Here is a 57,671-nt window from a genome sequence, read left to right on the forward strand (position 1 = left end):
CAGCCGCGACCACGAGTGGCGGTGGTGGGCGCGGGCATCGCGGGTCTGGCCGCGGCCACAGGGCTGGCCGAACGGGGATTTCGAGTCGACGTGATCGAACGCGAGCGATATCTCGGCGGCCGCGTCGGCGGATGGACCGAGACGCTGCCCGACGGCACCGCGCTCGCCATGAACCGGGGTTTCCACGCCTTCTTTCCGCAGTACTACAATTTGCGAAAGCTGTTGTCGCGCAGCGATCCCGGGCTGACCAGGTGGCAACGTGTCGACGACTATCCGCTGATCGACGCGCAGGGCCGCCGGGACGGTTTCCGTCATCTGCCCCGCACCCCTCCCTGGAACGCGGTGGCGTTCGCGTTGCGCAGTCCCACCTTCCGGCTGCGCGACCTGATCCGGATGGACCCCTCCGCGGCGGCGCCGCTGGCCGCCGTGTCGGTACCGCGGATCTATCGGCAGCTCGACGACGTGGACGCCGATACCTTCCTGCAGCGCATCAATTTCCCGGTTGCCGCGCGGCATCTGGCCTTCGACGTCTTTTCTCGCAGCTTCTTCGCCGCTCCCCAGCAGATGTCGGCAGCCGAACTGGCGACGATGTTCCACATCTACTTCCTGGGCTCCAGCGAGGGTTTGGTCTTCGACACGATTCGGGACAATTTCGATGTGGGCCTGTGGAATCCGCTGCGGGACCATCTCACCGCGCCGGACGTCGCCGGACGTCCCGGCCGTGTCGACTTCCACACCGGCGTCGAAATCACCCGAATCGACACCGACGGCCCCGGTTTCCGGCTGCACGCCGACAACGGGTCCGGTCTGTCCGCCGATGCCGTCGTACTCGCCGCCGACGTAGCCGGTCTGCGCGACATCGTCGCCGCGTCACCGGAATTGGGGACTGCCGAATGGCGCGAGCGAGTCGCCGCATTGGCGCTCGCCCCGGCCTTCGTCGTCCACCGGCTCTGGCTGGACCGGCCGTTGCGCCGCGACCGGCCCAGCTTCCTCGCCACCGGCAACCTCAGCCCGATCGACAACATCAGTGTCGTCGATCGCTACGAGAGCGCCGCTGCCCGATGGGCCCGGCAACGGGGCGGCAGCGTCGTGGAACTGCACGCCTACGCGGCTGCGCCCGAACTACCCGGCACATCGGTACGGGAGGCGGTGCGAGAACGGCTGTACGCACGACTGCACGAGATCTACCCCGAATCCGGGCAGGCGCGGGTCGTGGCGGAACGCACGCTGTGGCGCCGGGACTGCCCCCGTTTCGCGCCGGGCGATTTCGCCAACCGGCCGGAGGTCACCACCCCGCACCCGCGGTTGATGCTGGCAGGTGACGGCATACGGGTGGATCTTCCGGTGGCCCTGATGGAACGCGCCGCGACGACCGGTTGGCTCGCGGCGTCGACGTTGGCACAACACTGGCGGGCAGCCGGTCATTCACTGCAGACGGTGCCCAACCGTGGCCGCTCGGCCGTCCTGCGCACCCTCGCGCTCCGGGAAAGGAATTCGTCGTGAACCATCGGCTTCAGCTCACCGGCCGGGTGAGGAACCTTCCACTGCGACGTTTCGCCGCCGAAGAGTGGTCGCGACAGCGGCCCACCTACCGCGACGCCGATCCTGCCCTGATCGACGCGACACTGGACTGGTCCCAGCGATTGCCCAGCGGAAACTGGTACGTGTTCGCGGCGAGTCGCGCGATCCGGGCGGGGCGGCCGTTCGGCACGACCGTCGGCGGTGTCGAGATCGTCGCCTGGCGAGACCGCGACGGCAGCCTGCTGGTCGGCCCCGGCGCGTGCCCGCACCTCGGTGCGTCGCTCGCGACCGGCCGGGTCGAGAACGGCACCTTGATCTGCCGCTGGCACGGCCTGCGAATCGGCGCCGACGGCGGGCCGCGGTGGTCACCGTTCCCCTGCCACGACGACGGCGTGCTCGCCTGGGTACGCCTGGACACCGTGGGCGGGCACACACCGACCGAGGCGCCGGTCGTCGGCGCCCGGCCCGACGACACCACGGTGCACGCGGTCAATCGGTCGACGGGCATCTGCGAGCCGAGCGACATCGTCGCCAACCGGCTCGATCCGTGGCACGGCGGATGGCTCCACCCGTACTCCTTCACGCGCCTGGATGTCACTCGGACACCCCGGCGTGAGCACCTCGGCGAGGACGATCATCGCTTCCTGCTCACCGTCACCTTCCGCGTCACCCGCGGTCTCGGCGTTCCGGTCGAAGCGGAATTCACCTGTCCCGACCCGCGCACGATCGTCATGCGCATCGTCGGCGGCGAAGGCGCGGGCAGCGTGGTGGAAACTCACGCCACCCCGCTCGGCCCGGGCCCCGACGGCCGGCCTCGCACCGCGGTGATCGAAGCGGTCATCGCACACTCGCCTCGCCCCGGTTTCCGGCACGCGCACCGCGCTCTCCCGGTGCTGCGCCCGCTGATCAACCACGCGGCGGCCCGCCTCTGGCGCGACGACCTGGCCTATGCCGAGCGCCGCTACGAGTTGCGCACCCGCCGATAGCCTCGCGATTGCGGCGCCGCCGGACGCCGGCCCGGTCGTCGTGCCCCGGTCGTCGTGCCCCGGTCGTCGTGCTATGCCGCGATGCGCTCCACCGCTGCCACGACCTCCGACAGCAGCGGCAGCGATTCGTCGCGCTGGGGCGCGCGCGCCCACCACCGGCCCTCATGGGTGTGCCGCCCGAATCCGGTGGGCAGAATGACATTGCTGCGATGGGATCCGATATCGACGCCGTGGCGTTCCAATCGCAGTGTCCGGTCAACATCGGGATATCCGTCGAATACCGCGATAAACGTTCGACGCGGCGGGTGTTCACGCACGAGCACCGGCCCCGGAATCCCGCGCACGGTCAATTCACCGAGTACCAGCGCACCGAGCGGTTCCGGCGTATTCACCGCGGCGACCGAGTCGCCGAGAGGTAACACGACATATCCCGGCGAGGTGACGCGCACATAGGGTAATCCGAACAGCTCGCGGTAGGTGTCCGCCCAATCCTGTGGCGTAGCAATCTCTTTCAATCGCACGATGCACCTCACTCACTGTCCATCTCCCGGCGCCGTGCCCCGGCTCCGTTCGTCGGTTGTTCCAGTGAATACCGGAAATCACAGCAGTTACACGTGATTCGGTGAATCACGCGCGAATTGTCAGCCACGAGTGAGGTTCAGGACACAGTCCGGCCGGTCCGGAGACGGAACGGAACGGTTTCGAATCGAATCGGCGAATACCGATCGACATCCCGCATTTACGCTGATCGCCCGAGTACTCTCGGGGCCGCGGGTAGTCTCGGAACAACCCGCATGCGCACGGCACGGATGTCCGGGAGGTCGGCATGACTTGCGACTTGATGCTCATCGCGTACGACGGATCCGAGAATGCGAAGCGGGCCGTGGAATATGCGGGGCGATTCTTGTCCGCGCCCAAGGCGGTCGTGCTCACCGCATGGGAGCCGATGGTGCGCCAGGCCGCGCGGCTGTCCGGACTTTCCGGTGTGATGCAGCCGGAATGGCTGCCGGACGAGGAGATCGAGGATATCGCCTACGTCGACGCGAAACAGATCAATGCCGAGGGCGTACGGCTGGCCAAATTGGCGGGATTGAATGCGGAGCCCCGAACCGCCGAATGCACCTCGACCATCTGGAACGCCATCGTCGACGTGGCAGACGAGCTGAATGTGGACATCATCGTCGCCGGTACGCGCGGTTCCACCGGCATCCGCGCCCTGCTGCATTCGAGCGTGGCGGAGGCCGTGCTGAAGCACTGCCATCGGCCGATTCTGCTGGTGCCGCCGGGAAAGGAACCGATACCGGTCAGCGATCTCGCCGGTCAGCTGTGAGGGTGCCGCCCCCTTCACATGAGTCTGCCCACATGAGATCTGCGTCGCTACCCGGGCGCCGCCGCTTCCGCACACGACTATCGTCGGGAAACTATGGACGGCTTTCTGCTCGCACAACCGGGGGGCGTGGTCCGTACGACCGGCATCCGGCGCGCATTCGACGATGCGCGGCGGGCAGCGACGGCCCTGCGTGACGGTGCGGCGGAACTGATCGTCGGCGCGATCCCGTTCGACCCGGGCGATGCGGCCGCGCTGTGTGAGCCGCAGCAGGCCCAGCACAGTGCGGGCCCGTGGCGTCCGGCCGCCGTTCCGCCCCTGCCCGAGGTCCGGGTCGTCGCGGAGATTCCCAGTCCGGCAGAGCATGTGGCCCGGGTGACGAAACTGGTGGAGCAGCTGTCGGATCCGGCGCAGCCGCTGCGCAAGGTGGTCGCCGCGCGCTCGCTGATCGCCGAGGCGGACCAGCCGCTCGAGCCCGAGGTGGTCGCCGCGCACCTGCTGGTACGCCATCCTCAGGCCAACGTCTTCGCCGTCGATCTGACGCCCGCCGGCCGGACCGGCGCGCACCTGGTCGGCGCCACACCGGAGGTGCTGGTCGCCCGGCACGGTGACACCGTCACGCTGCGTCCGCTGGCCGGAACGCTGCCCCGGCACGCCGATCCCACCGTCGATGCCGAACGGTCTCGGGAGCTGTTGTCCAGTACCAAGAATCGCGACGAACACGCCTTCGTCATCGAGTGGATCCGGGAACGACTCACCCCCGTGTGCGCCGAACTCGCGATCCCGGACGGCCCCGAGCTGATCAACACCGCCGAGGTCTGGCATCTGGCCACACCCATCACCGGACGCCTGCGCGACCCCGCCACCACCGCGCTCGATCTGGCCCTGCTGCTGCATCCCACGCCCGCGGTCTGTGGCACCCCCACCGACCTCGCCCTGCGGACCATCACCGAGTACGAGGAGCCGCGCGGCTTCTACGGCGGTGCGGTCGGCTGGTGCGATGCGCGCGGCGACGGCGAATGGGTGGTCGCGATCCGGTGCGCCGACGTGTCCGCGGACGGACGCACCGTGCAGGCCTACGGTGGCGGCGGCATCGTGGCGGCCTCCGACCCGCGCACCGAACTCGACGAGACGACCGCGAAACTGCGCACCCTGTTGAACGGGCTGGCCTGCCCGGTACCGGACCAGCCGAGCTGATCGCAGCTGCTCGGAAGGCCGCTCGAGAACCGTTCGCCCGGCGGGTTGCCGTGCTGCGTGTCTCTCGGGGCGCGTCCATGTTGTAGGTTGGCTCGCAAGACGCCTGTGTCGATGTTGGGAGTACGCGATGAAGTTTGCCGTCCCGGGGGTTGCGAGCGCCGTCGCCGGAGCGCTGCTCGGTGTGATCGCGGTGTTCATTGTCGTGACGGCGACGGCGCAGAACTCGCGGCCCGAGATAAGTCATGGAGACGCCTCGTCGTCGCTGCTGAACAACGTTGAGTACGGCGCTCGCTGACGCTGCGCCGACCGCTGCCTCTTCCGCCGACTCTCTCTCCTCGGCCGGCGCACCACTGGGCCGGCGTTGGTTCGCCGGTACCGTTCTCGTCGCCTTCCTGCTGACCTTTCTGCAGGCGCCCGGTAACACCGTCGCCGACACCAAATACGACCTCGCCCAGAATCCGGTCGGATTCCTGCAGCGTGCCGCCCATCTGTGGAGCAGTCAGGCGCCGATGGGCCAGGTGCAGAACCAGGCCTACGGATATTTCTTCCCGCACGGCGCCTTCTTCTCGCTGGGCCATGTGCTGGGCCTTCCGGCGTGGGTGACGCAGCGGATCTGGTGGGCGCTGCTGATCCTCGCCGGCTTCTGGGGCATCGTCCGGCTGTGCGAGGTGCTGGGCATCGGCACCCGCGGTTCCCGGGTGATCGCGGCGGTCGCGTTCGCGCTGTCGCCGCGGGTGTTGACCACGCTCGGATCCATCTCCTCGGAAACCCTGCCGATGATGCTGGCTCCCTGGGTGCTGCTCGCACCGGTGGCCCTGGGTGTGGTGGGGATGCCGCGCATCCATGCCGCCCGGTCCGGATGGCGGCGACTGCTACCGCACCGGCCGACCGCCGAATCGGTCTCGATGCGGGGTGCGACCTCGCCGGCGGCGAGCGCCCTCGCGTTGGCGCTGATGGGGTCGGTCAACGCGGTCGCGACCGTGGCCGCCTTCCTGCCCGCGGCACTGTGGTGGGCGTCGTATCGCCCGAATCGGACCTGGTGGCGGTTCACCCGGGCCTGGATTCCGCTGCTGATCCTGGGCACCTTGTGGTGGGTGGTGCCGCTGCTGGTGCTGGGCAAGGTGAGTCCGCCGTTCCTGGACTACATCGAATCCTCCGGCGTGACCACCCAGTGGGCGTCGCTGGGTGAGGTGTTGCGCGGCACCGACAGCTGGACGCCGTACGTCTCACCGGAGCGGATCGCGGGTGCGGTGCTGGTCACCCAGCCCGCGGCGGTGCTGGCGACGGGCGTGCTGGCGGCGGCCGGAATGGCCGGGCTGGCGCTGCGTTCCATGCCGGCGCGCGGGCGGTTCACGCTCGTCCTGATCGCCGGCCTGGTCGGCATCTGTGCCGGATATGCCGGACAGCTGGGCGGCCCGTTCGCCGAATCGGTGCGGATCTTCCTGGATTCCGGCGGCGCCCCGCTGCGCAATGTGCACAAGCTGGAACCACTGATCCGGATCCCGCTGGTGATCGGGCTCGCCCATCTGCTGCGGCGGGTGCCGCTGCCCGCCTCGGTGCCGATGCCCGTGTGGCGCAGCGCCTTCGCCCATCCCGAGCGCAACCGCATGGTCGCGGTGGCGGCGCTGCTGCTGGCGGCGCTGGCGCTGTCGACCTCGTTGGCATGGACCGGCAAACTCGCCCCGCGCGGCGCCTACGACAAGGTGCCGGCGTACTGGCAGCAGACCGCGGACTGGTTGGCGCGCAACGCTTCGGACACCCGGGCGCTGGTGGTGCCCGGAGCACCGTTCGGCAGTCAGATCTGGGGCCTGACCCGCGACGAACCACTACAGGCCCTGGCCCGCACGCCGTGGGCGGTGCGTGATGCCGTGCCGCTCACGCCGCCGGGCGCGATCCGGGCGATGGATTCGGTGCAGCGGCTGATCGCCGACGGCCGGCCCTCGACCGGGCTCGCACCGACACTGATCGATCAGGGCATCGGAATTCTGGTGCTGCGCAACGATCTCGACCCCGATACCTCCCGCTCCACCCGGCCGATGCTGGCGCACGCGGCGATCGAAGGTTCGCCCGGCATCACCAAGGTCGCCGAATTCGGCAACCCGATCGAGGTGGGCCACGGTGACGGTCTGGTCGCCGACGGTGATCTGCGCCCGACGTATCCGGCGATCGAGATCTACCGGGTGAGCGCCGGCGACCGCGGTGACCCTGCCGAGATTCGCAGTGGTCCCGGCGCTCCGGCGAGTTTCCCGGGGGCACGGACGGTGCCGCTGCCTTCGGTTCCGGTGGTACAGGGCGGGCCGGAAGTGCTGGAACGGCTGCGTCGCAACGACTCCGACGCGAGCGGTCCCGCACTGCTGGCCGCCGATGCCGCACGCGCCGGACTGACTCCGGTCGCGACCACGATCACCGATACCCCGATGGATCGGGAGGCCGATTTCGGACGGGTGGACAACCACAATTCGGCGCTGCGCGCGCCCACCGACGCCCGCCGCACCCACAATCTGGTACCCGACTACCCGGTGCCCGGCGCGCAGCCGGTGCAGGGACAGTGGTCCGGCGCGGCCGTCACGGCATCCAGTTCCGCGGCCGATGCCACGCAGCTCGGCGGAGCGGCGCCCGGCAGTTCGACCGCCGCCGCCTTCGACGGGGATCCGAGCACCGCGTGGTTGAGCACCAGCGCCGAACACGCTGTCGGGCAATGGCTGCGACTCGACCTCGACCATCCCATCGAAGCCGGTGCACTGCAGGTGACCACGAGCCCCGCCGCGATCGGCGACCCGGTGAAGTGGATCGAGGTGCGCACCGCCAACGGCACGGTGGCCGCACGGATATCGGAACCCGGTGCGCCGGTGTCGGTTTCGTTGCCGCCGGGCCGTACCGACTGGCTCACCATTACCGCGACCCGCACCGAGAACGGCACCGGCGGTGGGCAATTCGGCATCAGCGAAGTTCAGCTGTTCGACTATTCGAACCGGGACGCGCCCACGCCCGTGACGATTCGCCACCACACGGTGCTACCGCTCGTTCCGGCCGGAACGCCGGTGCGCGGCTGGAATCTGGGACAGGAATTCCCCGGCCGCAGCGGATGTTTCGATGCGCCCGATCGGGTGCGCTGCAGTAAGGGCCTCGCGCTACCCGCCGAGGAGCCCGGCGCCTTCGAACGCACTCTCGGTGTGCCGGACCCGATGACGGTCGCACCGCGACTGACTCTGCGCACGCGACAGGGCCCCGCACTGGAAGGCTTGCTGACCGATCCGGAGCGGCCCATCGCCCGCGGCAAGGCCGACGTGGGCGATCTGCGCGGTTCGGCCTTCGCGGCGACCGACGGCGATCCGCGCACCAGCTGGATCGCGCCCGAGGACACCGTGCGCAATCGCACCGGCGCCAAACCGACACTGACGATTCAGCTGCCGCGACCGGAACTGGTGACCGGCCTCGAGGTCACCCCGCCGATGGGCGCACTGCCCGCGCGACCGACCTCGATCGCGGTCAATCTCGGGGACGGGCCGCAGGTTCGCGAGGTTCCGCCCGCGCCGAAGGGACGCGATCCGGAGGCGACGGCCGACTCACCGGGCCGAACCTCGCCGACCGCCACACCGCCGCGCAACGCGCCCGCCCCGGAGCCCAAGTCGACCGACACCCCCGCCCCGATGTCGGCGCCGCCGACTCCGGTGCGGCTGGAGTTGCATCCGTACGTCACCGACCACATCGAGCTCAGCGTCGATACCTGGAAGCCGGTGCTGGACCGGACCGCCCTCGGGCTCACCCAGGAGCAACCGCCGGGCCTGGCGGAGGTGTCGGTACTCGGACCGGACTACCCCGCGCCCGCCCCCGGCGATCGGCCGGTGACCGTCGACTGTGACCACGGCCCGACCATCGCGGTCGCCGGGCGGGTATTGCACACCAGCGTGACGGCGACGGCCGATGCGTTGCTCACGGGAAAGCCGGTGTCCGCCACCGTGTGCGTGCCCGGCGACGGCGGCGCCCCGGGGACGGTCGACCTCCCCGCCGGTTCCGTCGACGTCACGGTCGCCCCGACGGAACTGTTCTCCGTCGACGAACTGCGCTTGGACAACACGGCTTTCGCGGCCGACGGCTCCGCCTCGCCCGAATCCCTCGCTCCGGGGTCGCCCGAAGACACGGGTCGCCCGGCCGGCATCGATGCGCCGGCCGGCGATCGCCTGCTGGTCCTGCCGCTCAGTACCAATGTCGGCTGGACCGCGCACACCGGGGACGGCCACGCGTTGCGGCCCGTCGTGGTCGACGGGTGGAAGCAGGGGTGGGTGATTCCCGCCGATGCGCACGGCCCGGTGACGGTGGGGTTCCCGATCGACCGCTGGTATCGCCTGGCCATCTTCGGCGGATTGCTGTTGCTGATCCCGCTGGCGCTGCTGGCCCTGCCGGCTCCGAGACGACTGCGTAAACGGTTGTGGCACAACGGCGATGGTCGCCACGCGGCCGAACTGCCGGCCGACGGGACTACGCCGCTCCCCGCAGCAGGCAGAACACCCGGCGCCCCAGTCCTGTCGGCGGCCGAGTCGCCCGCCCCGGCGGACGGCGAACCCGCGACGACCTACGACCCACCACCTCGGACCTGGAACAGTTGGTGGCTGGGTGCGGCCGGTGTGTCGATCGCCGCGTTCCTCATCTCCGGTCCGATCGGAACACTCTGCGCTGCCGCAGGTTTGGTTGCGGTGCGGCTGCTGCCGAAGGCGCCGCTCGTTCTCGCGGTCCTCGCCGGGGCCGGAACGATTCTGGGTGAAGCCGCGCTCTCGACCGGGCCGTGGCGTTCGGCCGAGGCCTATATGGGTGGCTCGCTGTGGACGCAGTTCCCGGCGCTGGTGGCGGTGGTCGCCGTGGGCGTCGCCGCACTGCCCGCGCGCACACCGCTCCGGTGGGCGCGTTCCACTAACCGAACCGGCGTTTGACCCACTGCCGCACCGGTTCTTCGACCAGCGCGTAACTCGCGGCGGCCAGCGGCATCGTGAAGGCGACCGTCAATGCCAGCACATGCAGGAACCCGCCGTTGAACGGGATGAATCCGAAGATCGGGAACATCATCGCCAGCACCACCAGATGCCAGATGAAGATGCCGTAGGACCAGCGTCCGATCGTCAGCGCCAGGCGGCTCTCCAGGAAGCGGTGCCGCGCGACACCGACCACGAGCGGGGCGAGCAGGCCGAAACAGATCAAGGCCCCTAGACCCATTTTCATCGCGTACTGCCACGCCGCGGCGCGGGCCAGTCCGGCGGGACCGGCCAGATCGGTCGCCGACAGCGCGAACGCGACCGCGGCGACCACCCACATCAGCCGGCGGTCGCCGAGCGGGCGTTGCCAGCGCGGGGTCACATCCCCGCTGCGGGACCGCGCGGCCAGGACCTCGGCCAGTTCGGCCAGCACCATGCCGGCCGCGAACCACGGCAGATATCCGGGCAGCCAATTGTCGGCGTGGATGGCGTCCGGGGTCGGCACCGGCAGGAAATTCCAGCCCAGGCACAGCAGTCCCATCGCGGTCACCGCGAACACCCGCTGCCGTGCCGCCGCGCCGCGCAACCGGACCAGCGCCCAGGCCAGCAGCGGCAGCATCAGATAGAACGCCACCTCCACCGACAGACTCCACATCTGGGTGAGACCGTCGGTCAGGGTCAGCGGAACGAACACCTGCACCAAGATCAGATTCGCCCCCCATACCCGCAGCCCGGCCGAATGTGCCGCCGACGGCAGCAAAGTGAGCGCCACGCAGACCACGACCCAGTAGGCCGGCAGGATGCGAGCGGCCCGGTGCAGCAGATAGCGCCCGGCCCGAGGGGCGGTGCCCAGGCCGCGGGCCGCTGCGGCGTGCGGGCGCCACAGCAGGAAACCGGAGAGACCGAAGAATACGGCGACGGCCATGTCGAACCGTTCCCACACCCGCCCGATCACCGGCGTCGCGGTGGCGCCGGTCTGGAAGGCCACGTGCGTCAGCACCACGCCGAGGGCGGCCAGTCCGCGCAACCCCTCCAGCGCGGGAACGAATCTCCGGGTTCCGGGAACCGGCGGAGCGGGACGCGACGCCGCGGCAACCGGCACGTCGGTGCTGGATGTGGCGATTTCTGGCGTTGCGGTCATCGCGATCCAGTGTGCCCTGCCGGGTTCGCCGGCGCCTCGTGCGGCTCCCCGCGCCCGCGGACTCGAACCGCGACTCGCCGGACACTCGTACTTTTTCGGAGTGTTTTCCGCACTCAGCTCGCCAGGTTAAGGTGCCGGACTGTTAGTGTCGGGGCTCACGAGTGCTTGTGTTATGACCGCACCCGGTTATGAGCGCACCCGGACGAGGCTTGTTCGACGACGAGGAGAGTTTGCATGGCACTCAGTGCCGGTACCAAGAGGACGGTGGCCTGCCTGCTCGTGGGACTCGGTGCGCTGTTGATCGTCGCAGCGATACTGGTCCCGACGTATGGGGTGAGCCAATTGGCCAAAACTCCCCTCGACCTCGAGATCACCACCATCGCATCCAACAAGCCCGACGCCCCGAGCGAGGTGCTGGATTCGAAAACGCTCCTCACGGGCGAGGGTCCGGCGGTGGTCGACAAGAACGTCGGGCTCATCTCGCAGCGCTTCCTCACCGTCGAGGAACCGTCCGGCAAGACCAACATGACCATCCAGGCCGGTCAGACGCTGCGCCGCAAGGACAAGACGGGCGACACCGGCCTGCTGTCGGCGATCATCGACCGCGTCACCATCAACCGCAAGACCGGCCAGCCGATCGACGACGACCCCAACGGCTCGATCGCCACCACCGTCGACAGCAAGGGCAACAGCGTCGCGGATCCGGTGCAGCACACCGGCCTCCAGTACCGCTTCCCATTGGGAACCGAGAAGACGACCTACCCGTACTTCGACATCAACGCCCGCAAGTCGTTCGATATGAAGTTCGTGGAGGAGACCGAGATCAACGATCTGAAGGTCTACCACTTCCGCCAGCAGGTGCCGGCCACCGATCTGTCGAAGGTCACGTCCTCGCCGACCAACCGGCTCACCTTCCCGGCCGCCAAGTGGGGCGTCCCGGGCGAGGGTGACATCACGATGAACCGCTACTACACCAACACCCGCGACGTGTGGGTGGAGCCCAAGACCGGCACCGTCGTGAACGGCTCCGAGCAGCTGCACCAGTACTACGCGCGCAGCGCGGACAAGCCCGAGGTCACCGCGATCAACACCACGCTGACCTTCGATCCCGACACCATCCGCTCGCAGTCCGACGAGGCCCGCAAGTACATGGATCAGCTGTCGCTCTACGGCCGCACGCTGCCGATCATCTTCGGTGTGCTGGGCGCGATCTCGCTGATCGCCGGCCTGATCCTGGGCCTGCGCGGCGGCGACGGCACCTCGAAGCCGGGCCGTCTGGTCAAGAAGCCGCAGACCACCCCGCCGAGCGACAAGCCGGGGCAGGCGTTCTCGGAGGCTCCGACGCAGCAGATCGACATCAGTAAGAACCGCTAGGCTTCCGCTCGCACAGTGGCTCCCCGGTTGTCGGACCGGGGAGCCACTGTCGTATTCCGGGCGCTACCGTGCGGCCGGCCGAGCGGCGGGCTGCAGGCGGAAGGTCAGGGCCTCCATCAGGGTTTTGCGCTGGGTCTTCTGCACCGCCGCGATCCGCCACCGGCCGTCGGATTCGCGGACCACCGTGTAGGTGGCGAGTTTGCCCAGTTTCTTCGCCTGCCCCTTCGCCGATTCGCCGCGAGTGACGACCACGGCGGTATCGCTGCCGTAGTGGCGGATCTCGACGATGTCGACGGTGAGCCGGGTGCCCTTCAGGAAGCTGTCGAACAGCGCCTGATGCGCGCTGCCGATCTCGGACCCGCCGTGGTAGACGCTGCCCAGGTAGGTGACGTCGGTGGCGTCGGCGGTGAAACACGCCCCGTAGGCGGCGCCGTCACCGCGATTCCACGCGTCCCGGCTGCGCTCGATGAGGGCGCGGATGGCAGTGGTGTCGGTCGCGGTCATGAGCGTTCCCTCTCGTGATATTCTCTGCTTAGAAGATTTTTCTTCTTTGAAGAAGTCTCTTTGTTGAGGAAGAGATTATGAGAGAGGTGCGCCTGGTGTCAACAGCAAGCCGCGACAGCGAGGTCTTTCGGCGCTATCTGAGTTCGGTGGTGCTGCATGCCCAAGCGGGGGCGAAAGCGGTCGGGCTCGGGGCCACCGACCTCTACGCGCTGAACATCCTGGAATTAAGCGGGGCGATGACGCCCGGCGAACTCGGCGCCCGCACCGGGCTCACCACCGGACCCACCACCCGCCTGATCGATCGCCTGGAACAGGGTGGTTACGTGCGCCGGGCGCCGGATCCGGCCGACCGGCGCAAGGTCATCGTCGAACCGGTGGACCGGCCCGCCGGCCTGGACAGCGCCCTGGCCCCCGCGCGCCGCCGGATCGGCGAGATCGTGCGCGGCTACACCCCCGAACAGCGGGAATTGCTGTTCGACTATTTCGCGCGCGCGGCCGAGGCGTACCAGCGCGCGGCCGAGGACATCACCGCCGAGGACGTCATGGAGTCGGACGCATAAGCCGCGCCGACCCCGATGTCACTCGGCCGACAACGGCGAAAGCCGTTCTTCCACAGCAACATCGGTGGCAGCGCGCGGGTCGCGGCGTACGGTCCGGATCACGACGGCGACCACCAGCGCGGTGACCGTCGCGGCGACTCCGGTGGCCAGCGCGATCAACACGGGCAGGCTGCGCACGAACGGCACGGCGACGCCCACTTCGACCGCCAATCCGATCCAGATCACGACGGCCGGCGCCGTGCGGTCGGCGGCGATGGCCGACAGCAGGGCTCCCTGCAGCACTGCCAACAGCGCGCCGGCGAGCGCGAACAGCCACAGCAGATCCTGGATCGGCGCGTAGTCGCGCCCGGCGAACAACGGGGCCAGCGGCGCCAGCACGGCCGCACCCGCCACGGCGACCAGCCCGACCGCCCCCAGCACGCCGAGCGCGGAACGCAGCGCACGCACGGAATGCTGCGGTTGCGCCATCCGCGGATACAGCACGACGCCGACGGCCTGCGGCAGCCAGAAAGCGATCTTGGTGGCGATCGCACCGAGGGCGTAGCGGCTGGCGTCCGCCTCGTCGAGCACGATGCGAGCGACGATCAGATCCGCGGACGAGAGCGCCATCAACGCGGCTTGAACCTGTGCGGCGCGCAGGACCGCGCCCACGCCGGCGGCCCGCACCGCCCCGGCCCGCGCACCGGTTCCCCAGGCCTCGCCGGCGACCGGAGCCTCCGCGACTTCGGCCGCGTCCGGCGGCAACGGGGGCGAGCCGGCATCCCTCGCCGAGAGTGCGAGTCGCGCGATCCGGTTCGCCGCAACGGTGGCCACCAGCAGGCCGAGGGCAGCGCCCCAGAGCGCGGCAGCGGCACCCGCCCCGACGGCCAGCGCGATCAGCGCCGGAGCTACCCGGGCGATCGCCGAACCACCGAGAACGATTGCGAGCGAACGGAATCGGTTCGTTCCCTGCAGAATGCCCTGCTCCCCGGAGAGCAGTACCAGCACCGGCGCCGCGATCAGCGCCCCGCCCGCGGCGGGTGCCGGCACGTGCAGCAGCACCGCGACGAGGGGTATGAGCGCGAGTGCGACAACCGCCACGATCAGCGCGCAGCGCCGGGTCAAACCGCGCACCGTCGCCACCGCGGCGCCGCGCACCAGCTCCCGTGCGACCACATTCTGCAGGGCCAACGCCGGCACCGCGGCCAGCAACTGCACGGCCAGCAGGCTCGCGAAGGCGCTGTAGCCGGCCACGCCCAGCCAGCGCCCGGCCAGCAGTTGCAGCAGATAGCCGGCGATATTCGCGGTCATGGCCCCAGCGGTCACCAGGGTCATATCCGCGACCACGGGTAGACGGCGCAGGGCAGGCATCCCGCCATGCTCCCACCTCGTCCCCGCCCGGAACAGCCGAGGCCCGCGGTACGCCGTCGGGCGGCTGTTTTCAGTCCTCGTCCGCCAGCTGGCGGACCACGTCGAGCAGATGGTGGCGGACCTCGTGGACGGTGTGGACCGCCACCCAGCGCAGTTCGCGCTCGACGCGATCGGGGTAGTTGTACAGAACGCGGCGGTCCCAGTCGTCCTCGGCGAGGCGGTCGAGCACATTCGCGAGCAGTCGCGCCGACACGAGCAGTTCCTGCGCCACGTCGGCGGGATCCTGGTCGGCGTAGCCGTCGTGATCGGCACGTTCGTCGCGGCCCATGGTGAGCAGGGCCGGGCGGTCGGTGCGGCGCGCCAGCAGGATGCGTTCCCGCTGCACGAGCAGGACGTCGCGGACGTGACAGCCGTACTCGAGCGGCGACCACAGCTGCGGAAGGCGGCGACGCTCCGCGTCGGGGCAGTCGTTCAGCGTCGCCGCCAGCTCGGTGACGCCCGCGACGATCGCGCCCGCGGCCTGCGGCGACTCGGCCGGCCGGTACTCGAAACCGCATTCGGCGCATCGATCCATGAACAACCCCTCATCTCGCCGCGTTGACACCATCTCACTGAGACCATATCTTTAGTATCAACGATACGGTCTCAATGTGAGGGTTGGATATGTCGATCGAAGCGAACAAGGACGTCATTCGCCGATTCATGAAGGTCGGCGACGCCGCGACCAGGGATCTGGCGGCAATCTGGGACAGCTTCACGCCGGATTGCACCTTCCCGACCCTCGCCGCCCGCACCGGTCGCGCCGATTTCACCGTGCAGGACTACCGCGCGTTCCTGCTCGACTACTTCCGCGCGCTTCCCGATGCCACCTTCACCGTGGACGAGCTGATCGCCGAGGACGACCGGGTCTGGGCCCACATCACGATCCGCGGCACCCATTCCGCGGAATTGCGCGGCGTCCCGGCGACCCACCGGCCGGTGGAGTACACCCAGCTCGGCCTGTACACGATCCGCGAGGGGAAGATCGCTCGGGCTCGTGCGGTATTCGACGACGTGACGTTGCTGCGCCAGATCGGCGTGCGAGTTTAGGAGCACCGGACGGGCGACCGTCGCCGGCATTGCGGCCGACGTAGGGTGACTCAGCGTGACCGGGGCTCGAGAACACGGCGACGACACCAGAAGCTCGCAGCTGCCTGCGGCCGCCGCGCCGAGGTGGGCTCGGATCGTTCCCGTGGCCTACAGCCTGGCGCTCGCCCTGATCGTGGTCGGGCCGCTGCTGGGGCCGGGTTATCTGCTGCTGCGCGACGGCGTGAGCACGCCCCGGTCGTATCCGACCGATGCGGCACTGGGCCTGGGTGACGCGGCGCCGCGGGCCGTGCCACAGGACGGATTGCTCGCGGCACTGTCGGTGGTGGTGGACGGCGGGATCGTCGTCAAGGCCATCCTGGTGCTGGCACTCACGGCCGCCGGATGGGGTGCGGCCCGGCTCGCGCACACCCTGCTGGGAGTCTCCCTGGCTCCCCGGCTCGTCGCCGCGACGGTCGCGATCTGGAATCCCTATGTCGCCGAACGGCTGCTGCAGGGACATTGGAGCCTGCTGGCCGGATACGCGGCACTGCCCTGGACCGTCGTCCTCGGACAACGGATACGGACCGGCGGCGCCCGGGAGCCGGCCGGTGAGGGAGCGGAGCGGACCACCGACGATCACCGGCCCCGTCGGGGGCTACCGGCCGCCGCCGCGCCGTGGTCGATGCTGGGCGGCGTCCTCGCCGCGGCGGGTTTGACCCCGACCGGTTCGCTACTGGCGGGCGTGCTGGCGATTCTCACGGTGGGCCGGCGCAATGTCGTCGGCGCGGTGGCGCTGTGGCTGGTGAGCGCCAGTCCGTGGCTGGTGGCCACCGCACTGTCCGGTAGCGGGGCCGAACCGTCCGATCCGACGGGGGTGGCGGCCTTCGCCGCGCGGGCCGAACCGGGGCTCGGCACGCTGGGGAGCCTGGCCGGACTGGGTGGGATCTGGAACGGCGAGGCGGTACCCGGCTCCCGGACAACGCTTTTCGCGGTGTTGTCGACTCTCGTCCTGCTGGCGATCGTCGTCTCGGGCGTGCGCGCGGTGGCAGCCCGGGGTGAACGATCCACGCGTTATCCCCGGCGGATGTTGCTGGTACTGGCCGCCGTCTGCATCCTGCTGCCGGCCCTGGGGGCTACGGGGTGGGGGCTCGCCATCGGCGAATCCCTGATCGCGCGCATCCCCGGCGCCGGACTGCTGCGCGACACCCAGAAATACGTCGCCCTTGCCATGCCCGCGTACACCCTGTGCGCGGCGGCGGGCTGTCGCGCCCTCGCCGCACTCGGCCGCCGACACCGCACGGAGATCGCGAAACAGACTGCGCCACAAGCGGACCAGACGAATACGAGCAGCCCGTCGGCAACGCCGTCACCACGAGCGGCGGATGCGGACCGACCGTCGAACGCTGGTGGCGAGCCGGTGCAGGCCGAACCTGTTGCCGCGCAACCGCTTACCGCCCTGCTGTTCATCGCCGCGCTGATCCTCACCCTTCCCGACCTGGCGTGGGGAGTGGGCGGAGCACTGCGACCGGTGCACTACCCGCCGGCGTGGCAGCGGGTCGCCGCGGTGGTCGACGGTCCCGGTGACGTCGCCGTATCGCCCGCGGGGATGTTCCGCGTATTCCCCTACAGCGGACGGGTGCCGGTGCTGGATCCGGCGCCGCGCATGCTGCGGTCGGATGTTCTGCAGACAGGGGTGCTGCCGGTCCGGGGCCGAGTGGTGGCGGGCGAGGGGGCACGGGCCCAGCGAGTGGAAAACCTTCTGCTCCGGGGAGCGGCACCCGCCGACCTCGCCGCCCACGGCGTCGGGTGGATTCTCGTCGAACATCGCACGCCGGGAGCGGTCGGCGATGCGAAGACCACGCTGGGCGCGCTACAGCCGGTGTACTCCGACGCCGATCTGACGCTGTACCGCGTACCGGGCGCACGGGACGTGGCCAGGGCCACCGCCACCGACCGCACCGTAGCCATCGCCGCGCACGCGCTCTGGGCCGCTCTGCTCCTGACCGGCCTCGTCGCGACGCCGACCGACAGGCGACGGAGGAGATGATTCACACGGATCGACAGGCGTGCCGTCGGCCGGCAGATATCGTCCGCTGATCAGCGCAGAGTCGGCGCGACGCGATCGTCTCGCAGCGGCGCCGACGTCGCAGCGGCCACCGTCGCACGTCCCGTCACCAGCCCCGAGATGAACCGCCCCCGGGCGGCAGCGGCCAGGACCTCACCGACTCCGGTACCCGTCTGCTCCCAGGAGAACTCGCGAGCTCGCGTACGAGCCTTCTCCCCCATGACAATTCGCGCCTCGGAGTCGGCGAGCAGTTCCCCGACGGTCTCGGTGAGCTGGCTGGAGTCGTCCACCAGCACCCCGGTCACGCCGTCGACGATGGAGTCGGTGAGCCCCCGTGAACTGCGGTAGCCGATGGTCGGGACGCCGTGCTGCGCGGCCTCGATCACCGCGAGACCCCACCCTTCCTTGCGGGAGGGCAGCACCTGAACCCAAGCGCGGGAAAGCAATTCGTGCTTGCGCGCTTCGTCGACGAAGCCGTGGAATTCCACCGCGTCGGCGATACCCGAGCGATGCGCGCGGTCTTTCAGATTGTCGGCCCACCAGCCGTCGCCGATCACGTCGAGGCGCAGACCGGGCAGGCGGTCACGCAGACCCGCGACGACGTCGAGCGCGTCCTCGATCTGCTTGTGCGGCACCAGCCTCGACAGCACGACGATGCTCGGATACGGGGTGCGGGTCGATTCGCCACCGGTCGGCGCTTGCGCGGGTACGGGTTCGGCACCGTTGCGCACCACCGCGATTCGCGTCGCATCGACCCCGAGCGAAGCGAGCTCCTCCGCGGAGGGCAGCGATACGGTCAGATATTGGTCGCGCCGATGGACCCGCGGGGACAGTCGCGATTCGATCCACCAGCCGATCCGCCCGACCACACGACCCGCCACCGGCCACTGCTCCCGATGGCCGTGGTGCACCAGGACCACCGAGGGCGCCCCGGAGACCGTCCGGGCGAAGAACGGAATGCCGTTCTGGGTGTCGATCACCGCGTCCGGCCGCACTCCGCGCAGCGGGCCGAAGCCCAGCCGCCCGGCCGCGATGGCGGCCAGCGCGCGCGGATAGACGGTGAAGCGCCCGCCGGCCCGGCTGATCTCGATGCCGTCGATACGCTCCCGGCGCGGCGCGCCCGGATAGTGCGCGGTCCGCAGCGTCACCTTCACCCCGCGTGCCGCCAACTGCGCACCCACCTGCTCGAGATACCGCTCGCTCCCGCCGCCCTGCGGATGTCCCGTATCGCGCCAGCACAGCAGCAGGACTTCCCGCACGTCAGCACTCGGGTGGGCCTCGTTCTCGCCGCCGCCGGGCCCACAGAGCTGCGCCACGGCAGCGCGCTCGCGAGGGCCGATTTCGGGCACGGCAGTTCTCCAGATCGTTCACGTCGGACGACAGTGGGGTCCACCATAGCCGCCGACGGCCGTTCCGGGTCGCTGCGGTGGCCGCATAGACTGGCGCGGCCATGCTTCGATCCGACGCAACCGGACCGCGTCCCCGCTTCGCGCGCCGGGCCACCCTTCGCCGTTCACTGCGCCTGTTGGGCAGTTTCCGCTTCGAACAAACCGATCCGGCGCGGTTCTACGGCGGGATCGCCGCCGATACCGCCGACCTGATCGCCGATTTCTATCGCGATCTGACCGGCCGGGACCTCAGCGGCACCGTGATCGTCGATGTGGGCGGGGGCCCCGGCTACTTCGCGGACGAATTCGCGGCGGCGGGCGCGCGCTATCTGCCGATCGAACCCGATCCGACCGAAATGCACGCCGCCGGGCTCACCGTCGCCGGCGCAGTCCGCGGATCCGGAATGGCGCTGCCCATCCGCGACGACGCCGTCGACATCTGTCTTTCCTCGAATGTCGCCGAACATGTGCCACAGCCGTGGGTGATGGCCGACGAGATGCTGCGGATCACCAAACCGGGCGGTCTGATGGTGCTGTCCTACACGGTGTGGCTCGGACCGTTCGGCGGGCACGAGACCGGTCCGTGGCACTACCTCGGCGGTGAGTTCGCGGCCCGGCGCTACACCCGCCGCACCGGAAAGCAGCCCAAGAACCGCTTCGGCAGCTCCCTGTTCGCCGTCAGCGCCGCCGACGGGCTGCGATGGGCGCGCGAAACCGGCGGCCGGGCCCGGATCCTCGCCGCTTTCCCCCGCTACCACCCGCGCTGGGCGTGGTGGGTGACGCGCATACCGGGCGTGCGGGAACTACTGGTCAGCAATCTGGTCGTCGTCGCGACCAGACCCCTCCGCTGAGCCGCATCCGGATCTACTCGTGCCGACCTACTCCAGCCATCCCCGCCGACGGGTGCGCCGCGCCGGTTCGCTCCACGGCGGCTCCTGCATGGCCAGGCCGACGGTTTCCAGCGGGGTCAGGCCGACGCGGTCGGCGAGTGAGCGGACCGCCGCCACCGCCTCGGCCGCCTGCAGCGCCGCCGTCGCCTGTTCGAGCGTCAAGGTCCGGCCGGGCAGAAAGGACACCACCCAGCCCCCGGTACCGACGGACCTTGCCTGATGTGGGGTCTGATCACTGGTCATCAGCGATCGGCCGACCACGTGCACCGCCATGATTCGGACTCCCCTGCGATTGCATCTGTAAAATCGTCCGGCAATGTTGCTCTAAGCATGCTCTGCAATCGCAGGAAACGCAATAGTGCGTTTTGCGAAAAGCGAACCGCGAGGTAGGATTTCGCGCCTCCCGGCTGGGCGATCGGTCCGGGATGTCCGCTGCGCGCAGTACGTGACGCCAGGGACTGTGCGCCGAATCAATTCTCGGACAAGCGAACTCGCAGCACCGGCTGCGGATTTTCGTGCGGGCGCGGCGCGGCGAGGTCGATGTCGACCTGCCACCCAGGGGGGAGTACGGCCTGCAAGCGGGCCGCGGCACGCTGCAGCGGCGTACTCGCCGCCGTCGGCGTGAAGTCCACTTCCGGATCGGCCCACCGCGCGCCGGCTAATCCCGAGACAGCATCGAACCCGAGTTCTGTCATGCCTACACCCACCTCCCACATACCCCGACCGGTCGGCCAGACAACGGAATCCACGAGCACCTGCAAGCAGTCAGTTCAGCCGAGTAGTTAATTCCCCGCAACCACGGGGAGTATTCGTGAGATGCAGAACACAATCAGAATAGGACAAGCGCGCCATTCCGCACGCGGAACCGCGGAAATGACGAGCCGCCCGCCCCGTCGCAAAGACGGTGCGGGCGGCTCGCTTTCGTCGTTCGGTGAACGGCGTCGTCCGACTAGCCCAGGCGCTGCTTGAGCGCCTCGAATTCGTCACGCACGCCCGAGGGCAGCTTGTCGCCGACGAATTCGAACCACTCCTCGATCAGCGGGATCTCCTTGCGCCACTCGTCGAGGTCGACCTTCAGCGAGGCGTCGACGTCGGCGGGGTCCACGTCCAGACCCTCGAGGTCCAGGTCGCCGGCGGTGGGCACATTGCCGATCGCGGTGGCCTCGGCCTCGGCCTTGCCCTCGATCCGGTTGACGATCCACTCCAGCACGCGGGAGTTCTCGCCGAAGCCCGGCCACAGGAAGCGGCCGTCGTCGCCGCGGCGGAACCAGTTGACGTAGAAGATCTTCGGCAACTTGGTGGCGTCGGCGTTCTTGCCCAGGTTGATCCAGTGGTTCATGTAGTCACCGACGTGGTAGCCCATGAACGGCAGCATGGCCATCGGATCGCGGCGCACGTTGCCGACCTTGCCCTCGGCGGCGGCGGTCTGCTCGGAAGACATTGTGGCGCCCATGAATACGCCGTGCTGCCAGTCGAAGGACTCGGTCACCAGCGGGATCGTGGTCTTGCGGCGGCCGCCGAACAGGATCGCCGAAATCGGCACGCCCTGCGGGTCGTCCCACTCCGGGGCGAGGGTCGGGCACTGCGACATCGGCGTGCAGTAGCGCGAGTTCGGATGCGCGGCAAGCGTTTCGGTCTCGCGCAGGTACCAGTCGTTACCCTTCCAGTCGATCAGGTGGTCGGGCTCGCCCTCGAGTCCCTCCCACCAGACGTCGCGGTCGTCGGTCAGCGCGACGTTGGTGTAGACGGTGTTGCCGGCCTCGAGCGTGGCCATCGCATTCGGGTTCGACTTGTGGTTGGTGCCGGGGGCGACGCCGAAGAAGCCGAACTCCGGGTTCACCGCGTACAGGCGGCCGTCCTCGCCGAAGCGCATCCACGCGATGTCGTCACCCAGGGTCTCCGCGCGCCAGCCCGGAACGGTCGGCTGCAGCATCGCCAGGTTCGTCTTACCGCAGGCGCTCGGGAACGCGGCGGCGACGTAGTAGTTCTTGTTCTCCGGGGAGATGAGCTTGAGGATCAGCATGTGCTCGGCCAGCCAACCCTCGTCGTGCGCCATCGCCGAGGCGATGCGCAGCGAGTAGCACTTCTTGCCCAGCAGCGCGTTGCCGCCGTAGCCCGAACCGTAGGACCAGATCTCGCGGTCCTCGGGGAAGTGGGTGATGTACTTGGTGTCGTTGCACGGCCAGGGGACATCTGCCACGTCGCCCGTCAAAGGCGCACCGACCGAATGCAGCGCCTTTACGAACGGGCGATCGGTGCCCAGCTTCTCCAGCGCGGCCTTGCCCATGCGGGTCATCACGCGCATCGACACCACGACGTACTCGGAGTCGGTGAGCTCGACGCCGAGCTTCGGGTCCGCGGCGCCCAGCGGGCCCATGCAGAAGGGCACCACGTACATGGTGCGGCCCTTCATGCTGCCGCGGTACAGCTCGGTCATGGTGGCGCGCATCTCGTTCGGGTCGACCCAGTTGTTGGTCGGGCCGGCGTCGGCCTCGGTGCGCGAACAGATGAAGGTGCGCGACTCGACGCGGGCGACGTCGGAAGGGTCCGACAGCGCGAGGAAGGAATTCGGCTTCTTGTGCTCGTTGAGCTTCTGGAAGGTGCCGGCCGCGACCAGCCGGTCGGTCAGCCGGTCCCATTCCTCATCGGAACCGTCGGCCCAGACGACCCGCTCCGGCTGGGTGAGCTCTGCGACCTCCTGCACCCAGGCGAGCAGTCCGGCATGCTTGGTCGGCGCGGTGCCATCGGATCCGTGAAGACCAGGAATGGTCGCTGAGGTCATGAAAACTCTCCTGAGATGAGCGGCGGGCCAGAGAGCTGCCGAAACAGCTTTCAACACCAGGAAGGCCGCCGTTGGCTGTGGACATCCGCCCGGCTCGCCGAACAGCACGCCCCGGCTGGGCGGCGTACGAGAACGAGACGGACACCCGGATTCCTTAAGTAAAGAGGTTAACGCGATGTGACGGTCGGTACGGAATGGGGTTGCTCACTCGGGACCCGGTCGAAACCTTCCCACCTCACCAGGACCGCAGCTGTGCGGAACCGGCAAACCTCGACGGGGCCGGATCACCCGGCGACCGCGGCCCGCAGGATCGCCAGATCGCGTTCGCATGCGGCCACTCGAGCAGGCTGTTCGGCGGCCGCGCGGCGCAGTTGCCCCTCCAGCTCCGCGACCCGGCGATCGGCCTCGACCATGCGGGCGGTGCTCGCGCGCACCACCTGTTCGGTCAGCTCGGACTCGGCCTCCACCAGGGCCGTCGCCACCCGCTGCTCCAGCTGGGCCTTCACATTGACCAGCACATCGGTCACCCATTGCCGCAGATGTGCCCGATCGGCCAGATGTCCCCGGGCCCCCACCACCCACCACGCCACGCCCGCGCCGAGGGCCAGGGTGACCGGCACGGTGGCGTAATCCAACGCCGGCACCAGCGACAACGGCGCAACGATCAACCGGCCGAGGCCGAAACCCGCCGATGCGCCCAGGGCGATCATCAGCCGATCCTCGACGCCGCGGTGGCGGCGCTCCGGATCGGGCCCGACCCGGGGTGCGGGATCGGTCGGCGGAGCCGGCGGTGAGGCGAGCGTGGGCTGTGGTTCCGACCCCGCCACGGCCTCGAGCTGGCGGGCGAGTTCGGCCAGGCGGTGACGGACCACGCCGTCGAGTTCGGCGGTGGCCTGATTCACCGCCGCCTGCAGCAGATCGGGATAGCCGCGCACCGAGCGGCGGTCGAGGCGGTCCAGATCGGCACGGGCGGTGGCGTTCACGGTGCGGACGCGGGCGCCGACCTCGTGCGTCAGATCGACCCGGGCCAACTGCAGCCGATTACGCAGGGCGCCCAGGGCCTGGGCGCGGCCACCGTCGCGTCCGGCCAGCGCGGCGGTACGTTCGGCGCGCAGGGCGGCGACCGCGCTGCCCGAGCGCAGCGCCTCGATCTGGCTCAGCACCCGGGCGCGAGTGTCGGCGAGCACCCGAGCGGTGACCTCGGCCAATTGCTCCGGGCCGACCCCGGCCCCGACGGCGGCGCTGAGCTGGGCGTGCAGGGCGGCCAGGCCGGAGCGGTCCAGGAGCGCGGCGTCGCCGCTGCCGCGCGCGGCCACGGCCAGGCGCGCCGAGACCGGAAGAATCTCGGGCTCGGCGCCGAGCGCTCGGGCCAGCATGGCGGTATCGCGATCCAGTACCGAACGCCAGTCGGGGTGGGCGTGAATGCCGTTCATGGCGAACAGCATTCGCGTTCCCACCGCCCGCAGGCGGGCGACCGGATCGAGCAGTGCGGCGCCGACGGCGGCGCCGGGGTCCACCAGCACGAGCGCCACCGGCGGTCCGCTGCCGGGGCCGAAATCGGTGGCGGCGACCAGGGTTGCCGGGTCGGTGACCGGATCGGTGAGCGCTACGCGCGGTTCGAAGCGGGACAGTTCGGTACGCAGCAGGGTGGTGTTGGCGTCGTCGGGACCGATGACCGTCACCGACACCGGTTGTGTCGCAATGACTTCCGCATGTGTCGCCGCGACTCCGTTCGGCGCGACGGGATTCGGGCCCGGTTCGGCGGGAACCGTGCGCAGCAGCGCGCCGCCCTGCGGATTCCATCGCTCGACGACGGCCAGCACCTCGGGATCCACCCCGCCCGCCCGCCGACTGTTCAGCTCGGCCGGCGATCCGGGTACATCACAGTCCGGCACTACTCATCCGCTCCCACATCCGCATATATCCGTTGTGCAGCCGGATCGCGGCGCGGCGAGCGGCGGCCGGCATATCGCTGGCGGCCACCGCGCGCCAGCGTTGCGCGCGAACCAGCGCGTCGTCGGCGTCGGCCGGTGTCGCCGACGGATATCCGGCCGCGAGATGACGGACCTCCGGGCGAGCCAGTCCGGCCTGCAGCGCGGTCCACAGCGCCTCGTCACCGGCCAGGTAGTCCTCGATCAGGTCGCGGGCGCGCCCACCGTCACCCTGTGGGATCGCGCGCGCGGCGATGCGAGCCAGATCGTCGAGCAGATCACCGCCGCGCAAGGCCGCGAGCTGCTCGTAGCGCTGGTGCAAGCGCGCGTGCACGGGATCGATCCCACTCACGGCATGCAGCAGTTGCAGCAATTGCTGCGGTCCCAACTCCGGCTCATGACGCAGTGCGGCCAGGGCGCAGCTCACCCCGTGCAGGCCCCAGCGCTCCAGCAGCGCCCGGCGATCGGCCACATCGGGCCCGGCCGATTGGTCGACGAACAGTTCCGGGGAGAGCGTGAGCGCCGCGCCGCCACCGGCCGCGTGGCGACGCAGCGTGCGCAGATCGTCGTCGCTCGGTGTGCCGGCGCGGGTGCGCACGGCCAGTTCGGCGACCATCGGCGCCACCGGAACACCCAGCACGTGCGCCGCCTGATCGGCGGCCACCACCGCATCGCCCCACCGCGAGCCCACGGCATCGGCCTTGTTGAGTACGACCATCGTGGTTTCGGGCCGCAGGGATTCGAGGACGCGACGATCGGCGGCCTGCAGCGAACCCGCCAGCACGTAGACGACGAGATCGGCGTCGAGCACCGGATCCGGCACGCCCGGTTGATCCACCGGCGCGGTCTCCTCCGCCGACATCAGGGCCAACGCCCGCAACAGCGTCGATTTCCCGGCGCCGGCCCGGCCGGTCACCTGAATCCGCAGCGGCCGCCGGAAGGCCACGGCCGCGCTCGCCAGCTGATCGGCGACGCCCGGGGCGGACCCGGCGCCGACGCGCACCGTGGCGATGAGTTGCTCGAGTTCCGGTGCGGGCCCGCCGTGGTCGTTCAGCAAGCCCGGCGAAGCGCTGGTTGCAGTGGCTCTCGACACAGGTGATACCCCCTTCCGGCGGCAAATTCTGTCAGAAGACGCGGCGGTTGTCGGCACCGACCGGATTTTCACCGGCGCGCCCGATCGTCGTTGCGCCACACAGCGATGTGTAATCGATCACACGAAACCGCCTGCCCGAGCTCGCGACCGGCGACGATGGCCTGCGGCCCGACCATCACCGCAGGTGAGCGGTAATTGGCGCGGAATTGGGAATCTCTCCGGTGAGACGGTGGTTGTGCTTGTGTCACAGCATAATTCGACAGTGGTGAACTATCGGGTCACGGATTCGATCACCTACGCTGAAGCCGCCGGCGGCACCGCCGGTGCGCGGCCTCGGCGGTGTGGACCCCGGTCGGCCGTGCGCCCGTGCGTCGGCCCCGTGGATCCGAAGGAGGTTGCGATGAGCGTCAACGTCGACGTCATCGGTAACGACGGCGCCGCCGTCGCGACGAAGAACGAACGGCCGCTGCCGCCGTCGCAGGACCCCTTCTATCGCGCACCCGCCGACGCGGCCGCGCACGCACCCGGAACCGTTCTGCGCAGCCGGCCCGTGCAGATCGCGCTGCTGGGACTCATTCCGCAGCGCGTGACGGCGTGGCAGCTGCTGTATCGCAGCAACGACCTGCACGGTGACGCCGAGGTCGCGGTGACCACGGTGCTGCTGCCCGCCGATGCCGATCCGGCCGAACGCCGCCCGTTGCTGGCCTTCGAATCGGCGATCGACGCCGTCACCGAGCGATGCGCTCCCTCCTATGCACTCCGCCGCGGCGCCGTCGTCCCGGGCTCGATCACCCAGCTCGAACTGCTGCTCGTCGCCAACGCACTGCGCCGCGGCTGGGCGGTGAGCATCGCCGATCACGAGGGACCGGACGGCCGTTTCGGCGCGCCCCGGGAACCGGGCTACCGCTCGCTCGACGGCATCCGCGCCGCGATGCACTTCCGTCCGCTGGGGCTCGGTACCGACACCCCCGTGGTGGTCTGGGGCTACTCCGGGGGCGGGATGGCCGGCTCCTGGCTGGTCGAGATGGCTCCCACCTATGCGCCCGAGCTCACCATCGCCGGTGCGGTACTGGGCGCGCCGGTCGGCGATCCGGGTGAGGTGTTCATCCGGCTGAACGGTGGCCGGTACGCCGGTTTCCCCGCCATCGTGATCTCGGCGCTACGCCAGGTGTATCCGGCGCTCGAGGAGGTGCTCGACAAGCACATCACCAGCTCCGGGGAGCGCCTGCTGGAACGGGCGGCTCAGCTGCCACCGATCGTCGCGCTCGCTCGGCTCGCCGGCCACGACGTCAGCAAACACCTCGATCACCCACTGGAAGAGGTACTGAGCACCCCCGCGATGTGCGACATGTTCGACGATATGCGGCTCGGCAAGCACACCCCGCACTGCCCGATCCTGGTGATCCAGCCGCTGCACGATCGCATCATCGACGTCTCGTGTATCGATGCGCAGGTCGAGCGCTACCGCGCGGGCGGTGCCACCGTCGGCTACCTGCGCGATCGGCTGAGCGACCACTTCACGTTGTTACCGCTGGCCACGCCGCTGAGCCTGGACTGGCTGGCCGACCGCATCGCCGGCCGCCCGGTCACCGACGCCGACACCGAGACCCGGACCGTCTGGTCGGTGATGGCGTCCCCGTCGCGCTGGCGCGGGCTGTTCGAGCTGGCCGGCACCGCGGGCCGGATGATCCTGGGCCTGCCGCTGGGCAGGCAGAGCGAACCGGAACTGCCGCAGACGCAGCCGCTCGCCGCCTGACGCCGGGCTCCGCGCCACCGCGGCAACACTTCTGACCCGGGATTTCCCTTCTCGACGCGGTCGATTGCGGCCCTGATCATCGAATACTGGACAATGGACGCCGTGAACGACGCCGCGAACGACACCGCTGGTAGCGACGGGGCCGGAGGCGGCAGCTTGCGTAACCACGCAGGCCCCCGCGAACAGCGCGAAGATGCAGCTGGTAGCGACGGGGCCGGAGGCGGCAGCTTGCGTAACCATGACGGCCCCTCCCCCGAGCGTGAGCCCTCCCGCCTCTACCCGCGGGTAACCAGCTTCCGCTCGCGTCGTGGCGCGTTGACCGCGACCCAACAGCAATCCTGGGAGCGGATGTGGCCGCGCATCGGCCGCGAGGTGAGCGACGAGCCGCTCGACGCCGCCGCCTGGTTCGGCCGGACCGCCCCGCTGATCATCGAGATCGGCTGTGGCACGGGGACCGCGACCGCGGCGATGGCCAAGGCCGAGCCGCAGTTCGACCTGATCGGCATCGAGGTATACAAGCCGGGTCTCGCCCAGCTGGTACAGCGGATCGAGCGGGAAGGCATCGAGAACATCCGGCTGCTGCGCGGCGATGCCGTCGACGTCCTCGAGCACATGATTGCCGAGGATTCGCTAGCGGGCGTGCGCGTGTTCTTCCCGGATCCCTGGCCGAAGGCTCGCCACCACAAGCGCCGGCTGCTGCAGCCCGCGACGATGACCCTGATCGCCAGCCGGCTGCAGCGTGGCGGCATTGTGCACGTAGCCACCGACCACGCGGGCTACGCCGAACATATCGCCGAGGTGGGCGCGGGAGAACCGCAGCTCGTAGGCCTGAACGAGGCCACCGGCGGCGATGCGGAACATCCCGGAACCGATACGGTGATCGGCCTCGAACGCCCGGTGACGAAGTTCGAGAGCAAGGCGCATCGAGCCGGAAGCGCCATCACCGAGTTCATTTGGGGGAAGATCTAGATATGAGTCTCAGGGAGATGGCCCAGCCGGCCGACGAGGTTGCCGGAACAGTGCGCGGCGACGAATCGGACGTCGTCGCCGGCGCGGCGGCCCCCGCGACGCCGGTCGCCGAGCCCGCCGGGGTGCGACGGGTGCTGCTGGTGTGGGACGCACCGAACCTCGATATGGGCCTGGGCGCCATCCTCGGCGGCCGTCCCACCGCGGCCTACCGGCCGCGCTTCGACGCACTCGGCCGCTGGCTGCTGGCGCGTACCGCCGAGTTGTCCGCCGGCAGTACACAGCGCATCGAACCCGAGGCCACCGTCTTCACCAATATCGCCCCCGGGACCGCCGATGTGGTGCGTCCGTGGGTCGAGGCGCTGCGCAACGTCGGCTACGCGGTCTTCGCCAAACCGAAGATCGACGAGGATTCCGACGTCGACAGCGACATGCTGGCACATATCCAGTTACGCCGCGGCGGAGCCGGTCTCGCGGGGATCATGGTGGCCTCCGCGGACGGTCAGGCCTTCCGCGAACCGCTCGAGGAGGTCGCGGCCACCGGGGTTCCGGTCCAGGTGCTCGGATTCCGCGAGCACGCGAGTTGGGCTGTCACGTCCGATATCCTCGATTTCGTCGACCTCGAGGACATCCCGGGTGTGTTCCGTGAACCGCTGCCCCGGGTCAGCCTCGACTCGCTGCCCGACGAGGGAGCCTGGCTGCAGCCCTTCCGGCCGCTGTCCGCACTGCTCACCTCCCGCCCCGCTCAAGGAGTCGCTTAGTGTTCACCCGCTGGGGCGAGCTGGTCCACAGGTTCCGCTACACCGTGCTGGGTGTAGCGGTGGCCGCGCTTCTCGCCCTGGGGGCGTACGGGTTCGGTCTGGAAAACCATCTGAGCTCCAGCGGCTGGTTCGACCCCGGTGCGGAGTCCTCGCAGGCCGCGGTGCTCAAGGACCAGGTCTACGGCCGCGATCACATGTCCGATGTGATCGTGCTCTACACCGCGCCCGACGGTAAGACCATCGACGATCCGGAGTTCGGGCGGAAGATCACCGACAATCTCAACAGCCTGCCCAGGGACCATCCGGACCAGATCAACAAGGTCAACGTCGCCTACTGGAAGACCGAGACCGGCGACTGGAGCGCCTCGGCCACCGGTAGTAAGGACAAGAAGTACGCGTTCGCCTCGGTCGCCATCAAGGGTGACGACGACACGACCACGATGAACAACTACCGCGCGGTCAAGAACGCCTTCTACATCCCCGGCGTGGATGTCCAGCTGGCGGGCATGCAGCCGGTCGCGGGAGAGCTGAACGACACCATCGCCTCCGACCAGAAGCGCATGGAGATGCTGGCCATTCCGGCCGTCGCGATCCTGCTGTTCTTCATCTTCGGCGGTATCGTCGCCGCGGCCCTGCCGCTGATCATCGGCGGTCTCACCGTCCTGGGCGCCAACGGCATCGTCATGGCGATCACCCATGTCACCGAGGTGAACTCGTTCGTCGGGGCCGTGGTGTCGATGATCGGCCTGGGCTTGGCGATCGACTACGGCTTGTTCATAGTCAGCCGGTTCCGCGAGGAGCTGGCCGAGGGCTACACCACCCGCCAGGCCGTACGGCGATCAGTGATGACCGCCGGGCGTACGGTCACCTTCTCGGCGACCATGATCATCGCCGCCAGCGCCGGCATGCTGCTGTTCCCGCAGGGCTTCCTGAAATCGGTCGCCTACGGCACCATCGCGACCGTGCTGCTGGCCGCGCTGGCCTCGCTCACCATCCTGCCCGCGCTGCTGTCGATCCTCGGACCGCGCGTCGACGCGCTGGGATTCAAGCGGTTCCGCAAGACCAAGACCGCCGAAGAGGTCGAGAACGGCTTCTGGGGCCGCACCACGCAGTGGGTGATGAAGCATCCGCTGAAGGTGGCGGTGCCGCTGTGCATCATCCTGCTGCTGCTGATCATCCCGGTGAAGAACCTGAAGTTCGGCGGTATCAGCGAAACCTACCTGCCGCCGGACAATCCGACCCGCATGGCGCAGGAGAAATTCGACGAGATCTTCCCGCTGCGCCAGACCGACCCGATCCAGCTGGTCATCACCACGCAGAACACCGGCGAGATCAAGGCCATCCTCGACGAGGCCAGTGGCGCACCCGGACTCACCGATCCGTTCGGTACGCCCGGCATTCCGCCGAACGGCTCCGATGTCTGGGTGTCCGAGGCGACGATGGCGCCGGACGCGAACGTCGAGGACACGATCGCCTATCTGCGCTCGATCAGCGTGCCCGACGATGTGGATCTGATGGTCGGCGGCCAGCCGGTGCTGATGCAGGACAGTATCGATTCGCTGCTGGATCGCATGCCGCTGATGATCGTGCTGGTCGTCTTCGTGACCACGCTGCTGATGTTCCTGACCTTCGGCTCGCTGGTGCTGCCGATCAAGGCGGCGTTGATGAGCGCGCTGGGCCTCGGCTCCACGCTCGGCATTCTGACCTGGATCTTCGTCGACGGCCACGGCGCCGGACTGCTCAATTTCACGCCGCAGCCGATCATGTCGCCGGTACTGGTGTTGATCATGGCGGTGATCTACGGCCTGTCCACCGACTACGAGGTGTTCCTGCTCTCCCGCATGGTGGAGACGCGCGCCCAGGGCGCGAGTACCACCGAGTCGGTGCGCTCCGGAACCGCGCAGACCGGGCGCATCATCACCGCCGCGGCACTGATCCTGCTCGTGGTGGTCGGCGCGTTCGCCTTCTCCGATCTGGTGATGATGCAGTACATCGCCTACGGCATGATGGCCGCGCTGTTCATCGACGCCACCGTGCTGCGCATGCTGCTCGTTCCCGCGACCATGAAACTGCTGGGTGACGACTGCTGGTGGGCCCCGGCCTGGATGAAGCGCATTCAGCAGCGCATCGGCCTGGGCGAACCCATCCTCGACGACGAGCGTCCCGGCACCGGCGAGGTCGTCGACCTGGTCAAGACGACGCCGGTCACCGATCCGGTGACCATGCAGCTGCCGCAGCTGCCCGACGGGACGCCGAAGGGCCCGCGCAAGCCGCGGCGGTTGAAGTTCCTGCGGGTCGACCCGGAGGCGCCGACCGAGCAGTTGGATCGCATCGTGCCGGCCGCGGCCGGCACGTCCACGCGCGCGACTCGCGCCAAGAGCCCCGAGGCGTCTCGGTCCGAAGGCTCCGAGTCGTCGGCGTCGCGGACCGCGCGGTCCAAGGCGGGCACCGGAGAGTCGACGGAATCGCGAGCGAAAGCCGTTGCTCCCCCGGCGGCCGCGGCAGCCGATTCGTCGGCGTCGGAGAAGCCGGTTGAGGCTGAGAAGTCGGAAAAGTCCCCGAAGCGCAAGCGTTTCGGCCGCCGCCGGTCGGACTCCGGCGCAGATGCGCCGTCGGCCGATTCGGGCAATGCCTCGTCCGGCGACAGTGATGCCGATGCCTCGGACGGCACCGGGAATCAGGCACGGCCCGCCGCCTCGGCCTCTGCCGACGCCGCCCCGGTCCGCACGCCGTCCGGCCCGGAGGCCGGGCGCCCGACAACCCCGCCGCAAACGCCCGGCATCCGATCCTCCCGCGTGCTGCCTCCCTCCGGCCGCCCGCAGCCGCCTCGGACCCCAGGCGGTCCCGGTGTCATCGGCGAATCCGGTGTCATCGGCGGTTCCTCCGCCGCGGAGGAGCCGGTCCGGGGCGCGGGAACGCCGCAACCGGCCCGCTCGGCCGATGCCGGCAGCACTCCCGGCGTGCTCGGCGCGGCCCCGATGCCGGGGCGCACCTCGCCGAATCCGGGACAGGCCCCGTCGGGCACTCCCGAACCCCAAGCGCCGCAAGCGCCTTCGGCACCGCCCTCGGTCTCGCTGCCCGGTTCGGATACCGCCCCGAACCGTGGCGTGGTGCGGCCGCCGCAGGTCGTCCGCCCCGGTATGCCGCCCCGGACGGTGCCCGCGCCGGACACCGCTCCCGACGCCACCGATTCCGTGCCGCCGACCGCTCCGGTCGGCACCACGCCGCGGGTGCTGCCGCCGAAACCGGCGAAGGTGCCGCCGCATCCGTCGGTCCGCGCCCAGCTCTATCGTCCGGACGCCCCGCCGTACCACCCTGGACAGGCTCCCGCCCAGGGCACCGGGCCGGCGCCGGACGCCGGTCGGCCCGGCCACAGCGGACCTCCGGCCGCTCCCGAGGGGCCCGGTCGCTCGCAGCGAGTAGCCCCCGAAGGCCGCCCGCCGGCCGTGCAGCCGCCGCGGCGCATCCCGCCCGATGGCATGCGGCATTCGCCTACGCGGACAACGGAATCCGGGCCGGGCAGTGTGCCTCCCGCCACGCCCCGGGAGCCGAAGGACACCGATGCGACCCAGGAGCTGCACGAGCCGGCGAATCCGGGCCACCGGCCACCGGCCGGCGGCCACAACGCACCGGCTTCGGGGCCCCGAGGCGACCTCGGCTCGCCGCACGGTCCGGGCTCGATGGGCACCGGTGAAGCCGGTGGTCCGACGGCGCCCGAGCCCGGGAATTCCACGGCCGCGACCGAATCCGATGCGTCCGGAAACCCGGCCGACCACCCCGACGCACCGGGTGACGACAACCGCAACAACATCGAACAGTGGATGGCCGATCTGCGCTCGTCCCGTCGTCGCCCCGAGCCGGAACCGGCCGATCCCGACGACGAGGGTAAGCATCGCACCAGCGGCCGCACGGTGAGCGTCAACGAACTGCTACGCCGCCAGAACCGCGACTGATCGACTGCGCGGGCCGGTGGCTTCGTACCGGCCCGCGGCTCGCGGCTCTACGATGCGCCCATGCTGAACACCGCGCGGATCGAGGCACGCGTCCCCACGCAGGCTCTGGAACAGGCGAGGCGTTGGTACGCCGAGAAACTCGGTCTGGAACCCGTGGAGGAGCGCCCGGGCGGGCTGCGCTACGAGGGGGCGTCAGGGGTCTTCTGCCTGTTCGCGTCGGCCGGTGCGTCCGATGGTTCCTTCACCCAACTGGGGTTCTACGTCGACGATATCGAGAGCACCGTGGCCGCCCTGCGAGAGCGCGGCGTGGTCTTCGAGGAGTACTCGGGCACCGTCGGCGGGATCATGGAGATCGAGGGGAACTACCCCAGCAAGGGACGCGCGGAACGGGGTGCGTGGTTTCGCGACAGCGAGGGAAACATGATCGGACTCGGCGAGGTCGTCGAATAGCGATCAGAACCCCGACATCAGCTTCTTCCACTGCACGCCGAACGGATGCTTCGCGGTGATCGAGCTGAACCGGCTGCGCCCGTGCACGATGATGTGCAGCGGTCCGATCGGCGGCCCGGTGCGCACTTTGTTGTTGGCGCTGGAACCGATCAGCTCCACGCCGTTCAGGTCGACGGTCGCCTCGCCGGGCAGGATCATGGTCAGCGAGCTGCAGAAATCGTCGACCCGGATCTCGACCACCTGGGTCGACATGACGGCCTGGGTGAAATCCAGGGTGACGCCCGACAGATAGCTGTTGACGTACAGCGAGGGCGGCACCTGCCACGGCCCCTTGCGGGTGACGCCGGACAGGCGCGGACGAATCGCGGTTTCGGCCTCGGTGCGTCCGGCGGGGGCACCCCACCGCCACGTCTGAGCCGGTCCGGGCGAGGCGGTCGGCTGGGCGGGATTCGGTTGTCCCGCAAGGCGAATCCCGGGCAGGTCGATCAGGACGGCGTTGAGTTCGCCGCGCGTCTTGGCCGCCAGCGCGGTATCCATCCGCTCGCTGAACTCGCCCAGCGACAACATGCCCAGCCCGACCGCGCGCTGTAGCAGGGTCCCGACATGTTCGCGTTCGGCATCCGATACTCGCAGGTCACGGTCGCCTACGGCTCCCCCGGTTCCCGCGGACCCCGGGGCGGAAACGGTCTCACCACCCATGTTCACGAGGCTACCGACGCCGCGGCCGCAGCACATCAGGGCAATCCCTGATCCGGCCCCTACTCGAGGCCCTGTTCGATGGCATACCGGGTGAGTTCGACCCGGTTGCCGAGCTGCAGTTTGCGCAGCGTCGCCTGCACGTGGTTCTCCACCGTGCGATGGCTGACGCTCAGCCTGGTCGCGATCTGTTTCGCCGACAAACCCTTCGCCACCAGCCGCAACACCTCGGTTTCGCGGTCGGTGAGGACGGGCTGCTCGGCGCTCCTATCGGCCCCCGCCCCGGCGATGCGACGGAATTCGCCGAGCACCACACCGGCCAGGCCTGGCGTGAACACCGCCTGGCCCGCGGCCGTCGCCCGCACCGCGTCGATCAACTCGGCCGCCGACGCGCTCTTGACCAGATAGCCGCTCGCCCCGGCCTTGACGGCTTCCAGCACATCACCGCGTTCGTCCGAGGCCGAGAGCACCAGTACTCGGCTGCGCGGCGAGACGCGGAGCACTTCCGCGGTGGCCTGGGCTCCGCTGCCGTCGGGCAGTTGCATATCCATCAGGACGACGTCAGGTCGGACCGCGGCGGCCCGGCGCGCGGCCGTGCCCGCGCCGTCCGCCGTCGCCACCACCCGGAAACCGGCTTCGGTGAGATCGCGGGACACGCCGTCGCGCCACATCGGATGGTCGTCGACCACCATCACCGAAACATCTTCTGCCGCGACGTCTTCCGATGTCCTCATCGTTGCTCCCCGTCACGTGGAATCCGGAATTCCCATTCGGTGCCGTCGGCGGTGTCGAGCAGTTCGGCGGTGCCGCCCAGCGCCTCGATCCGCCCGACGATCGAATGCGAGACACCCATCCGCCCCTCGGCGGCCGCGGCCGGCAGCCGGCCCTGCGCGATCCCCGGCCCGTCGTCGCGCACACTGACCACCACCGCATCGCCCATATCCTCCAGCAGCACAAAGGCTTTCGCCTCGGCGCCGGCGTGCAGCGCGGTATTGGACAGCGCGGCACCGACGGCGGCGGCGATCTCCCGGGCGGTCCGTGCCCCGATCGTCACCGGCTCACCGGGCGCGGAGACCGCGGTCGACGGCGCGGCGAAGGCTCTCAGCAGCGCACGCAGCTCCGCGCGGGCGTCGAGACCCGAACCGTCCCTGCCTTGTTCGGAGATCAGCACCCGGAGCGCGACTTCCTGTTCGCGGGCACGATCCGCCAATTCGGCCGTGCGTCCACCGATTTCACTGCCGCGCCGACTGATGTACGCGAGGACCTGCAGCACCCCGTCGTGTACTTCGCGGGCGAGCCGTTCGCGTTCGGCGGTGGCGGCGGACAACCGCATCGCCTGCTCGAGGTGCCCCTGCGCGCGCCGCGCCGTCGCGGCCGCCAACCCGATGGCCAGCCCGACCGAAACCAGCACGGGCGCGGTCGCATCCGACCACAGATCCAACTCCCACTGTTCCCGCACCACGATGCTCACCACCGAAATCGCCAGCCCCGCGAGCACGCCGCCGAGCGCACCCCATTCGATCGCCGCCGACATCACCGCATTCGCCACCCACAGCGTGGTCGGCAGGGTCTGATGCCCGTGGTACCAGGGGTAGTCGGCGACCAGCCGAGTCGCCGCCATCAGCCCGACGGCGACCGCCAGGTCACCGATCACCACCGCTCGCCGCTCCCACCCGGTGACCGACCAGCGCGACAACCACAGCGCCGAGACGACCGACCAGAGCACCAGCATCCCGATCAGCACCCAACTCAGCGGCTGCCGCTCGTACGACGACACCGAGGCGACCTGCTGGCCCACCGCGTAGAGCATTGTGACCAGGCGAAACACCTGCGCCGCCCGCCACAGCAGCGCAGTCGCGGCCGTCGGTCCCGGCGCGGTCGAGTCGGCGGGCGGCGTGACGCCCGCGGACTCAGCCCTCGTCCGCATCACCGCCGTCCGCATCACCGCCGTCCGCATCGGACCGCGATTCGGCCCGGCGGTAGCGATCCGGCTCGGGCCGGTCGGCATCGGCGTGGAACATCGGCTCCCCCGGTTCCCCGGTATTGAGTTCCTGATACAGCTCTTCCGGGCTGCCGACCAGCAACGAACGGATCGCGGTGTTCATCACCGCGACGAACGGCACCGCCAGCAGACCGCCCGCGATACCGGCCAGCACCACGCCCGCCGTGATCGCCAGCACCACCGCCAGCGGATGGATGCGCACCGCGCGGCCCAGCAACAACGGTTGCAGCACATGGCCTTCCAGCTGCATCACCGCCACCGTGATGCCGAGCACGATCAGCGCGGTGACGAAACCCTTCGTCATCAAGGCCAGGAAGACCGCGATGAAGCCCGCGAGCAGGGAGCCGACGATCGGGACGAAGGCGCCGATGAACACCAGCGATGCCAGCGGAAGGGCCAGCGGCACACTGAGAATCGCCAGCCCGGCGCCGATGCCGATGGCGTCGACGGCCGCCACCACGACGGTGGCGCGCACGAATCCGATCAGCGTGCCGAAGCCGAGCCGCCCGGCGGTGCGCACCCGTTCACGTTGCGGGGTGGGCACGATCCGGGTCACGAAGTTCCAGATCTGGTCGCCGCCGTAGAGGAAGAAAATCAGGATGAACAGCGTCAGGAAGGCGCCGGTCAAGAATTCGCCGATCGCCGCGGCGGTGGTCAGGGCGCCGCTGGTCAGCGAATCCTGATTGGCCTCCAGGGTTTTGATGATCGTATTGCCGCCGTTGCGGATCTGGTCGTTGCTCAGATGCAGCGGACCGTTGATCAGCCAGTCCTGCACGGTGTGGATGCTGGTCTTGAATTCGTCGGTCAGCTGCGGCACACCGGTGATGAACTGCTCGATCACGAAGGTGAAGATCCCCGCCAGCAAGCCCAGCGATCCGACCAGGGCCACGAATACGCCGATGCCGCGCGGCATTCCGAGGCGTTGCAGCAGATCCACCAGCGGCGAGAGCAGCGCCGCCGCGAGCAGGGCGATCGCGACCGGAATGACGACCGTGGTCAGCTTGTGCGCCAGGTAGGCGACCGCCAGCACCGCCACCAGGATGATCAACAATCGCCAGCACCATTCGGCGCCCTGACGCACCAGTGGATGCACCGAGTCGGCCGCGCTGCGCTCGCGCCCGCGATCGGGTGCGCTTCGGCTCGAAGCCGCCGATGCGACGCCCGCCGGGGCAGGCTCGGCCGGATTCCCGGAGGTCTTGCTGTCCCCACTCACGCCGCGAGCCTATCGGCCGGGGACGCAACCGGCACGTGTCCGCTCCGCCCGAATCCGGTGACCTACGACGCGCCCCGCTAGATTGGTCATCGTGTCAGCGCCTCTGGAAGCGGTCAAACAGACCATGCGAACGCGCTGGCCGCTGTACCTCGCATCGATGCTGGCGGCCAATGCCTTCGGTGCGGTCCTGGTCTACGCGTTCATCCAGTACGGGCTGCCCGCGCCCGAGGGCACGCCGAACGGATTGCGGCGCGCCGGCCTGCTGCTTCCGGCGCTGGTCTTCGCGATCGGCGGATTCCTGAGCGTCACCGCCTCGGCGTTGATGCTGCGACCGGTGATGCGCTGGCAGATGCGCGGCGGTCCGCCCAGTCGCCAGGAACAGATGGCGGCCCTGCACGCGCCGCTGCGGCAGTCCATCCTCCACCTGCTGTTGTGGCTGGTGGGCGGTGCGGTGCTGGCCGCGCGGATCATCGTGGAAACACCCGAGCTCGCGGGTGCGGTGATCGTCACCGAATGTATGGCCGCCACCATCGTGTTCGGCTTCACCTACATGCTGGGTGAACGAATTTTGCGCCCGGTGGCCGCGCACGCGCTGACCACCGGCACCTTCGATCACACCCTCACCCCCGGTGTCGGCACGCGCATGGCGATGACGTGGGGCATGGGCACATTCGCGCCGACCATCGCGATCGTGCTGCTGTGTGTCACCCAGATCACGTCGCAGGTGCATTTCTCGGCGCAGTCGCTGGCCATCTCGATTCTGCTGCTGTGCGGGGTGGTGATCATGCAGGCGCTGGCGCTGTCGATGCTCACCGCGTCGAGCATCTCCGACCCGGTGCGGCAGCTCTCCCGAGCGATCAACCGGGTGCAGGGAGGTGCGCGCGATGTCCAGGTCGAGGTGTTCGACGGCAGCGAGATCGGCCTGCTGCAGGTCGGTTTCAACCGCATGATGGAAGAGGCCGCGCAGCGCCGCGAACTGCAGGAACTGTTCGGCCAGCACGTCGGCGAGGAAGTGGCCCGCCGCGCGCTCGAGTACGGCACCGAACTGGGTGGTGAAACCCGGTTCGTGGCCGTGTTGTTCGTGGATATGGTCGGCTCCACCGCCACCGCCGCCGAGCGGCCGCCCACCGAGGTGGTCAGCCTGCTCAACGAATTCTTCCGGGTGGTGGTCGATGTGGTCGACCGGCACAACGGCCTGATCAACAAGTTCGTCGGCGATGCGGCGCTGGCGATCTTCGGTGCGCCACTGGACCGTCCGGACGCGCCGACCGCCGCGCTGGCCGCGGCCCGCGATCTGCGCGAGGCGCTGCGCGAGGTGCAGGGCCTGGATATCGGCATCGGTGTCTCGGCCGGCCTCGCCGTCGCCGGAAACATCGGCGCCGCGAATCGCTTCGAGTACACGGTGATCGGCGATCCGGTGAACGAGGCCTCGCGCCTCACCGAATTGGCGAAGGAACATCCGGGCCGCGTCCTGGCCTCGGGCAGCGCCCTGTACTTCGCCGACGACGACGAACAGAAGCAGTGGATCTCCGGCGACGAGGTGCAATTGCGCGGTCGCCGCCGCAAGACCCGGCTCGCGTGGCCGAAGGCTCTCGGATGAGCCACTGCCGCCTTCGGGCCCGACCCCACTAGGCTGGGCGTCGTGACGGCCCACGCTGAACCCGGCGGCGAACCGGCGCGGCCCGCGCGGCGCAGGTTCCGCTGGTTGAAATGGGCCCTCGGCGTTGCCCTGTCGGCGTTGCTGATCGCCGAGGGCGTATACCTGTGGCCGCGCCTGCACGATTCCTGGCGCAACCTCACGGAGATCCATTGGGGCTGGGTCGCCGTGTGCGTCTGGATGCAGGCGTTGTCGATGAGTGGATTCGGCCGCATCCAGAAACGCCTGCTGCGCGCGGGCGGGGTCGACGTCTCGCAGCGCGCCTCGGTATCGGTCGTCTACGGAGCCACCGCGATGTCGGTGTCGCTGCCCGCCGGCCAGGTGTTCTCCACCGCCTTCACCTATCGCCAGACCCGCCGCTGGGGTGCGAGCCCGATCGTCGCGTCCTGGCAGCTGCTGATGTCGGGCGTGGTCGCGACGAGCGGCATGCTGCTGCTCGGCGTGGGCGGCGCGCTGCTGGTCGGCAATCGCATCGGTCCGTGGAAGCTGGTTCTCACGCTGGGCGCGGTGGCGCTGCTGGTGTGGGCGGGCAAATACATATCCGGTAACCCCGGTGCGCTGCAGGCGCTGGTGCGCCGCGGGGTGCGGCTGGTCAACCGGATCCGGCGACATCCGGCCGATGCCGGGCTGGCGCACGTCGACGAGGTGCTGCGACAGCTGGAATCGGTGGACGTGCACCGGCGGGATGCCGCGTGGGTCGCGTTCTGGGCGGTCGTGCATCGGCTCGGCGATGTGGCCTGCCTGGGTGCGGCCTGCTACGCGGTCGGCGCCGATCCGCGCTGGGCGGGCCTGCTGATCGCCTTCAGTGTGGGCAAGGCGGTCGGCACCATTCCGTTCGCACCCGGTGGCATCGTCTACGTCGATGCCACCCTGATCTACAGCCTCACCGCCGCCGCGGGACTGCCGGCGGCGCAGGCGGTGGCCGCCGCCTTCGTCTACCGCATGGTGAGTTTCATTCTCGTCGCGATCATCGGCTGGATCGTCTTCGTCTTCCGCTTCCGCAATCCGCAGCTCGGCGATGCGCAGTTCGAGCAGGAATTCGAACAGCGCTCGGCCCTGCTCGCCGAACCCCGCCGCGCCGACAGCGGCGCGAACCGGCCCCTTCGCGAGGGCGATTCGCCCGGACCGGCCGAACCCGACGGCGAACCGCAGCCCTGAGCGGTCCCGGAATCCGGCTGCCGCACCGCTGTCACTACCCTGGCGACCGTGAGGAAATGGCTGCCGCTGCTGATCGATGTCGTGCTGGTGATCGTGTTCTGCGCGATCGGCCGGCGCAGCCACGACGAGGCGGTGGCGGCGGGTCTGCTGCGCACGGTCTGGCCGTTCGGCGCCGGTCTGCTGATCGGCTGGGTGATTGCTCCGGCGATCGCCGGCCGCGGGCGACTGTCCGACGCGCTCGCACGATTCGACGGATCGGCGGTGTGGCCGACCGGCGTGGTGGTGTGGTTGTCGACGCTGATCGGCGGCATGGTGCTGCGAGTGATCAGCGGTCAGGGCACTGCGGTCAGCTTCGTCATCGTCGCGGCGACCGTTCTCGCGGTCTTCCTGCTGGGCTGGCGCGCGGTGTGGATCCCCGCCGCCCGGCGCATTCGAGTCACCGGCGCATCCGTGAACTGACGCCCGCGACCGCTACTTGTTGTCGTCCGGCGTGGCCAGCGACTGCAGCATCCGCGCGGCCATCCGGGAGGTGGCATCGCCGCTGTCGATATCGTCGATGTGGATGGCGAAGGCCAGGTCACCGGCATTGGCGAGCAGCCATCCGTCCGAGCCGGCATTCGCGGTGAAGGCGGTGACCCCGGCATAGCGGGCGACCGTCACCTCCTGCGGGCTTCCGGTCGCGTCGCGCAGCATGCCGCGCAGCTTGTCGACCACATCGCCGGGCAGCGGTTCCAGCTTGGCCTCGGTGGTGCCGGGCCGGCCGATCTCGATCATCGGCGGAGCCACCGATCCGCGCGCGATCGTGGCCGCTGCGATCGCCATCCCGAACGGGCTGGCCAGAATCGGATCGTTGGTGCCCTGTTTGACCTGCTCGACGCCGCGACCACCGATCGGCAGCCGGCCCGTGGTCTCGTCGAGTCCGGGCACCTTGAACCCGATGCCGACGCCCAGCATGGCCGCCGCCTCGGCCGCATCCTGCACCGAAACGTCCTGCGGCGCCTTCTTCTTCACGATCGAGGCGACCGCCTTGAACAGGTCCATCGCACCGCCGACCGGATAGGTGGCGGTGAATGCGGGCGCGCCCTGGGCGCTGGCGTAGTTGTTCTGGGCCGCCGCGACCACGGCACCCGTGGAGGGCTGTATCGCCACGATCGAGGCCGCCGTACCGACACTGACCACCGCGTCCTCGGCCGCACGCTGCAACTTCTGGTCCATCGTGGAGGCGATGTCCGGCCCCGGCGGACCCTGATATCCGGCCAGTTGGGTGACCATCCGGCCGTCGGGCTCGAACAGCTGCACACCCCAGCCGGCGTGCTGATCCCGGTTCTCCTGCCACACCTTCTGCAGCGCATCGGTCATGGGCGACCACACCCGGCGGTCGGCGACGATCAGCCTCGGCTGCTTCTCCATCACCACGCCCGGAATCGAGGCCATCCGAGGCTCGAGAATCGCGAAATCGTCCTCGCGCAGGCTCACCGCGGTGATCGGCTTGCCCTGCGAGCCTGCCAGCTGCTGCATCAGCGAGGCACCGGTGATCAGCGGCGCGACCGGCGCGATGGCATCGGCCAGGGCATTGGTGGTGCCGACCGGATCACCCGTCTTGGTGGGATCCACCTTGATGACGTTGATGGTCTGCTGGGTCAGCAACGGCCGGCCGTCGTTGTCGTTGACCTTCGGAGCCGGCGTCGCCTCGGTGCGGACGAGCTTCACCGACCGCTTGTAATCCAGTTGCGGCATGACGACGGTGGGGTCCCAGGAGATCCGCCAGCCGATAGCCAGCTTGCGGATATTGCCCTGCAGGTCGTAGCTCCAGTCCTTACCCGGCCCGAAGTTCCAGGCGGCCTTCAGGTTGAACATCGCCGAATCGCCGTCGAGGCTGATGAACTGAACCAGCTTGTAATCGGGCTTACCGGGCTGGAGTCCGTCGAACATCGACTTCAGAGTGCTCTCGGCACCGGAGGGGTACGAGGTCAGTGCGGCGGCGCCGGCGGCATCGCGATCGTCCATTAGCTGGGTGAAATGCTCGACGACCGCTTCGGGTCCACTCGGCGTGCTGTGAAAATCGCACGACCCCATCACGATCGCTACGGCAGCAATTGCGGCCAGTGCCACTGCGCCCCGAACGCGAAAGCGGCGGGATCCCCACACATCCATGTCGCCCACTCTTCACTCTTGTCACTCCAGCAACAAGACCAACGGTACCCGAAGGAGTTGCCCGCGGTCCCACCTAGGCACCGACCGCATCTTCCATGCTCAGCGACCACAATAGTGCCCGATCACCGACATCCGTTGCAGCCGGTCGGCGAAATCGGCGGACGTGTTCGGAAGCTTCCCCTTTCCTCCGACAGCGAAACCCGGGGTGCATTTATGCGGAGTAATCTTGTAATCACAGTTACATAGGAACTTCCGCAGTGAGGAAACATCATGAGACACGGACACGGACGTGGATTCGGGCGGCCGGGGGGCTGGCAACAAGCGGATCTTCCGGACGCCGCCGACGCTCCGGACTGGTTCGCCGGAAGGTTGCCGAGCGAGTGGTTCAGCGGTCCGGCGACCATCGAAATCGACCGCGACGAGATTGTGGTGATCGGTGAACTGGCGCTGCCGGCACCCGAATCGAGCGAGGACGAGGAAGCCGGATCCGAACCGTCTCCCGCGACGGTGGACGGCCTGATCGCGCGCTTCCGCGAATCGACCCGGCCGGCACGCATGCAGATCGCCCAGGAGGCTCAGGCGCGCTACGGCCGCAATGTGGCCTGGGGCGTCTCGGTCAACGGGGAACGCACCCTGTTCACCCATCTCTCGGTGCCGGTGATGACGCGGCTGCGCCAGCCCGAACGCAAGGTGCTCGACACGCTCGTCGACGCCGGGGTCGCCCGCTCCCGCGCCGATGCGCTCGCCTGGACGGTGAAATTGGCCGGTAAGCACGCCGAGGAGTGGTTGGCGGAACTGCGGTCGGCGATGCGCAAGGTGGACGACCTGCGAGCCGAGGGGCCGCGCGGCCTGTGACCGGGCTAGGGTACCGGTCATGGCACCGATTCTCGTGCTCAACGGCCCGAATCTGAATATGCTCGGCACCCGCCAGCCCGAGGTCTACGGCTCGGACACCCTCGACGACGTGGTCGAGCTGTGCCGGGAGACCGCCGCCCGCTTCGATCGCGAGATCACCGCCTATCAATCCAATTCCGAAGGGGCGTTGATCGATCGGATCCACGCCGCGCGCGGGGTGGAAGCCGGGATCGTGATCAATCCCGGCGGCCTGACCCACACCTCGGTCGCCCTGCGCGATGCCCTGGTGATTCCCGAGGTGCCGATCGTGGAGGTGCACATCTCGAATGTGCACGCACGCGAGGAATTCCGGCACCATTCCTACATTTCGCCGATCGCCACCGCGGTGATCGCCGGGATGGGGATCCGGGGCTACGCGGCGGCGATCGAATTCCTCTGCACCCGTTGACTTTCGCTCAGGCTCCGTCGCGCAGTAGCCGGTACATCGGCAGTCCGGCGCCGGCGGCGACCACCTTCTCCCACAGCTCCCGCACGGTATGCGACAGCGTGGCGTCCACCCCCACCTCCGCGCTGGTCTCGACGACATGGGCCGCACCCGCCACCATCATCCGGGCGGCCGCGTCGTCACCCCAGCCGCCGGACTTCGCGGCGGTGGCGTATTCGGCCATGAAGAAGGGGAACGCCTCGGCGGAGCGTTGCGCGAAGGGCAGGAAGCGGTCGATGTCGTGCCCGGCGCGTTCGACGACGGCCAGGGCCTGGTTGTAGCCGATCAGCCAGGGATGGAACAGCGTGAGCAGAGCCTGGTAGAACAACTGCGCCAGCCCGTCGTCGGCGCCGAGGTACTCCGGTGCGCTGAGTGGGCGCAGCAGGTCGGCATGGGCGTCGAAGACCTCGCGTGGACCGCTGTAGAAGATGTAGGACGCCGGATGGGTGATGTTGTCGCCGGCCGACATGAACCCGCCGGACAGGAACCGCGCCCCGTGCGAGCGCACCCATCGGGCGCCCGCGCGGGTGCGCTCCGGCGAATCGGAGGACAGATTCACGATCACCCTGTCCCGCAACCGTTCCGGAGCCCGGCCCAGGACGTCGTACATGGCGGCGTAGTCGGTGAGGCTCAGGATGATCACCTCGTTGCGCTCGAGCGCGTCGGCCACCGACTCGGCGCGCCGGGCGCCCAGTTCCGCCATGGCCTCGGCTTTGTCGGCGCTGCGATTCCAGACCGTCACCTCGGTGCCGGCGGCCAGCAGCACGCGCACGATCGCCCGGCCCATCGGGCCCAGCCCGATCACCGTGACGGAGGAACGTTCGGACATGGTGTACTCCTTGGTGTTTCGAAGTTCTTCCGATCGGCGCCGGATTCGATCGTCACCGGGATCCGCGTCCGGGGCAATAACGCACGTCGACGTGCGGTTGCTTACCTCGAAGTTCGAAAAATGGTCAGGAGGCCGAGATGGCGAACGACAGTGATGCAGATCACTCGGTATGTGGGATGTCGGTGGCCATCGACGTGGTCGGCGGCAAGTGGAAACTGCACCTGATGTGGGTGCTGGGCGAGGGCCCGCAGCGTTTCGGCCGCATTCGTGCCCTGCTGCCCGGGGTGAGCGAGAAGGTGCTCACCGAGAATCTCCGCCATCTGGAATCCCACGGCGTGGTCCGCCGGGAGGTGTTCCCCGAAATTCCTCCGCGCGTGGAATATTCGCTCACTCCCTCGGGGATCGACTTGGCCGCGGCCCTGCGCCCGCTCGAGCAGTGGGGTGAACGGCGCCGCGACGGACTGCTCGACACCGCGACGGCATGAGGGCGGGTCAGCCCAGGTAGTCGCGCGCTATCCGGGCACCGACTTCTTCGAGCAGGCGGGCGGCCTCGGCGATCGAGCGAACCGGATCGGATTCGAGGTCGCTCAGCGGATAGCAGCGGGCGAAGCCCGCGGCGCGCAGTCGCTCCGGGCTCAGCGCACAGCGTCCGGCGACGGCGACCACCGGCACACCCGCGGCGGCCGCAGCGACTCCGGCGGGCGCCTTCCCGCGCAACGTCTGCTCGTCCATCGCCCCCTCGCCGGTGACCACCAACTCCGCGTCCCGGACCCGACCGGCGAAATCGATCAGCTCGAGAATCACCTCGATCCCGGACCGCTGCCGCGCCCCGAGCACCGCCATGGCCCCGAATCCGGTACCCCCCGCGGCGCCCGCCCCGGGATGCCCGGCCAGGCCGGCGCCGGGCTGATGCCCCTCCCCCGTCCCGAACGCGCGACCGCTCGCGTCGACCAGATGCGCCCAATGCGCCAGGATCGCTTCGAGTTCGGCGCATTGCCGCGGGGAAGCACCCTTCTGAGGCGCGAAAACCGCTGCCGCGCCGTCCGGTCCGAGCAGCGGGTTGTCGACGTCCCCGGCGAGTACGAAGGCCGCATCCCGGACGGCCGGGTGCAGATCGGAGTGGTCGAGGCGTCGTGCGCGCGCCAGTGCCGCTGCCCCCGAACCGATTTCGACGCCGTCCTCGTCGAGGATGTGCAGCCCGAGCGCTTGCAGCATGCCCGCGCCGCCATCGGTGGACGCGCTGCCGCCCAGTCCGAGCACGACCTCCCGAATGCCGTGGTCCAGGGCGTGGCGGATCAGCACCCCGAGCCCGTACGTGCCCGCACCCATCGGATCGGTTCGGCCGCTGGGCAATTCGACCAATCCGACCGCTGCGGCCAATTCGACCACGGCCGTATTCCCGCGCACCGCGTAGCTCGCCGAATGCGGCGCACCCGTCGGCCCGACGGTGTCGACCGGTACCCGCTCCCACCCGGCGGCGACGAAGGCGTCGACGGTGCCGTCGCCGCCATCGGCCACCGGCACCTGCTGAATCTCGGCGTCCGGCGCCACGCGCGCGATTCCGGCCGCGAGCGCCGCGGCCACCCCCGGCGCCGCCAGCGACCCTTTGAACTTGTCCGGCGCCACCACTACCCGCCGCGCCATCGCAACCCCATTCCTCCGGAGAGATCGAACTCCGGTCACCGTACTGCGCCGCTCAGCCGGGGGCCGACGCCCCGGCCGCCACACCGGTGACCGTGGCGTCACGGCATGGGCGCCTGATCCACGTGATCGATGTTCACCTCGCCGGTACGCAGGTACCGGATCACGGCGTCGTCGAGCGGAGCGTTACCGCGACCGAAGGTGCCGTGGTCGCCACCGTCGACGCTGATCAGATGTCCGTGCAGGGCCGCCGCCATCGCGGGACCGCCGGGGTACGCGGTCACCGCGTCGTTGCGACTCTGCAGTATCAGCGGCGCGGTGGCCAGGCCGTGGTCGGCGATCGGCGTCGGCTTGGTCACGGGATCCCAGTCGGCGCAGGCCAATCCGCTGCGTACCAGATCGGCGCGGGCGTCGAGGGCGTTGCCGCCGGAAGCGACGATGGCGGCCGCCGAACCGATGGCGTCCCACCGGGCCGGCACCGCGTTCTCGTTGCAGGTGATCGCGGAGAACACCGCCTGGCCGGTCGGGTCGGTGCTCGCCACGCCCGCGATCGCGCGCATCCGCCGCAGATCGCCGGGTTGCGCATTCGCCTCGGCCATCGCCTGCGCCAGACTCGGCCAGAAGCCGCGGGCGTAGGCGGCCACGGTGGTCGCCGATACCAACGGCACCTGGGCCGACATGCCGCCGGAGGTCAACGCGCGCACCAAATTCTGGGCCTTGCCCATTTCCTCGGCGCCGGCGTTCACGCCCGCGCGTGCCACGGCCGGCAGCGGTGCGGGCAGCTCGCGCGGCAGGTCGGCCGCCGACACCGGGGGCGGGGTCAGGTTGGCGTACCAGCCGCCGCCCTGTGCCGACACCAGCCGCACCCAGGTCTCGTACACCCGCAGCGCCGAATCGCCCAGGTGATAGACATTGTCGTGCTGGGCGATCCAGCCGAACAGGTCGTCGAGCCGCTGTTTCCCCGCGAGCTGCTGCTGTGCGAACTGTTCGGTCCACACCCACTGCGGGTCGACATTCGAGTCCAGCACCATCCGGTCGACATGCTGCGGGAACAGCGACGCGTAGACCGCGCCCAGATAGGTCCCGTAGGAGATGCCGAGGAAGTCGATGCGCTCCAGCCCCAGCGCCGCGCGCACCGCATCCATATCGCGGGCCGTGGTCTCGGTGGTGATGGTCCGCAGGTAGCCGGGCTGGGCGGCGTCACATGCCTTCCGCAGTGATTCGCGCTCGTGGTCACCGTCCTGCGCGATCTCGGCCCCGCAGGTCAGCGGGGTCGACCAGCGCAGTCCGCGCGGCTGTACGGCCACCAGGTCGTAGTGCTCGACCAGTTCCTTCGGCAGTTGGGCCAGCCGGACGCCCCAGTAGTCGAGGGCGTCCGCACCGGGTCCGCCCGGATTGGCGAAGAGAGTGCCGTAACGCTGCCCGCTCGCGCGAATTCGGCTGACGGTCACCGCGATTCGCGAACCGTCCGGTGCGGCGTAGTCCCTCGGCACCGAGATGGACGCGCAGCGCGTCGGCCGCCCGTCGCCGACGGAGCCGGCCGGGCACGTCCCGAAATCCGGCTCGGCATGCGCGGTCGCCGGCGCCAGCGCGGCGAGCACCGCCGTCAGTACCGCAACGGTGGCCGATCGCGCCGCCACAGGTAGTCCCCGTCGTCCCATCCGCGCCGCCTCCCCGTCCGGCCGGTCGACGGCCGTCGCCGCATCGAGCATCCGACCACTCGAGCCCCTGCATTGTCGCCAGCCGCGCCGGGTGCGACAACTCGAACCACGTCCGACACGGGGAAGGATGTCGGCGTAGCCGCGCACCGTCGGCGATCGACACGCTCTAGGCTCAGCGAATGACGCAGGGTGCGCAGCAGAACATCGAGATTCGAGACAACTCACAGCTCGACCGATTCGAACTGTATGTCGACGGACAGCACGCCGGGGTGGCCGCCTATCAGGACACCGCCTCCGAGCGCGCCTTCGTGCACACCGAGATCTATCCGCAGTTCGAGGGCCAGGGCTACGGCCGTCTGCTGGTGCAGGGTGCGCTCGACCGGACCGTGGAACAGGGCTACGGCATCCTGCCGCTGTGCGCGATGGTGCACCACTTCGTCGAATCCCGGCCGCGCTATCTGGCGACGGTGCCGCAATGGGCGCGGGAACGATTCGGCCTGCCGCAGTAGCCGGCGGGCACATCGGGGTGGGCGCTTCGGAACCGAACCGCGAATCACGCACCACTAAACACAGCGCGCGCCCCGCGACGGTGCGATGATGACTAGCGTGGCACGCGCAGAGGAACACGGCGACCGCCCGAGACGTGAATCCCGGTACGAGGAACAGGCGGTGCGGCCCGGCACCTTGCTGGTCTCGGCAACGGAGCTGGTCGAGCCCACTTTCCGGCGCACCGTGATCTACATCGTCGAACACAACGATGCGGGCAGTCTCGGTGTCGTCCTGAACCGCCCGAGCGAAACCGCGGTGCAGGACGTGCTACCACGCTGGGCCGATCTCGCGGCCGGGCCCCGCACGCTGTACGTGGGCGGGCCGGTGAAGCGCGATTCGGCACTGTGTCTGACCACGGTCCGCGTCGGTGCCTCGATCGATGGCATTCGCGGGCTGCGCCGCGTGGACGGTCGCGTGGCGCTGCTCGATCTGGACTCCGACCCCGATTCGATCGCACCGCTGGTCGAGGGCATCCGCATCTTCGCCGGCTATGCCGGATGGACCTTCGGTCAGCTGGAGGGCGAACTGGAACGCGGGGACTGGATCGTGTTGTCGGCGTTGCCGTCGGATCCGTTGGCGGGACGCACCGATCTGTGGGCGCACGTGTTGCGCCGGCAGCCGCTGCCGCTGTCGCTACTGGCGACACACCCCATCGAACTAGAACGCAATTGATTACGTATCCACGGAGTGTGGTCCCCCAACGCTCGCCTCGACCGAGGCGGCGGATACGCCCGGTCGGCAGCCATGTCTGACTCCGCGATCCCCCCCGTCGACGCGGCGCCCTCCCGGGCGCATTTGTTGCGGGTGCTCTACGACGAACACGCACCGACGCTGTGGCGGTACACCTACAGCCTGGTCGGCGATGCCGGACGGGCCGAGGACATCGTGCAGGAGACGTTGTTGCGGGCCTGGCAGCGTCCGCAGGTCCTCGACCAGTCGACGGCCTCGGCGCGGGCGTGGTTGTTCACAGTGGCCAGGCATCTCGCGGTCGACGAATTCCGCAGTGCGCGGCATCGGCGCGAGTACGGCACCGACACGCCGCCCGAACAGGCGGCTCCGGACGAGGCGGAACGCGCAGTGGACAGTTGGGTGATCACCGACGCGCTGGCTCGGCTCAGCTCCGATCACCGCGAGGTGATCGTGCGGGCCTACTATCGCGGACTGTCGACACACCAGATAGCGAACGAATTGGCGATTCCCGAGGGCACTGTCAAATCCCGGATGCACTACGGGATGCGAGCGTTGCGTTCGGCCCTACAGGAGATGGGGGTGACGAAATGACATCGGCCGACACCGCGTCACACGACGACTATGCGACCTGGGATGCACCGTATGTGCTCGGCGCCCTCGCTCCCGACCAGCGGCTCGAATACGAGGCGCATCTGTCCGAATGCGCCGAATGCAGGCTCGCCATCACGGACCTGTCGGGCTTGCCGGGACTGCTCAGCCACATTCCCGGTGACGTCGCTCTCTCGCTGATCGACGACGGGGCCGCCGCAGACCATGCCGGCAGTTTCGGCGACGCCGGGTTCGACGCCCTGCTGAACCGGGTGCGCGCGAGCGAAGCCACCACCGGCGGCGCCCGGATACTGCCCTTCGAAGCGCACGGCAGCGGCCCGGCCACCGAGACGGGCACGACCGCACCCGACGCGGGCACTTCGGCGGTCCGCGAAACCCCCGCCGAAGACCGGCGCACCGAGCCGGAGCAGCCCCCCGCCTCGCTGGCAGCGGCGCGCGAGCGCAAGCGCAGCCGCAGCGGTCCTAGCTCGCCCTGGCCGGTGCGGTGGCCGCCGCCGCGGCCGCGGTCGCCATCACCATCCCGATCACCGTCGCGCACACCCAGCACAACAATCCGCCCACCGCCGAGCAGGTGGTCACGGAGCGGCAGATGGATCAGGTGATTCCGTCTCCGATCACCGCGAACTTCACTCTCACACAGCTGAATTCCGGTACGCGGGTGAACATGTCGTGCAACTACGCGCCGTCGGATACCGATTACACCTGGGACGGCGCGCTGTGGGTGGTGCACACCGACGGCACGCAGTCGATGGTGGCGCAGTGGTCGGCTCATCCCGGCCAGACGGTGACCGCGGACGGCATCACCTCGGCCCCGGCGGACAAGATCCAATCGGTCGAAATACGTTCGAGCACAACCAACCAGGTGTTCCTGCGCGCAACGGTGTGAGCGGCCGCCGTCAGCCGATCCGCCGGGAAACGATATCGCCGTCCACCGCGATTTCGCCGGCGATATCGGATTTCCACCGGCGCGCGGCCCGCCGCAATGCCCGCGCGTCGGAATATCCGAGTCGCGACGCCAGGGCGGATTGGGTCGTCGTCTCGGCGAGGGTGCCGGCGACGGCCCGCCGCGCCCGATCGAGTTCCCGCCGCCAGCTCGTTCCGGATTCGGCCAGGCGGCGCTGCAGTGTCCGGGGACTCACGGCGAGCCGGCGGGCTACCGTCTCGAGCGTCGCATCCCGTTCGGGCAGCGCCTTGGCCAGGGCGCGCTGCACGCGATCCGGCCAGGTCGGCTCGCACAGCAGCGGCGTCGCGATCATCGTGGCATAGCGCCGGACGATCTGCGCCAGTGCGGGATCGGCGGTCGGCAGCGGCAGGTGTAGATCGGCTGTGCGCAGCGTCAGGGTGTCGGCCGGTGCGTCGAAGTCGATGCGCGCGGTACCGAACGCTTCGGCGAAGGCCCGGTGCGAACGAGGCGGGCTCTGCCGCAATGTGATCCGCGACGGTGACACCGATCGGCCGCTCCCGAGCCGGATACGGGCCACGGTGCTGGCGAACGAGGCCTGCACGGTGAGTTCGGCACCGCGACCGTCGCCCTCCAGTAGTTCCAGCCCCAGGGTCTGTTCACCGCGCAATTCGTCGGTGGTCACCGTGTAGCGGTGGTTGGTCGCCATGGCGGTACCGGTGCGCCGGACGGTGGCCAGCCCCTCACCGACCGTCGCGGCGGTACTGAACAGGTAATCGAAGATGCCGTGCTTACCCAGGTGGTAGGTCGTGCTGATGCGCAACGCGCTGTCCGGGGACGGCTGACGGAATTCGGCGCGTTCCCACAGGCGCAGATAGGCACCGCTGGTGACCATGCCGTATTCGCTCGTCAAAACGCTCTCGGGAACTCCGGAGTCGCGCAAGAGCGCGCGAATATCGAGTCCCTCCGCCGCGGTTTTCAGTACACAACGGACAATTACCGCGTTATACGCAGGAACGGACTTGTCCACTCCCCCATGATAAGTGGCTGCCGGCGTGAACTGACGTCTTCGGTCCCGTGACCGGCGCGTTCGGACCTACCGCGATACGCCGTTTCCGATGAGGCTGAGGTGGTGTCACAAGGAGTGGACGAGCGGCCGGCGCGGCTGGTCGTCGGGATCAGTGGAGCCACCGGAATCGCCTACGGCGTACGGGCGCTCGAGTTCGCGCGAAAGGCCGGGGTGCAGACCCACCTGGTGGTCACTCCGGCCGGACAGCAGACGCGGCAATACGAAACGGAATTGAGCGCCAAGGATCTGTCGGCGATGGCCGATGTGGTGTACCGGCCGTCCGATATCGGCGCCGCCATTGCCTCCGGATCGTTTCGGACCGCGGGAATGCTGGTGGCGCCGTGTTCGATTCGCACCCTGTCGGCAATCGCCTACAGCAATGGCGACAATCTGCTGACCCGAGCGGCCGATGTGACCTTGAAGGAGCGTCGCCGCCTGGTTCTGCTGGTGCGCGAAACCCCGCTGACCCTCGGGCATCTGCGGGCAATGACGGCGGTGACCGAAATGGGCGGGATCGTGATGCCACCGGTGCCCGCCTTCTATCTGCGCCCCAGCAGTATCGACGAACTCGTCGAGCATACCGTCGCGCGAGCGCTGGATCTGCTGAGCATCGACGTACCGGATATGCCCCGCTGGGGCGAATGAAAGTGTGAGGAACAACTGTGACTCGGTCGAATACGCCGCTCAAACACCTCAAGAGCCTGCGCGAGTTCATTGCCGAACTGGAGAACATCGGGGAGATTCAGCGCATCGACGCCGAGGTCGACTGGGATCTGGAAATCGGCGCGATCATCCGCCGGTCCTATGACTTGCACGCGCCGGCACCGCTTTTCACCGATATCACCGGCTATCGCGATACGGGATTCCGAGTGCTCGGCGCACCGGGTGCGCTCTCCGGGCCACGCCATCCCCTCGCTCGCATCGCGCTCGCGCTCGGTTTGCCGGCCGACGCCTCGGGCCAGCAGATCGTCGATCTGCTGGCGAATGCCCGGAGCAAGCCGGGAATCGCACCGGTCGTGGTCGAGCGCGCCCAGGCTCCGTGCAAGGAGAATGTGATGCTGGGCGACGATATCGATCTATTCGCCTTTCCCACACCCAAATTGCACGGCAACGACGGCGGCCGCTACATCCAGACATACGGCATGAATATCGTGCGCACCCCGGACGGCTCATGGACGAACTGGTCGATCAACCGCATGATGATCGCCGACCGCAACACGCTGGCCTGCCTGATTCCGGCGCCGCAGCATCTGGGCATCATCCGGTCGAAATGGACCGAGATCGGCGCTCCCATGCCCATTGCGCTCGCCATCGGCGTGGAACCGGCCCTGCCGTGGGTGGGCGGCATGCCGTTGCCCGAAGGCGCCGACGAAAGCCATTATCTGGGAGCGCTGTTCGGTGAGGGCATCGAGGTCGTTCCGGCGGAAACGGTCGATCTGATGGTGCCCGCGACCGCGGAAATCGTTATCGAGGGCCATATCTCGCCGGACGAAACGGTGATGGAAGGTCCGTTCAACGAGTTCCCGGGATACAACGCCACCGAGGCGACGCCGAAGCAGGTGTTCCACGTTTCCGCGATCACCTACCGAGACGGTGCCATTCAGCCGACCGTGGCGGCCGGCCCGCCGGTCGAGGAGGACCACACGATCATCGGCACAACGAGCGCGGCGGAGATTCTGTACCTGTTGCGGGAGAGGGGATTACCCGTTTCGTCGGCCTGGTACAACTTCGAGGCCGCCGTGCACTGGCTGACGCTGGCGATACGCCAGGACTGGCACGAGAGCACCGGACTGGCGTCACACGAATTGATCGATCGGATCGCGGCGGTGATCTTCACCGGAAAGACCTCGGTCAATGCGCCGAAAATTCTGGTGGTCGAGGACGATGTCGACATCACCGCCCTCGACGAGGTGGTATGGGCCTTCGCCACCCGCTCGCATCCCGACGTCGATCGCGGCGAATTCCATTATCCACCTGCGGTATCCGATCAGCTGGCTGTCTATCTGTCCGAAGAGGAGTCGCACAGCTTCAAGGCGGGCAAGGTTGTCTACAACTGTCTGCTCGCCGATCTGTATCCCGGTGGCAGGCGGCCGGTCAAAGGCAGTTTCGACAACGGCTGGCCCGCCGAGATCCAGCAGCGTGTGCTGTCGAACTGGCACAAGTACGGGTACCGCTGATCTCACTCGAAATTGCGCGAGCCGCGGCGCGCTGTCGCGAGTCGCGGCTCGGCTTCACAGCAGGACGAGGGTGGTGCACAGGGCGGCGAGGGCGAGCGCCTGCAGGCCGACCCGGTAACCGAGGATGCTCTCCCATTTGTCCTGCAGCGCACGGGCATCGGCGGGGATGACGCCGGTCTGCGCCGCCTGCGTCTGGGCGGTGTTGATCGGCTTGGCGATCCGCGCGTAGAGGCCGAGCCAGCTCAGCAGCGCCAGCAGCGCGATCCCGGCCGCCACCGCGGCACCGGCGGCTCCCGCCACGACCGCGACGACGACGGCGAGCACGGTGCTGATCACCCCACCGGCGCCGGCGAAGGGCATTCGCCGGTCGCCGTAGTAGTGCCCCCATCCGGCCGAGACCGTCATCGTCGCGTCGTCGAGTTTGCGATAGACGGGTCGGAAGATGAGGGTGGCGGCGGCATCGGTGCCGTAGACGATGGCGTTGGTGAGAACGGCCAGCACGGTGAGCACCTGCGCGGATGTGGTCAGCATGGGAAGACTCCTAGTCATCATCTAGCGTTGCTAGCTTCTGTGGCAACAGTAGATGAGTTCGACTAGCTTGTCTAGCGCTGCTAGAAAATTTACCGCCACACTCTGACCGGAAGGTGGGCGCACCGATCCTCCGCGGCCTGCACGGGTGACGGGCGCGGCCGAGGCACCGGCTCGGCACGGCCGTCGAAGGCGTGCAGTACCGCGGCATCGGCACGCGGATCACCGACCGCGATCCGCGCACTGCCGTCCGGGTAACCCTTGGCCGCGATCCCCGCGCCCGCCAGCGTCGCGTGGGCCACGGGCCCCGGCAGGTAGAGAAAGTTGCCGCGGCTGCACGGCACGGCGAAACCCCTGTGCCGCAGAGCGGTTCGCAGCAGTTCGCGCTCGGCGGTGATATCGGCGATCCGTTCGGCGAGCTCCGCCGAGGCGGCATAGCAGGCGCGCACGGCGGCGACGGCGTAGTCGGGCATGCCGAACGGAAGCTGCAGTCGCCGCACCCGCGCGATCAGTTCCGGCGCGCCGAACGCATAGCCGATACGCAGTCCTGCCAGGCCGTACGCCTTCGAAAAGGTGCGCAACACAAGGAGGTTGGGATAGTGCGCGACGAGTTCGCAGGGGTCGATCGTTTCGGCATCGGCCAGGAATTCCACGTACGCCTCGTCCAGGATCACCGGAACATGCCGCGGCACACCGAACAGGAAAGCCTTCAGCTCCGCGGCGGGCGCCACGGTCCCGGTCGGATTGTGGGGGCGGCAGATCGCGACCAGTGCCGTACGCTCGTCCACCGCCCGGGCCATCGCCGTCAGCCGCTGCCGTCCGCTCGCATCCAGGGGAACTCCCACGACGTCCAGACCCGCCATGGCGGCCATGATCGGATAGCCGTCGAAGGTCGGAGTCGCGAACACCATGCGCCGCCCCGGCCCCGAGACCGCCTGCATGATCTGCAGCACCACACCGGTCGCCCCCGCACCGACGACCACCTGATCGGGGTCGACGCCGAGGTGCGCGGCGATCACGGCCGGCAGCCGCCGGGGCACGAATTCCGGATACCGATTGGCGCCGCGAATCGCCTCGTTCACCACCGCGAGCACCGAAGGCAGTGGCGGAAAGGGGTTTTCGCTGAGCGTCAGATCGAACCGCGGCGGCGGTATCGGCTGCGTCACCGCCGGTTCACGGGCGGACGAGTCCATCACGCCGCACCCCAGCGCACCGCGGCCGCGGCCGCGAAATCCCCGGCATGGGCGAAGGCCGCCAGCAGCACCACCGACCCGTTGCGCAACCGGCCGGCCCGGTTCTCGATATCCAGGGTCACCGGAATGCCGGCGGCGAAGAGATTTCCGCACCGGTCGAAGGAATCCGGATGCCGTTCCGCGGGCAGTTCCAGCGCATCGTGCCAGTTCCGCAGGAACAGCCGATTCGGCTGATTGGTGACGAAGGTGTCGATATCGCGGCCTTTCACCCCTATGCGGTCGCATACCGCGAGGGCGAGTTCCGGGACCAGCCGGTTGCCGCGCGCGAAGACCTTGGTCACCTTCGATTCGGTGAAACTCACGCAGCCCTGTCCTTCCCCGGGCTCCCAGTACTTGCGTTCGGAGCCGGTGGAGAAATCCATATCCCCGGCGAATTCCGGGAAGGTGCGGCATTCGATATCGAGGATCGGCGCACTGTTGTCCTTGACCAGCAATCCCACCCCGCAGCCGTCCCCGGGCACCGGCGCCTGCGCGAGTTTGCGAATCTCGGTCTGGGTGAAGACCGGACCCGCGGTGTTCTGCGTCGTCGCGATCAGGGCGGTGCGGGCGTCGGTCGTCTGCAGAATCATCCGCGCCAGCATCATCATGTGGATGAATGCCGCGCAGCCGCCATTGTGCACGTCGAACACCCATTTCGGATTCATCCCCAGCCGCCGCGCCACCTCCGGCCCGGCGCCCATGACCGGATTGTCGGGGAGCTGGGTATGGGTGAGCAGCACGTCGATATCGGCGAGCGTGCCGGCGCCGTGCCGATCGATCAGCGGCGCGACCGCGCGTTCCACCATATCCACGGCGGTTTCGTCGCGGCCCTTGTGATGGCGACCGTGCGGCGCGCGGAACATGACGTTCTTCGCCATCCGCTCCGAACGCGAGAATTGCGTGAAGTACTCGGTACCTACCGGCTCACCCGGCAGATAGCAGGCCACATCGACCAGACTGACCGGTGCCAGCCGCAGGGCGGGATCGGTGAAATCCATCTCGGCGTATCCTCACTTCATCCACTCGGGGGTGATCGGAAGTCCGTGCGCGGCACGGTATTCGGCGATCGCTTTCAGGTTGTCCAGCTCCAGCCGGTGTCCGGCGGAGAACATCTCCCAGAAATCGCCGACCCAGACCTTGCGGCCTGCCGGGGCCTTGTCGGGGTAGGGATTCGCGTCGTAGAACGGGTGCCGGCAATTGGTCCACAGCACCACCGATCCGGGCTTGTTCAACACCACCTGGGCGTCGACGACCCGCATCAGATAGATCATCCACAGGTGTTCACCCTGATCCCACGCACAGTGGTAATCCACGGTCATCGCATCCGGATTGGCCTCGGTGCGCGTGAAGATCCGGGTGTCCTTGCCCAGCCGGTCGTATGATTCCCACAGCCCCGGGGTGGCGGTTTCGGTGAATCCGCGCAGACTGTAGGTCCACTCCTCCAAACTCTGTGTGTGCGAGAGGTATTCGTACAGTTCGCGCGGGGGTGCGGCGATGTAGTCCTGCACCGGGCAGAATTGACCGAAGATCTGGTCG

General features: G+C 69.0%; 53 protein-coding genes (1 of these 53 running past the window's edge). 29 read left to right on the plus strand and 24 right to left on the minus strand.

The features are described 5' to 3' along the window. Together NN2_RS06950 and NN2_RS06955 are read left to right on the plus strand one after the other, a co-directional pair. Positions 1-1,503: FAD-dependent oxidoreductase (locus tag NN2_RS06950; RefSeq protein WP_063011544.1), on the plus strand; the 1,503-nt coding region annotated here is incomplete at its 5' end. Further along, complete coding sequence (locus NN2_RS06955; RefSeq protein ID WP_063011452.1) at positions 1,500-2,507, plus strand: Rieske (2Fe-2S) protein; 1,008 nt, start codon at positions 1,500-1,502, stop codon at positions 2,505-2,507. The genes NN2_RS06950 and NN2_RS06955, both read left to right, overlap by 4 nt. Before the next feature lie 71 nt (positions 2,508-2,578). Here the strand turns inward: NN2_RS06955 and NN2_RS06960 are convergent, their stop codons facing one another. Continuing rightward, on the minus strand, positions 2,579-3,028 hold the full coding sequence (locus tag NN2_RS06960; protein ID WP_146100745.1) for a VOC family protein: 450 nt from the start codon (positions 3,026-3,028) through the stop codon (positions 2,579-2,581). Between the two features lie 305 nt (positions 3,029-3,333). Here NN2_RS06960 and NN2_RS06965 point away from each other — a divergent pair, with 305 nt between their 5' ends. The 4 genes from NN2_RS06965 to NN2_RS06975 all read left to right on the plus strand — a co-directional run bounded on the left by NN2_RS06965 (position 3,334) and on the right by NN2_RS06975 (position 9,959). Then, on the plus strand, positions 3,334-3,837 hold the full coding sequence (locus NN2_RS06965; RefSeq protein WP_030514240.1) for a universal stress protein: 504 nt from the start codon (positions 3,334-3,336) through the stop codon (positions 3,835-3,837). Positions 3,838-3,930: 93 nt separating this feature from the next. Next, positions 3,931-5,031, plus strand: coding sequence for an isochorismate synthase (locus NN2_RS06970; RefSeq protein ID WP_063011454.1), 1,101 nt, complete (start codon positions 3,931-3,933; stop codon positions 5,029-5,031). A 127-nt stretch (positions 5,032-5,158) separates the two neighbouring features. Continuing rightward, complete coding sequence (locus NN2_RS36120) at positions 5,159-5,326, plus strand: DUF2613 domain-containing protein (protein WP_081879341.1); 168 nt, start codon at positions 5,159-5,161, stop codon at positions 5,324-5,326. Then, positions 5,307-9,959: an alpha-(1->3)-arabinofuranosyltransferase domain-containing protein gene (locus NN2_RS06975; protein WP_174554950.1), complete on the plus strand. Its 4,653-nt coding sequence runs from the start codon at positions 5,307-5,309 to the stop codon at positions 9,957-9,959. Before NN2_RS36120 ends, NN2_RS06975 begins: the two co-directional genes overlap by 20 nt. Here the strand turns inward: NN2_RS06975 and NN2_RS06980 are convergent. After that, on the minus strand, positions 9,940-11,139 hold the full coding sequence (locus NN2_RS06980; RefSeq protein ID WP_082856782.1) for an acyltransferase family protein: 1,200 nt from the start codon (positions 11,137-11,139) through the stop codon (positions 9,940-9,942). The two genes, NN2_RS06975 and NN2_RS06980, sit on opposite strands and share 20 nt — an antisense overlap. Positions 11,140-11,373: 234 nt before the next feature. Here NN2_RS06980 and pgfA point away from each other — a divergent pair, with 234 nt between their 5' ends. Then, positions 11,374-12,513 (plus strand): cell envelope lipid trafficking protein PgfA, encoded by a 1,140-nt coding sequence (gene pgfA / locus NN2_RS06985; protein WP_063011456.1) that lies wholly within the window; start codon positions 11,374-11,376, stop codon positions 12,511-12,513. Positions 12,514-12,576: 63 nt separating this feature from the next. Here pgfA and NN2_RS06990 read toward each other — a convergent pair whose 3' ends face one another. Next, the gene (locus NN2_RS06990; RefSeq protein ID WP_063011458.1) at positions 12,577-13,017 is read right to left on the minus strand and encodes an SgcJ/EcaC family oxidoreductase; all 441 of its coding nucleotides are present in this window, start codon (positions 13,015-13,017) and stop codon (positions 12,577-12,579) included. 95 nt (positions 13,018-13,112) lie between these two features. Between NN2_RS06990 and NN2_RS06995 the strand changes: the two genes are divergently transcribed. After that, complete coding sequence (locus NN2_RS06995) at positions 13,113-13,577, plus strand: MarR family winged helix-turn-helix transcriptional regulator (RefSeq protein WP_063011550.1); 465 nt, start codon at positions 13,113-13,115, stop codon at positions 13,575-13,577. An 18-nt stretch (positions 13,578-13,595) separates the two neighbouring features. On the opposite strand, the gene NN2_RS07000 is transcribed toward NN2_RS06995, so the two are convergent. Both NN2_RS07000 and NN2_RS07005 read right to left on the minus strand, forming a co-directional pair. Next, positions 13,596-14,927, minus strand: a complete 1,332-nt coding sequence (locus NN2_RS07000) for a polysaccharide biosynthesis protein (protein ID WP_063011460.1) — start codon at positions 14,925-14,927, stop codon at positions 13,596-13,598. 70 nt (positions 14,928-14,997) lie between these two features. Next, positions 14,998-15,501: a DinB family protein gene (locus NN2_RS07005; protein WP_063011552.1), complete on the minus strand. Its 504-nt coding sequence runs from the start codon at positions 15,499-15,501 to the stop codon at positions 14,998-15,000. Positions 15,502-15,590: 89 nt separating this feature from the next. Between NN2_RS07005 and NN2_RS07010 the strand changes: the two genes are divergently transcribed. Further along, complete coding sequence (locus NN2_RS07010) at positions 15,591-16,016, plus strand: ester cyclase (RefSeq protein WP_063011462.1); 426 nt, start codon at positions 15,591-15,593, stop codon at positions 16,014-16,016. 100 nt (positions 16,017-16,116) lie between these two features. Continuing rightward, on the plus strand, positions 16,117-18,042 hold the full coding sequence (locus NN2_RS07015) for an MmpA family trehalose lipid delivery protein (RefSeq protein ID WP_439955846.1): 1,926 nt from the start codon (positions 16,117-16,119) through the stop codon (positions 18,040-18,042). A 50-nt stretch (positions 18,043-18,092) separates the two neighbouring features. Here NN2_RS07015 and NN2_RS07020 read toward each other — a convergent pair whose 3' ends face one another. Next, positions 18,093-19,319, minus strand: a complete 1,227-nt coding sequence (locus NN2_RS07020; protein ID WP_063011556.1) for a glycosyltransferase family 4 protein — start codon at positions 19,317-19,319, stop codon at positions 18,093-18,095. Between the two features lie 191 nt (positions 19,320-19,510). Between NN2_RS07020 and NN2_RS07025 the strand changes: the two genes are divergently transcribed. Next, complete coding sequence (locus NN2_RS07025) at positions 19,511-20,299, plus strand: class I SAM-dependent methyltransferase (protein WP_063011464.1); 789 nt, start codon at positions 19,511-19,513, stop codon at positions 20,297-20,299. A gap of 27 nt (positions 20,300-20,326) precedes the next feature. On the opposite strand, the gene NN2_RS07030 is transcribed toward NN2_RS07025, so the two are convergent. From NN2_RS07030 to NN2_RS07050, 5 genes are all read right to left on the minus strand, one after another. Beyond that, a complete protein-coding gene (locus tag NN2_RS07030) occupies positions 20,327-20,611 on the minus strand; it encodes a hypothetical protein (RefSeq protein WP_030514228.1) in 285 nt (94 codons plus the stop codon). 197 nt (positions 20,612-20,808) lie between these two features. Further along, complete coding sequence (locus NN2_RS07035) at positions 20,809-21,033, minus strand: hypothetical protein (RefSeq protein WP_036523660.1); 225 nt, start codon at positions 21,031-21,033, stop codon at positions 20,809-20,811. A 254-nt stretch (positions 21,034-21,287) separates the two neighbouring features. Then, positions 21,288-23,120 carry a phosphoenolpyruvate carboxykinase (GTP) gene (locus tag NN2_RS07040; RefSeq protein ID WP_063011466.1) on the minus strand — a complete coding sequence of 611 codons (1,833 nt, stop codon included), beginning with the start codon at positions 23,118-23,120 and terminating at the stop codon, positions 21,288-21,290. 284 nt (positions 23,121-23,404) lie between these two features. Next, positions 23,405-25,015 carry a hypothetical protein gene (locus tag NN2_RS07045; RefSeq protein ID WP_245658578.1) on the minus strand — a complete coding sequence of 537 codons (1,611 nt, stop codon included), beginning with the start codon at positions 25,013-25,015 and terminating at the stop codon, positions 23,405-23,407. After that, positions 25,002-26,144: a tRNA modification GTPase gene (locus NN2_RS07050; RefSeq protein WP_227462681.1), complete on the minus strand. Its 1,143-nt coding sequence runs from the start codon at positions 26,142-26,144 to the stop codon at positions 25,002-25,004. Before NN2_RS07050 ends, NN2_RS07045 begins: the two co-directional genes overlap by 14 nt. A gap of 400 nt (positions 26,145-26,544) precedes the next feature. On the opposite strand from NN2_RS07050, the gene NN2_RS07055 reads away from it, so the two are divergent. The 5 genes from NN2_RS07055 to NN2_RS07075 all read left to right on the plus strand — a co-directional run bounded on the left by NN2_RS07055 (position 26,545) and on the right by NN2_RS07075 (position 34,030). Next, positions 26,545-27,900 (plus strand): lipase family protein, encoded by a 1,356-nt coding sequence (locus NN2_RS07055; protein WP_063011560.1) that lies wholly within the window; start codon positions 26,545-26,547, stop codon positions 27,898-27,900. A gap of 156 nt (positions 27,901-28,056) precedes the next feature. Beyond that, entirely contained in the window at positions 28,057-28,869 is an 813-nt protein-coding gene (gene trmB / locus NN2_RS07060) for a tRNA (guanosine(46)-N7)-methyltransferase TrmB (protein WP_372453184.1), read from the plus strand. Between the two features lie 2 nt (positions 28,870-28,871). Then, positions 28,872-29,627: an NYN domain-containing protein gene (locus NN2_RS07065; protein ID WP_030514222.1), complete on the plus strand. Its 756-nt coding sequence runs from the start codon at positions 28,872-28,874 to the stop codon at positions 29,625-29,627. After that, entirely contained in the window at positions 29,627-33,580 is a 3,954-nt protein-coding gene (locus NN2_RS36125) for an MMPL family transporter (RefSeq protein WP_063011470.1), read from the plus strand. Before NN2_RS07065 ends, NN2_RS36125 begins: the two co-directional genes overlap by 1 nt. Positions 33,581-33,640: 60 nt before the next feature. Further along, positions 33,641-34,030, plus strand: a complete 390-nt coding sequence (locus tag NN2_RS07075) for a VOC family protein (RefSeq protein WP_063011472.1) — start codon at positions 33,641-33,643, stop codon at positions 34,028-34,030. Positions 34,031-34,033: 3 nt separating this feature from the next. On the opposite strand, the gene NN2_RS07080 is transcribed toward NN2_RS07075, so the two are convergent. Genes NN2_RS07080 through NN2_RS07095 form a run of 4 tightly spaced genes read right to left on the minus strand, consistent with a single transcriptional unit; the run spans position 34,034 to position 37,821 of the window. Then, entirely contained in the window at positions 34,034-34,729 is a 696-nt protein-coding gene (locus NN2_RS07080; RefSeq protein ID WP_051755533.1) for a DUF1707 SHOCT-like domain-containing protein, read from the minus strand. A 59-nt stretch (positions 34,730-34,788) separates the two neighbouring features. Beyond that, on the minus strand, positions 34,789-35,460 hold the full coding sequence (locus tag NN2_RS07085; protein ID WP_082856785.1) for a response regulator: 672 nt from the start codon (positions 35,458-35,460) through the stop codon (positions 34,789-34,791). Next, a complete protein-coding gene (macS, locus tag NN2_RS07090) occupies positions 35,457-36,653 on the minus strand; it encodes a MacS family sensor histidine kinase (protein WP_156511244.1) in 1,197 nt (398 codons plus the stop codon). The genes NN2_RS07085 and macS overlap by 4 nt, the downstream gene beginning before the upstream one ends. Then, positions 36,637-37,821, minus strand: a complete 1,185-nt coding sequence (locus NN2_RS07095) for an AI-2E family transporter (RefSeq protein ID WP_063011564.1) — start codon at positions 37,819-37,821, stop codon at positions 36,637-36,639. Before NN2_RS07095 ends, macS begins: the two co-directional genes overlap by 17 nt. Before the next feature lie 244 nt (positions 37,822-38,065). Here NN2_RS07095 and NN2_RS07100 point away from each other — a divergent pair, with 244 nt between their 5' ends. The 3 genes from NN2_RS07100 to NN2_RS07110 are packed head-to-tail and all read left to right on the plus strand — an operon-like array spanning position 38,066 to position 41,215. Further along, positions 38,066-39,541, plus strand: a complete 1,476-nt coding sequence (locus NN2_RS07100) for an adenylate/guanylate cyclase domain-containing protein (protein ID WP_063011568.1) — start codon at positions 38,066-38,068, stop codon at positions 39,539-39,541. A gap of 42 nt (positions 39,542-39,583) precedes the next feature. Then, positions 39,584-40,756, plus strand: coding sequence for a lysylphosphatidylglycerol synthase transmembrane domain-containing protein (locus NN2_RS07105; protein ID WP_063011481.1), 1,173 nt, complete (start codon positions 39,584-39,586; stop codon positions 40,754-40,756). A 48-nt stretch (positions 40,757-40,804) separates the two neighbouring features. After that, positions 40,805-41,215, plus strand: a complete 411-nt coding sequence (locus tag NN2_RS07110) for a DUF3054 domain-containing protein (protein WP_063011483.1) — start codon at positions 40,805-40,807, stop codon at positions 41,213-41,215. Positions 41,216-41,227: 12 nt separating this feature from the next. On the opposite strand, the gene NN2_RS07115 is transcribed toward NN2_RS07110, so the two are convergent. Continuing rightward, entirely contained in the window at positions 41,228-42,910 is a 1,683-nt protein-coding gene (locus NN2_RS07115; protein ID WP_063011570.1) for an NTF2-like N-terminal transpeptidase domain-containing protein, read from the minus strand. Positions 42,911-43,180: 270 nt separating this feature from the next. On the opposite strand from NN2_RS07115, the gene abmR reads away from it, so the two are divergent. Both abmR and aroQ read left to right on the plus strand, forming a co-directional pair. Beyond that, positions 43,181-43,765, plus strand: coding sequence for an ATP-binding transcription factor AbmR (abmR, locus tag NN2_RS07120; RefSeq protein ID WP_030514211.1), 585 nt, complete (start codon positions 43,181-43,183; stop codon positions 43,763-43,765). A 19-nt stretch (positions 43,766-43,784) separates the two neighbouring features. After that, on the plus strand, positions 43,785-44,213 hold the full coding sequence (aroQ, locus tag NN2_RS07125) for a type II 3-dehydroquinate dehydratase (RefSeq protein WP_062966518.1): 429 nt from the start codon (positions 43,785-43,787) through the stop codon (positions 44,211-44,213). A 7-nt stretch (positions 44,214-44,220) separates the two neighbouring features. On the opposite strand, the gene NN2_RS07130 is transcribed toward aroQ, so the two are convergent. Then, positions 44,221-45,123, minus strand: a complete 903-nt coding sequence (locus NN2_RS07130) for an NAD(P)-dependent oxidoreductase (protein WP_255407313.1) — start codon at positions 45,121-45,123, stop codon at positions 44,221-44,223. 92 nt (positions 45,124-45,215) lie between these two features. Here NN2_RS07130 and NN2_RS07135 point away from each other — a divergent pair, with 92 nt between their 5' ends. Further along, a complete protein-coding gene (locus tag NN2_RS07135) occupies positions 45,216-45,563 on the plus strand; it encodes a winged helix-turn-helix transcriptional regulator (RefSeq protein WP_030514208.1) in 348 nt (115 codons plus the stop codon). Positions 45,564-45,570: 7 nt separating this feature from the next. Here the strand turns inward: NN2_RS07135 and NN2_RS07140 are convergent, their stop codons facing one another. Both NN2_RS07140 and NN2_RS07145 read right to left on the minus strand, forming a co-directional pair. Further along, a complete protein-coding gene (locus tag NN2_RS07140) occupies positions 45,571-46,722 on the minus strand; it encodes a glycerate kinase (protein WP_063011487.1) in 1,152 nt (383 codons plus the stop codon). Between the two features lie 98 nt (positions 46,723-46,820). After that, a complete protein-coding gene (locus tag NN2_RS07145; RefSeq protein ID WP_245658580.1) occupies positions 46,821-48,431 on the minus strand; it encodes an alpha/beta fold hydrolase in 1,611 nt (536 codons plus the stop codon). Positions 48,432-48,559: 128 nt separating this feature from the next. On the opposite strand from NN2_RS07145, the gene NN2_RS07150 reads away from it, so the two are divergent. The 5 genes from NN2_RS07150 (at position 48,560) to NN2_RS07170 (ending at position 51,114) form a co-directional block, all read left to right on the plus strand. Then, positions 48,560-48,889: a GNAT family N-acetyltransferase gene (locus NN2_RS07150; protein WP_063011488.1), complete on the plus strand. Its 330-nt coding sequence runs from the start codon at positions 48,560-48,562 to the stop codon at positions 48,887-48,889. 88 nt (positions 48,890-48,977) lie between these two features. Continuing rightward, entirely contained in the window at positions 48,978-49,601 is a 624-nt protein-coding gene (locus NN2_RS07155) for a YqgE/AlgH family protein (RefSeq protein ID WP_082856791.1), read from the plus strand. Between the two features lie 72 nt (positions 49,602-49,673). Next, positions 49,674-50,210 carry a sigma-70 family RNA polymerase sigma factor gene (locus NN2_RS07160; protein WP_063011490.1) on the plus strand — a complete coding sequence of 179 codons (537 nt, stop codon included), beginning with the start codon at positions 49,674-49,676 and terminating at the stop codon, positions 50,208-50,210. Beyond that, positions 50,207-50,830, plus strand: a complete 624-nt coding sequence (locus tag NN2_RS38915) for a zf-HC2 domain-containing protein (RefSeq protein WP_082856786.1) — start codon at positions 50,207-50,209, stop codon at positions 50,828-50,830. Before NN2_RS07160 ends, NN2_RS38915 begins: the two co-directional genes overlap by 4 nt. Next, complete coding sequence (locus tag NN2_RS07170) at positions 50,818-51,114, plus strand: hypothetical protein (RefSeq protein ID WP_082856787.1); 297 nt, start codon at positions 50,818-50,820, stop codon at positions 51,112-51,114. Before NN2_RS38915 ends, NN2_RS07170 begins: the two co-directional genes overlap by 13 nt. Before the next feature lie 10 nt (positions 51,115-51,124). Here the strand turns inward: NN2_RS07170 and NN2_RS07175 are convergent, their stop codons facing one another. Next, complete coding sequence (locus NN2_RS07175; RefSeq protein WP_063910702.1) at positions 51,125-52,159, minus strand: AraC family transcriptional regulator; 1,035 nt, start codon at positions 52,157-52,159, stop codon at positions 51,125-51,127. Positions 52,160-52,258: 99 nt separating this feature from the next. On the opposite strand from NN2_RS07175, the gene NN2_RS07180 reads away from it, so the two are divergent. Together NN2_RS07180 and NN2_RS07185 are read left to right on the plus strand one after the other, a co-directional pair. After that, positions 52,259-52,843, plus strand: a complete 585-nt coding sequence (locus NN2_RS07180; RefSeq protein ID WP_245658581.1) for a UbiX family flavin prenyltransferase — start codon at positions 52,259-52,261, stop codon at positions 52,841-52,843. 17 nt (positions 52,844-52,860) lie between these two features. Continuing rightward, the gene (locus tag NN2_RS07185) at positions 52,861-54,375 is read left to right on the plus strand and encodes a UbiD family decarboxylase (RefSeq protein WP_063011500.1); all 1,515 of its coding nucleotides are present in this window, start codon (positions 52,861-52,863) and stop codon (positions 54,373-54,375) included. A gap of 54 nt (positions 54,376-54,429) precedes the next feature. Here the strand turns inward: NN2_RS07185 and NN2_RS07190 are convergent, their stop codons facing one another. From NN2_RS07190 to NN2_RS07205, 4 genes are all read right to left on the minus strand, one after another. Continuing rightward, positions 54,430-54,906, minus strand: coding sequence for a hypothetical protein (locus tag NN2_RS07190; RefSeq protein WP_063011502.1), 477 nt, complete (start codon positions 54,904-54,906; stop codon positions 54,430-54,432). A gap of 89 nt (positions 54,907-54,995) precedes the next feature. Further along, positions 54,996-56,096, minus strand: coding sequence for an aminotransferase class I/II-fold pyridoxal phosphate-dependent enzyme (locus NN2_RS07195; RefSeq protein ID WP_174554951.1), 1,101 nt, complete (start codon positions 56,094-56,096; stop codon positions 54,996-54,998). Further along, complete coding sequence (locus NN2_RS07200; protein WP_063011504.1) at positions 56,096-57,133, minus strand: 3-oxoacyl-ACP synthase III family protein; 1,038 nt, start codon at positions 57,131-57,133, stop codon at positions 56,096-56,098. Before NN2_RS07200 ends, NN2_RS07195 begins: the two co-directional genes overlap by 1 nt. A gap of 12 nt (positions 57,134-57,145) precedes the next feature. Further along, positions 57,146-57,671 carry the 3' portion of a hypothetical protein gene (locus tag NN2_RS07205; protein WP_063011506.1) on the minus strand. It continues 143 nt past the right edge of the window, so only the last 526 of its 669 coding nucleotides appear in the window; the start codon falls outside the window, past its right edge; its stop codon occupies positions 57,146-57,148.

The sequence above is a fragment of the Nocardia nova NBRC 15556 genome (genome assembly GCF_001613005.1).
Lineage (GTDB): Bacteria > Actinomycetota > Actinomycetes > Mycobacteriales > Mycobacteriaceae > Nocardia > Nocardia nova.

What these genes read in the sequence shown, in the direction of transcription:
- NN2_RS07075 (WP_063011472.1), top strand. Translation starts at nt 33,641, where the DNA reads ATGCTGAACACCGCGCGGATCGAGGCACGCGTCCCCACGCAGGCTCTG.
- NN2_RS07140 (WP_063011487.1), bottom strand. Translation starts at nt 46,722, where the DNA reads ATGGCGCGGCGGGTAGTGGTGGCGCCGGACAAGTTCAAAGGGTCGCTG.
- NN2_RS07195 (WP_174554951.1), bottom strand. Translation starts at nt 56,096, where the DNA reads ATGGACTCGTCCGCCCGTGAACCGGCGGTGACGCAGCCGATACCGCCG.
- NN2_RS07085 (WP_082856785.1), bottom strand. Translation starts at nt 35,460, where the DNA reads ATGAGGACATCGGAAGACGTCGCGGCAGAAGATGTTTCGGTGATGGTG.
- NN2_RS07145 (WP_245658580.1), bottom strand. Translation starts at nt 48,431, where the DNA reads ATGCTCGATGCGGCGACGGCCGTCGACCGGCCGGACGGGGAGGCGGCG.
- NN2_RS07065 (WP_030514222.1), top strand. Translation starts at nt 28,872, where the DNA reads ATGAGTCTCAGGGAGATGGCCCAGCCGGCCGACGAGGTTGCCGGAACA.
- pgfA (WP_063011456.1), top strand. Translation starts at nt 11,374, where the DNA reads ATGGCACTCAGTGCCGGTACCAAGAGGACGGTGGCCTGCCTGCTCGTG.
- NN2_RS07030 (WP_030514228.1), bottom strand. Translation starts at nt 20,611, where the DNA reads ATGGCGGTGCACGTGGTCGGCCGATCGCTGATGACCAGTGATCAGACC.
- NN2_RS07115 (WP_063011570.1), bottom strand. Translation starts at nt 42,910, where the DNA reads ATGGATGTGTGGGGATCCCGCCGCTTTCGCGTTCGGGGCGCAGTGGCA.
- NN2_RS07010 (WP_063011462.1), top strand. Translation starts at nt 15,591, where the DNA reads ATGTCGATCGAAGCGAACAAGGACGTCATTCGCCGATTCATGAAGGTC.
- NN2_RS07005 (WP_063011552.1), bottom strand. Translation starts at nt 15,501, where the DNA reads ATGGATCGATGCGCCGAATGCGGTTTCGAGTACCGGCCGGCCGAGTCG.
- NN2_RS07000 (WP_063011460.1), bottom strand. Translation starts at nt 14,927, where the DNA reads ATGCCTGCCCTGCGCCGTCTACCCGTGGTCGCGGATATGACCCTGGTG.
- NN2_RS07170 (WP_082856787.1), top strand. Translation starts at nt 50,818, where the DNA reads ATGGATCAGGTGATTCCGTCTCCGATCACCGCGAACTTCACTCTCACA.
- aroQ (WP_062966518.1), top strand. Translation starts at nt 43,785, where the DNA reads ATGGCACCGATTCTCGTGCTCAACGGCCCGAATCTGAATATGCTCGGC.
- NN2_RS07155 (WP_082856791.1), top strand. Translation starts at nt 48,978, where the DNA reads ATGACTAGCGTGGCACGCGCAGAGGAACACGGCGACCGCCCGAGACGT.
- NN2_RS07025 (WP_063011464.1), top strand. Translation starts at nt 19,511, where the DNA reads ATGCTTCGATCCGACGCAACCGGACCGCGTCCCCGCTTCGCGCGCCGG.
- NN2_RS07040 (WP_063011466.1), bottom strand. Translation starts at nt 23,120, where the DNA reads ATGACCTCAGCGACCATTCCTGGTCTTCACGGATCCGATGGCACCGCG.
- NN2_RS06980 (WP_082856782.1), bottom strand. Translation starts at nt 11,139, where the DNA reads ATGACCGCAACGCCAGAAATCGCCACATCCAGCACCGACGTGCCGGTT.
- NN2_RS07160 (WP_063011490.1), top strand. Translation starts at nt 49,674, where the DNA reads ATGTCTGACTCCGCGATCCCCCCCGTCGACGCGGCGCCCTCCCGGGCG.
- macS (WP_156511244.1), bottom strand. Translation starts at nt 36,653, where the DNA reads ATGCGGACGAGGGCTGAGTCCGCGGGCGTCACGCCGCCCGCCGACTCG.
- NN2_RS36120 (WP_081879341.1), top strand. Translation starts at nt 5,159, where the DNA reads ATGAAGTTTGCCGTCCCGGGGGTTGCGAGCGCCGTCGCCGGAGCGCTG.
- NN2_RS07055 (WP_063011560.1), top strand. Translation starts at nt 26,545, where the DNA reads ATGAGCGTCAACGTCGACGTCATCGGTAACGACGGCGCCGCCGTCGCG.
- NN2_RS07080 (WP_051755533.1), bottom strand. Translation starts at nt 34,729, where the DNA reads ATGGGTGGTGAGACCGTTTCCGCCCCGGGGTCCGCGGGAACCGGGGGA.
- NN2_RS07035 (WP_036523660.1), bottom strand. Translation starts at nt 21,033, where the DNA reads ATGACAGAACTCGGGTTCGATGCTGTCTCGGGATTAGCCGGCGCGCGG.
- NN2_RS07190 (WP_063011502.1), bottom strand. Translation starts at nt 54,906, where the DNA reads ATGCTGACCACATCCGCGCAGGTGCTCACCGTGCTGGCCGTTCTCACC.
- NN2_RS06970 (WP_063011454.1), top strand. Translation starts at nt 3,931, where the DNA reads ATGGACGGCTTTCTGCTCGCACAACCGGGGGGCGTGGTCCGTACGACC.
- NN2_RS07200 (WP_063011504.1), bottom strand. Translation starts at nt 57,133, where the DNA reads ATGGATTTCACCGATCCCGCCCTGCGGCTGGCACCGGTCAGTCTGGTC.
- NN2_RS07100 (WP_063011568.1), top strand. Translation starts at nt 38,066, where the DNA reads ATGCGAACGCGCTGGCCGCTGTACCTCGCATCGATGCTGGCGGCCAAT.
- NN2_RS07150 (WP_063011488.1), top strand. Translation starts at nt 48,560, where the DNA reads ATGACGCAGGGTGCGCAGCAGAACATCGAGATTCGAGACAACTCACAG.
- abmR (WP_030514211.1), top strand. Translation starts at nt 43,181, where the DNA reads ATGAGACACGGACACGGACGTGGATTCGGGCGGCCGGGGGGCTGGCAA.
- NN2_RS06965 (WP_030514240.1), top strand. Translation starts at nt 3,334, where the DNA reads ATGACTTGCGACTTGATGCTCATCGCGTACGACGGATCCGAGAATGCG.
- NN2_RS38915 (WP_082856786.1), top strand. Translation starts at nt 50,207, where the DNA reads ATGACATCGGCCGACACCGCGTCACACGACGACTATGCGACCTGGGAT.
- NN2_RS06990 (WP_063011458.1), bottom strand. Translation starts at nt 13,017, where the DNA reads ATGACCGCGACCGACACCACTGCCATCCGCGCCCTCATCGAGCGCAGC.
- NN2_RS07135 (WP_030514208.1), top strand. Translation starts at nt 45,216, where the DNA reads ATGGCGAACGACAGTGATGCAGATCACTCGGTATGTGGGATGTCGGTG.